Below are 55,462 nucleotides of genomic sequence, written 5' to 3' on the forward strand. Positions count from 1 at the left end.
GGCACCTTTGGCGGCAGTGATCGTGTCGCGGCGCAGCATGATCTGCGCCTCGCCGCGCAGGATCGGGCGGGCATGGTCGGTCATGCGCAAGGCCCCATGCCGGTCGCGGTCGGGGCGCAGCAGGTCGTGGCCCATCATCTGCCGGAAAATCGCCTGCCACTGGCGGCGGTCGTAATCGCGCCCCACGCCATAGGTGGGCAGGCTGTCATGGCCGCGCGCCTTGATCTTGTCGGTGGGCTGGCCCAGCAGGATGTCGATCAGATGGCCTGCGCCGAAATATTCCTCGGTCCGCAGCGCCGCTGACAGGGCCATGCGCACGGGGGTCGTGGCGTCGAACACCTCGGCGGGTTTGTCGCAAAGATCACAATGGCCGCAGGGATCGCTCGTTTCCCCGAAATAGGACAGAAGCGTCTGGCGGCGGCAATGCAGCGCCTCGGCCAGACCCAGCAGCGCGTTCAGGCGGCCATGATCGGCGGTGCGCCTGTCGGCGGGGGCCAGCCCTTCGTCGATCTGCTGGCGGCGATAGCGGATGTCGTCGGGACCAAAGAGCGTCAGCGTTTCCGCGGGCGCGCCGTCACGGCCCGCGCGGCCGATTTCCTGATAATAGGCCTCGATCGATTTGGGCAGATCGGCATGGGCGACCCAGCGGATATCGGGTTTGTCGATGCCCATGCCAAAGGCGACGGTGGCACAGACGATCAAGCCGTCTTCCTGCTGGAACCGGCGTTCGACGATGCGGCGGTCCTCGGCCTCCATCCCGCCGTGGTAATGACAGGCCAGATGCCCGGCCTCGCGCAAAGCCTGGGCCAAGGTTTCGGTCTTGGCGCGGGTGCCTGTATAGACGATGCCCGACTGACCCTTGCGCGCGGCGGCAAAGGTCAGGATCTGCGCGCGCGGGCTGTCTTTGGCGGCAAAGGCAAGGTGGATATTGGGCCGGTCGAACCCGTGCAGGAATGTCGCAGGCTGCTGGCCTGCAAACAATTTCTGGACAATCTCGGCCTGTGTTTCGGCATCCGCCGTGGCGGTAAAGGCCGCCAGCGGCACATCCAGTGCTTCGCGCAAGTCGCCGATACGCAGGTAATCGGGGCGGAAATCATGGCCCCACTGGCTGACGCAATGCGCCTCGTCCACGGCGATCAGACTGACACCGGCGCGCTGCAGCATCTGCACGGTGCCACCGGCGGACAAACGTTCGGGCGCCATGTACAAAAGTTTCAGCGTGCCGGATTCCAGTGCGGACCACACCGCCTCGGTTTCTTCCTCGGTATTGCCCGATGTCAGCGCACCTGCGACAACGCCCGCCTGCTGCAACCCGCGCACCTGATCACGCATCAGGGCGATCAGCGGGGAAATCACCACTGTCACGCCGGACCGCATCAGCGCGGGCAGCTGGAAGCAGAGCGATTTGCCGCCCCCCGTGGGCATGATCGCCAGCGTATTGCGCCCGGCGGCGACAGCCTCGACGATGTCCTGCTGGCCGGGCCGGAAGGCGTCAAAGCCAAAGACATCGCGCAAAAGCGTGGCAGCGGACATGAAGGGGGACCTGTCTTTGGATTTTCTTGATTGCTGGCGACAATCCCATAACCGGAATCGGTGAACAACCCATAGAGGCCCGAAAATGCAAAAGGCCGCCTCTGCGGACAGAGACGGCCAAGCGCGACAGGGAGATGTCGGGCAGGGGTTTACCGGTCGATCCGGTAGGTTTCGGTTGCGACGACTTCGCCGCCGACCTTCAGCACGGCGATCACATCACGGCGTGCGGGGACACCTGTGTTCACGCGGACATCGGTGTTTGCACCGGCGCGCACGGCCTGGGTTCCCAAAAGCGCACCCTGTTTGCCGGCGGCACGGTCGTAAATCTCGACGATACCGTCAGCTTCGGCGCGCACGATCCCCAGTTCGACAGTGCTGGTGGCGGCTTGTGCGCGGGGCAGTTCGAAGTAGCTGTTTGCCGATGCGACAGATGCTGTTGCTGCAAGTGTGACCGCGGCGATGGCGAATGCTTTGATGGACATGATACTCTTTCCTTTTTCATTTCTCTGGCGGCGGGATGCCGCATCTTGTTGAAACAGTGCATAATCTTGCGCTGCTGTGAAACAGAGATTGGCACGGCCCCGGCCGAGAAAAAGAGGCGGCATGATCACGAAATCGGGGATAAAAGTGATCGGTTTTCGTGCTTGAAAAAACGAAATTGCTTATATTGATGTGTTTATGTGCGATGGCGCACTTAGTTCCCAGCGGCTCTGTGCGTTCCGGCCCAGATCGGGGCGCCGTCGGTCTGGCTGTTGTTCACGCATTTTGTCGGGGTGCAGGATCGTGATCTGCGATTATTTCCGCCCCGTCACGCGGGCGTTACCAAATCCACCGATATTGCGCGTTTGGTGCCGATGACCGCGTTGTCAACGACGGTCGCACCGCTTACTCCTATGCGGGAAGGAGCATCCAAATGGGCGAAATCATCCTGGTCCGGCATGGGCAGGCCAATTCCAGCGCGCGTGACGAAGATGGCTATGACCGCCTGTCTGATCTGGGCCATCAGCAGGCCGCCTGGCTGGGCGATTACATGCGCGACCGCGAAGGTGCTTTTGACAAGGTGATCAGCGGCAGCCTGCGCCGGCATCGCGAAACGGCGGCGGGGCTGGGATATCGCGATGCGATCATCGACCCGCGGCTGAACGAGATGGATTACTTTAACCTTGGCCGCGCCTTGCAGGATGTGCATGGCGTGCCGTTTCCCGGCCCTGACGACTTTGCCGCCCATGTGCCGCAGGTCATGCAGGCCTGGTACCGGGCCGAGATCATGGGCGTCGAAACCTTCGCGTCCTTCGAATCCCGCGTCACCGGCGTGTTGCAAGAGGCCGCACAACCCGGTGTGCGCGTGCTATGCGTGACATCGGGCGGGGTGATCGGGATGATCATTCGCCATTTGCTGGACCTTGATCCAACGCGGATGGCGCATATCCTGCTGCCGATCCTGAATTCCTCGGTCCATCGGATCCATGTTATCCCGCAGGGGCCGATCCTGGCCAGTTTCAACGCCGTGCCGCATCTGGATACGGCGGACCGCATGCATGCGCTGACCCATTTCTGAAAGGCTGCCTAGATGTCCATTCACCTATGGCTGCGCGCCGAAAGCCGCCCGCATGAAGAACGCAGCGGCCTGACCCCGCCAGGGGCCGCGCAGCTGATCGCCGCCGGTTTTCGCGTCACGGTCGAGGACAGCCGCCAGCGGATTATCCCCATCGCCGATTATGCCGCCGCAGGCTGTGATATCGCGCCCGAATTCAGCTGGCCGGATGCGCCTGCCGATGCGGTGATCTTTGGGCTCAAGGAATTGCCCGATGACGGCACGCCGCTGCGGCATCGTCACATCATGTTTGGCCATGCCTATAAAGGGCAACCGGCGGGACAGGTCCTGCTGGACAGGTTCCGCGCGGGCGGGGGCAGGCTGCTTGATCTGGAATATCTGGTGGATGATCACGGGCGGCGAGTTGCGGCCTTTGGCTATTGGGCGGGCTATGCGGGGGCGGCGGTGGCGCTGCTGTGCTGGATGGCGCAGCAAGGCGGGCAGGTGGCAGGACCGGTGCGCGCCTATCCGTCGGCGGGGCATCTGCTGGGCGATTTGCAGGCAGGTCTGGTGGCGCTTGGCACCGCGCGGCCCAATGCGCTGATCATCGGGGCGCTGGGGCGTGTGGGCGCGGGGGCGGCTGATCTTTGCGGCGCGATGGGCGTGCCGGTCACAAAATGGGACATGGCCGAAACCGCGCATGGCGGCCCCTTTCCCGAAGTGCTGGCGCATGACATCTTTCTGAATTGCATCCTTGCGCGCCCCGGCACGCCGGTCTTTGTGCCCGCCAGCGCCAAGCTTGCCACGCGCCGCCTGTCGGTGATCGGCGATATCGCCTGCGATCCCGATAGCGATTTTTCCCCGATCAAGGTCTATGACCGCACGACGACTTGGGATGCGCCTGCCCTGCGCGTGCATGACGCGCCCGTGCTGGACGTGACCGCCATCGACAACCTGCCCAGCATGCTGCCGACCGAAAGCAGCGAAGATTTCGCCGCCCAATTGCTGCCGCAGCTGATGACGCTGGACCGGATGGACACAGGCGTTTGGGCAGGCGCGCAGGGATGGTTTGACCGCGCGATGGATCAGCCGGGGCGGTAAAGGTCGTCCTCGACCGCGCTGCTGTCGATGCCCAAAGCCTCTAGCCCGCTTTCCAGATGGTCCGCCAGATGCGGCGATCCTTTCAGGTAACGCGCGGTCGGTGTCGTGGCCTCGGCCATGGCGGTGCGCAGGGCTTCTGCCAGATCCTCAGGCTCGAATGTGCCGCGCCCGATCCAGAACAGGGCGACAAGGCCGGCCTGCTCATCCTCGTTCAGACGGTCAACGAAACCGTCGAATTCATTTTCCGCGCGGTCAAGTTCACGCGCAAGGATGATGACCTCGGCCACCTTATCTGCTGAAATGGGTAACATCTGGCACCCTCCGTTGATCGCAGCATGCGCGATCATAGCACGCGGCACCTTGATCTGGCGCAACAGAATCACGGGCTATTTCGCGCCGAACAGCCGGTAGTAAAGCCAATCTGGCAGGAACTGTGATCCGCGAAACACCCAGGAAAACAGTAAGGGAAAGCTTTTCTTGAATGTATCGGTGTTCATATGTTCGAACACCTCTTTCGCGGCATCCTGCGGCGACATAATGAACGGCATGTGGAAATCGTTCTTTTCGGTCAGCCGCGTCTTGATGAAACCGGGGTTGATCAGCTGCACATGCACGCCGGTGTTGCGCAGATCGGCCTGCATCGATTCCGCCAGCGCCATCATGCCTGCCTTGGACGAACAATAGCCGATGGCACCGGGCAGGCCGCGAAACCCCGACAGCGAGCCGACCAGCACGATATGGCCCGCATCGCGCGCGACCATATCCTTGATCACCGATCCAACAACGCGCGAGGCGCCAAGGAAATTGACCTCGCCCATCATATCGGCTTTTTCATTGTCCCAGTCTTGCGCTTTCATCGGCCAATAGACACCGGCCAGATACACGACCCCGTCGATCTGCCCGACCTCGGCGGCGGCACCTTCGACAGAGGCGCGGTCCGTGACATCGACAGTCACATAAGATGCCTTGCCCGGCAAATCCTCGACCAGATCTTTCAGGCGATCCTCGGTCCGGGCAGAGACGACCACCTCGGCCCCGGCACGGCTGAGGCTAAAGGCGACCTCGCGCCCCAATCCTTCGCTTGCGCCGACAATCCAATAGCGTTTTGCTTGCCATTCGGTCACGTCATTCCCCCGCATAGGCCTGATCGCGTGGTCGCATCGTGGCGACAAGCTCGGCAACCTTGATCCCGAATTTACGGAATTGGCTGCGATTCATGATCGACCCGTTTGATGTCAGATACATCCAGTCTGTAACATCAAGCGCGTGACCGCCAGCCTCCTCGGCCAATTTTATGCGGTAGTTCAGCACAACGGCAGAACCTTGCTGCTTTCCGCTGCCCGCGCCGATGACATCGGGGGCCTCGGCCTTGATCGTGCCGTCATTCGACAGGGTCAGGGTCCAGCAGCGATCCTGCATCAACCCGCTGTCATAGCGGAATTTTTCGACCATCGTGCCGACATTGCCGTTCCAGCTTGCGTGGAAATCGGCGACGAACCGGGACGAGACCTTGCCGGTGGGGCCAAAGATGACGCCTTCACAGACGATGGGGCCATTGAACCTTTCGCGGATGTCGAACATCGGGCCATCGGGGTAATCCGCCGGTTTCTGCGCCAGAAACGATGCAAAGCGGGTCTTGGCATAAACCGCCCCCGCCATCAGGGCCGCGCCCAAAACGCTGTAAATCACAAACGACATCGTTCATTCCTCAAGCTGCGTGGCGACCAGCAAGCCGATGGCCAACAATTTCAATAGCGACGGCACTGCGGCATAAAGCACCGTCAGCGTCGTCAAGGCCGTGTCCGGCAAATCGGTTGCACCGGCGGTGAAACCGGATCTTTCCAGCACCGGCAGCAAGATGACTGCCGCAAAGGCCAGCGTGAACTTGTTCACCAGCGACCAAAGGCCAAACCCCTGCCCACCGGTCGGCGATATGACCGACATGCGTTTGGCGAACATTGCGGGCATCAAGGTCAGGTCTGCCCCGATCGTTGCTCCACTTAATACGCAGATGATCGCGAACGGGATCACATCGCCGGTGGATAAAGTCAGCGTATAGCCGAATGACGCGATGGCGAGCGTCATCGCCGCCAGCAGCACCCGCTTTTCCCCGAACCTGCGGGCAAGTGCCGACCAGAGCGGCGAGGACAGCGCCGCTGCCAGAAAGAACAGCACCAAAAGCGCGCCTTCCCAGCCCGGCGCGCCCAGCCTGCTTTCGACGTAGAACAGGAACAGCGTGGATGACACCGCCAGCGGCGTGGCATTGACCAGCGCAAGCACCAGCAGCCGCCGCGCCACGGGATCGGCCAGGATGTCGCGGATCTGGGACGGTTCCTGTGCGGCGCGGCCTTTCCATTCGGGCCACATGAAATAGGCCGCAATCAGCGTGACAACGGCAAAGCCAAAGGCGAACACGGCAAAGGGGTCGGCCACCACACCGGTCAGCAATGTGGGGATCATGGCGGCAATGCAGACCCCCAGCAAGGCCCCGCTTTCGCGCCAGGCGGCCAGCCGGACATGGCCGCCCTCGGCCGTGCCTGCCTTGCTGATCCCTTGGGCGTAGAAATTGATGGTCAGGAAACTGAAGGCGGTAAACAGCCCCGTGATCGTCAGGCCGAACCACCAGATCGGCGCAATTGGCGGGGCCAGCGCGAACAGCCCGATCATCGACAGCGCCAGCACAAGGGCCGTCAGCGTGATCGCCAGTTTCTTGACCCGCCTCAGCCGTTCGCTGATCCAGCCCAATACCGGGTCTTGCACCACGTCGAACAGGCGCAGGCCGAACAAGACGGCCCCCAATGCTGTCAGGCTGACGCCATAGGTATCGGCATAATATTTGGGCGCGTAGATATAGATCGGCAATCCGGCACCCGACAGCACAGCGGCATACAGGCTATAGGCCGGCAGCCGTTGGGTCAGGGCTTTCACCGGCTGACCTCGTCGCGCGGTGGGGCGGGTTGCGACCGGAATGTGGCGCCCTTCCACCAGAGCTTGACCGCTTGCCAATGGATCAGCGCCAGCACACGGCGCGATCCAAAGGGGCGGCGCAGCGCCGCGCGGATGATGCTGCCATTGCTGATCGGGCGGCGCGCGCCCGTCAGCGTGGCGATCAAGCCACCATTGCCGCGGCTATAGTCGATCCAGATACCGACGCTGTCCGGTTGGATGTCAAAGCGGAACACATAGCCGCCCTCGACCGGCTGAAACGGCGAGACATGCATCACCTTTTGCGCGGCCAATGTGTCCGCCTTGGTGATCGCGCGCCCGTCCTCGTGGCGGCACAGATAGGAATGACGGTCGCCAAAGGTATTGCTGACCTCTGCAATGATCGTGGTCAGGGCGTCACCTTGATAGCACAGCCAGAACGACACCGGATTGAACACATGGCCCAGCATGCGCGGTTGCGCCAGCAACATGATCCGGTCGGGTTGCGCAATGGCATGGGCAGTCAGCACATCGCGCACCCATGCCGCGCCGCGCCCCTGTTTGGGTGGCCCGCCATGGTCGGCATCCTGCAGCGACATCAGATTGCCGCCGTTGCGCGTGAATAGCGCCGGTGCGTCGGGCGCGGTTTCCGCATCCAGCAGCACATAATCGATGGAATAGCGGAACGCGTTCTTGGTGGCCCCGCGCCGCCCGTGATAGGTTTCCCCCGCGATATGATCGATGCGCGCGGTCACTCTGCCGCCATCGCCATGCGGTCGGGCGCGGTCAGCCTGCCGACCACGTCCAGCGCGCTGGACAACCCGTCCTCGTGAAAGCCGTTTTTCATCCATGCGCCGCAGAACCATGTGCGATTGGTGCCATTCATCGCGGCGGCGGTTTTCTGGGCGGCCAAGGCGGCCAGATCATAGACCGGATGATGCAAAGTCACCTCGTCCCAGATCAGATCCTCGCGGATCGGGCGGCGGCTGTTCAGCGTGACCATCAGCGTATCGGCCTGCAACCAAGGCTGCAGCGAATTCATCCAATAGGTCAGGTCGATTTCGCCGCCCTGCTGATAATTGGCCTCTGTGTAGATCCATGACGACCAGACCTGTTTGCGCTTGGGCATGATGGATATGTCCGAATGCAGCACGATCTTGTTGGGCTGATAGCGCACCGCGCCCAAAGTGTCGCGCTCGACGGGCGAGGCATCCGACAGCATGGCAAGGCTCTGGTCGGAATGGCTGGCGAAAACGACCTCGTCAAAGCGTTCCCAATCGCCGCCCTTGGCCTTGACCTCGACCCCCATCGGGTTGCGGCGGACCGCCTCGACCGGCGCGCCCAGCCGCAGATCGACATCGCGCCGCGCCATATCGGCGGCCAGACGGCTGACATAGGCCTGCGAGCCACCGTCAACCGTGTACCATTGATGCTGCCCCGTCGCGCCCAGCAGCGCGTGATTGTCGAAAAAGGTCATCATCGCATGGGCGGGGAAATCGAGGATCTTTTCCTTGGGTGTGGACCAGATCGCGCCGGAAAACGGCAACAGGTAATGGTCGCGAAAGTAATCCGACAGGCGCAGCTTTTGCAGCAACCCGCCGATGGTCAGCGCCGGGTCCTGACTGGCGGCCAGCCCGTGTTTGTTGAAATGCAGGATGTCACGGACCATGCGCAGGAACCGCGGGTTGGCGGCATTCTTGCGCTGGGCGAAAAGCGCATCCAGACTGGCCAGCCCATATTCCAACCGGCCGCCGCCGAAAGACGCACCAAAGCTCATTTTGCTTTTGACGACCGGCACGGCGAGTTCATCGAACAGTGCCGTCAGATGCGGATAATTGGCATAGTTGAACACGATGAAACCGGTATCGACCTGCTGGTCGCCGTGCTGGCCTGCCATCCGGGTGCGGGCATGGCCGCCCAGCCGGTTTTCAGCCTCGAACAGCACCACCCGGTGATCCTTGGCCAAAGCATGCGCCGCACCCATCCCCGAAATGCCTGCACCGATCACCGCAATCTTCAAGGGCGCGGCTGTCCCCGTTTCTACCAACATAATCTCTCCGTCGCCCCGGTCGTTTCTTGTCTGGTTGCTACGTAGCGCGGTTTGGGACGGATCACGCAAAATACTTTGTCATCCGCTGATCCAAGCGCCGGATCGCGGCGTAATAAACACATGTTGAACGAGATGCATGCCCCTGCGAAAGCTGATGCAGTCACCGTGATGCCCGTCTATAAACGGACAGGCAAGACGGGCATTCGCACCACGGGGGCAAAACGGGTGATGGCAGAGGCAACGACCAAACGCATGGCATGGGTGACACAGGTCGCCGCCGTGCGCGACGCCAAGGACAAGGCGGCTTTTGCCGAATTGTTCGCCTATTTCGCCCCCCGCGTGAAATCGTTCCTGATGAAATCGGGGGCCAGCCCGGATCTGGCCGAAGAATGCGCGCAAGAGGTGATGGTCACCCTGTGGAACAAGGCCCATCTGTTCGACCCCGCCAAGGCGAGCGTGTCGACATGGATCTTCACCATCGCCCGGAACCGGCGGATCGACCTGTTGCGCAAACAAAAACGGCCCGAGCCCGAGGATTTGCCCTGGGGACCAGAGGCAGAACCCGAACAGGCCGAGGCCATGGGTCTGCAACAGGAAACGGAACAATTGGGTCAGGCGCTCGCCGCCTTGCCTGCGGAACAAAGAAAGCTGATCGAACGCGCCTATTTCGGCGAGTTGAGCCATAGCGAGATTGCCGCCGAAACCGGCCTTCCGCTCGGGACGATCAAATCAAGGATACGGCTGGCGCTGGAACGCCTGCGCCACACAATGAAGTGACATGTAGATGACAAAGATCAAACACCACCTGACCGATGCCCTGTTGATGGGCTACGCCGCCGGCAGCTTGCCAGAGGCGTTCAATCTGGTGGTCGCCACCCATATTTCGATGTGCGACACCTGCCGCGCAGCCCTTGCCGAATTCGAGGCCGTGGGCGGCGAGGTGATGCTCGACGCTGATCCTGTCGATATGGCCGAGGATGCCCTGACCGCCGCGATGGCGCGGATCATGGCTGCGCCGCGCCGCGAACAGCCCAAGGCCGCGCCTGTGCGCGGCGTGTTTCCTGCCCCTTTGCGCGATTACGTCAGCGGCGATCTGGACCGCGTGAAATGGCGCAAGATCGGCGGCGGCGTCAGCCAGATGGTGCTGAAAACAGATGGCGGCGCCAGCGTGCGCCTGCTGCGTATCCCTGCCGGGACGGCCGTGCCGGATCACGGGCACCGTGGGACGGAATTGACGCTGGTGCTGCAGGGCGCTTTTGTCGATGAAACCGACCGTTTCGGCGCGGGCGATATCGAGGTCGCCAACGAGGATCTGAACCACACGCCGGTGGCAGAACAGGGCGTGGATTGCATCTGTCTGGCGGCGACGGATGCGCCTTTGCGGTTCAAGGGCTTGCTGCCGCGCATTGCACAGCGGTTCATCGGGATTTGACGAGGTGGCGGGGTTTACCCCGCCTCATCCTGACCGATCGGCAATGGTGCCTCATCCGGCGCAATCTCTGCAAAGTCGAAGTTATCGAGCCGGTTCGCCCGCTTGCCCGCCTTTTCAGCAGATATCTTGATATCTTCCAGATCCTTGGCCGCCTGCCCGAAATGCCGGTCAAGATTGCCGACCCGCGTGACCAGCCTTTCCACATCCGCGCCCAGCAGCGATAATTCCTTGCGGATCGCCCCCGCCTGTTCGCGCATCCGCGCATCCTTCAAAATCGCGCGCATCGTGTTCAGCGTGGCCATGCAGGTCGTGGGCGACACGATCCAGACACGGGCATCGAAACCGGCGCGCACCACCTCTGGCAGGCGGGCGTGCAGTTCGGCATAGACCGCCTCGGACGGCAGGAACATGATCGCGCCATCGGCGGTTTCGCCATCGATGATATAACGCTCTGATATGTCCTTGATATGTTTGCGCACCGCATTGCCCAGATCGCGCAGGGCGATTTTCTGCAGCTCCTGCGTGTCAGCCCGTGCCAATGCCTCGTAGGATTCAAACGGGAATTTGGCGTCGATCACGATTGGGCCGGGCGGATTGGGCAGATGCACCAGACAATCGGCACGCTTGCCGTTGGACAGCGTCGCCTGCAGCGTGAAACTGTCGCTGGGCAGCGCCTTGGACACGATATCGGTCAGCTGGATTTCCCCGAATAGCCCGCGCCGTTGCTTGTTCGACAAGATATCCTGCAAGGACAAAACATCGCCCGACAGCTTTTCGATATTGGTCTGCGCACGGTCGATGGTGGCCAGCCGTTCTTGCAATTCGGTCAGGCTTTTGGTGGTTTTCTCGGAACTGCCGGTCAGCGTTTCTTTCAGCCGTTCATTCATTTCCGCCAGCGAATGCGCCGATTTCAGCGCATTGTCGGCCAGCCGTTCGGCGACCTGCGCCTGCACCTCGGCCAGTCGCGCCTCCATCGTCTGGATCACGCGCACCTGCGCATTGGCCTGCGCGTCGCTGACGGTCTGGATATTGCCGGCCAATTGGTTCTGCCCTTGGGCCAGCCCCATCACATCCTGTGACATGCGGCCCATCTGATGGGCGACGTAATTGACCGCCTCGGCGGATTGGCCTGCCCGCCGCAGGGCCGTGATCAGCAGAACCACGATCAGCACCAAGGCCGCCAATGCCCCGATCACGGCCAGCAGGGCAGGATCGCTGAACGCATAGCTATTTTCACCGATCTGGATCATGTGCGGCCAAATAATCTTTCGATGTCAGAGAGTTTCAGTTCCACATAGGTGGGCCGTCCGTGGTTGCATTGGCCGGAATGCGGTGTTGCTTCCATTTCGCGCAGCAGCGCGTTCATTTCCGCCGCCTGCATCCGCCGCCCCGTGCGGATCGACCCGTGACAGGCGACACGGCTCAGGATCGCCTCGATCCGCGCCTGAACGCTGGCGCTGTCGCCTTGGTCGGCCAATTCGTCCGATATATCGCGCAGCATGGCGGCGGCGTTGATTTCGCCCAGAATAGCAGGCGTTTCGCGCACGGCGATGGCATTGCCGCCGAAAGGTTCGATGGTCAGGCCAAGGCGCGCCAGATCATCCGCGATATCCAGCAGGGCAGCGGTTTCATGGTCGGACAGTTCGACGATTTCGGGGATCAGAAGCGCCTGTGCCGCGACGCCATTGGCGGCCATCTGGCTTTTCAGTTTTTCATAGACCAGCCGTTCATGCGCGGCATGGCCATCGACGATCACGATGCCCGTGGCGGTCTGGGCGATGATATAGTTTTCATGCACCTGTGCGCGCGCCGCGCCCAAAGGCAGATCGGCGCTGCTGTCATCGGCGGGCGGTTCGACACGGGCGGATGGCATTTCCGCAAAGCCGGGGGCCTGCGCCTGAAAAGTCAGCGAGCGCGCGCTGAAACTGGGGCGGTCCATCTGATAGACGCGGGGGGTGGCGTGTTGCGGTTGCATCGCGCCAAGGGTTGCATCGGCCACGGTGCTGGACGCGCGGTGGCCTGCCCCTGCCAATGCGTGCCGCAGGCCCGATACGATCAGCCCGCGCACCAGACCGGGATCACGGAAGCGGACCTCTGATTTCGCGGGATGCACGTTCACATCGACCAGCGTGGGGTCGCAATCGACAAACAGCGCCGCCACCGGATGCCGGTCGCGCGACAGCACATCCATATAGGCCGCGCGCAGGGCCCCCAGCAGCATCTTGTCGCGCACCGGGCGGCCATTAACGAACAGGAATTGCGCCACCGCAGCGCCGCGCGAATAGGTCGGCAAGGCGGCATAGCCGGTCAGGTGAAACCCGTCGCGTTCGGCGTCGATCCGCAAGGCGTTATCGGCAAAATCGCGGCCCAGCACGCTGTGCAGCCGCCCGTGCAATGCGTCAAACAGATCGCCCGTCTGCGCATCGGCGCGAAACACCACCCGGCTGTCGCCATCTGATCCATCGCGCAGGATGAAGGTCACGAAAGGTTCCGCCATCGCCAGCCGCTTGACGACATCGGTAACGGCCTGCGCCTCTGCCCGGTCGGTGCGCAGGAATTTCAGCCGCGCAGGGGTGGCATAGAACATATCGCGCAATTCAACGACCGTGCCAGCGCTCAGCGCGGCGGGGCGCACATCGCTGATCCGCCCGCCCGAGACGGCGATACTATGCGCGCCATCACCCGCCGTGCGGCTGGTGATCAGCAGACGTCCGACAGCGCCAAGCGAGGCCAGCGCCTCGCCCCGAAAACCGAAAGACGTGATATTCAGCAGGTCCGATCCGTCGATCTTGGATGTCGCATGCCGCGACAGCGCCATGGGCAGGTCATCCGCCGTCATGCCGCAGCCATCATCGCTGACGCGGATCAGGGTCTTGCCGCCATCCGCGATCACCACCTCGATCCGGGTTGCACCGGCGTCGATACTGTTTTCCACCAATTCCTTGACCGCAGAGGCGGGGCGTTCCAACACCTCGCCCGCCGCGATCCGGTTGATGGCGGCGTCGTCCAGCTGCCGGATCACCGGGCGGGGCTGTATCTGGGGGGCAGATGCGATCATGCCACAATCCTTAGCATGATCACGCGATTCTGACAGCGTCGTTTCGCGTCAATCTGCGCTTTCCAGCCCTTCGGGCTGACCGACCACCACGAAATGCAGCTCATCGGCGCGTAACAGCTCTGCCGCGACGCGATTGGCGTCTTGTAATGTGACGGCCTCGATATAGGCGTTGCGGTTAACGACGTAATCGGGCGGCAGGTCGATCATCTGCATCCCCACCATGATCGCGGCAATCGCGGCATTGCCATCAAAGCGCAGCGGATATTCGCCTGTCAGATAGGTCTTGGCGGCGGCGAGTTCTTCTTGGGTCAGGCCTTCGCTGGCCATGCGGTCCCATTCGGCGCGGATGATCGTGATCGCCTCGGCGATGGTCTCGTTGGCGGATGCAAGGCTGCCGATCACCATTTCCGCATGGAACATCGGCGCAAGACTGCTGCCGATGCCATAGGTCAGGCCGCGCTTTTCGCGGACCTCGGTCATCAGGCGGGATTCGAAACCGCCCGCGCCAAGGACATGGTTCACGATGAAGGCGGCAAAGAAATCGGGGTCATCGCGTTTCATGCCGGCATGGCCGAACAGGGCAAAGGATTGCGGATTGGCAAAATCGATCACCGTGATGCCGCCATCCAGACCAAAGGCCACATCCGCAGGCGGTGGCGGCCCTTGGGCGGGCAGATCACCTAGCAGCGCATCCAGCATCGGACCGACCTGGTCCACCGTCACATCCCCCACGACAGAGACATAGAGCCGGTCGCGGGTCAGCGCATTCGCATGGGCGGTGATGATATCGTCGCGGGTCAGCGCGGTGACACTGTCCAGCGTGCCATCCAGCGGCGTGCCATAGGGATGATCGCCAAAAGCCGCGGCATCAAAGGCCGCATCGGCAATGCTGCGCGGATTGACCGCATCGCTGGCGATCCCGGCCAGCACCTGCGCGCGCACGCGGTCGATGGCGGATTGGTCAAAGCGTGGCGCGATCAGCGCCTGTTCCAGCAGGGCCAGCGCCTCGGTCTTGTTTTCGGTCAGGAATTGCGCGGAAATGCTGATCGTATCGTCGGTCGCACGAAAGCTGAACCGCGCGGCCAGGCGTTCAAGCTCGGTCTGGAATGCCTGCGCATCCAGATCGCCTGCGCCTTCTTCCAGCAGGGCGGCCATCAGATTGGTCGCGCCACGCTTGCCGGGCAGGTCCAGCGATGCGCCGCCGCGAAACCGGATTTCCAGCGCGACAAAGGGGATGCCGGGTTCTTCGACGACCCAGGCGTTGATCCCGCCATCGGATGTCACCTGGTGGATGGCGATTTCGGCCTGTGCGCTGGCTGCCAGCAAAGCGCACCAAAGGAATGTGACGATCCGCAGCATCAGCGTGCCTCCTCTTGCGCGGCCACGACCCAGCCGGTCACGGCGCTGTTGCGATCAAAGATGCGGGCGGCGACATCCTTGATCTGTGCGGGTGTGACCGCTTGCAGAATGGCGGGCCAATCCTGCACATCCGCCACCGTCAGCCCGGTGGTCAGCGCCATCCCATAGCGCCGCGCAAGCCCCTGTGCATCATCACGCGCATAGATTTCCGAGGCGCGCAGCTGGGTGCGGATTGCCTCCATCCGGGCGGGGTCAATCTCGCTGTCCATGAAGGCTGTGATGACCTCGTCCATCGCGGCTTCGGCAGCGGACAGGGTCACATCCTCGGATGGCAGGACCACGACAGAGAATGTCGTCTGATCCAGCGACATGCCGCTATAGCTTGCGTTGGTGTAAAGCGCGGTCTGCGTGTCGAATTGCAAAGCGCGGCCAAGGTCGGATGTAAAGGGCGACCCGCCCAGCAATTCCGCCAGATAGACAAGGGCGGCTGCATCTTCTTGCGCGCGGCTTTCGCGTTCCGGCGCAAGATAACTGCGCACGATATAAGGCTGGCTGACGCGCGGATCGACATAGGTGATCCGGCGCTCGGCGCGCTGTGGCGGCTCGGTCGGGCGGATGCGTTCGGGCAGATCGGCATTGGCGGGGATCGGGCCGTAATGTTCGCGCGCCAGCGCCAGCACATCCTCGGGGTCGACGTCTCCGGCGACGATCAGCACCGCGTTATTGGGGGCGTAATGGCGTTGATAAAAGGCCGTCAGTTCCGGCATATCCAGCTGCGCGATTTCATGCTGCCAACCGATGATCGGCACGCCGTAACGGTGGTTTTGATATTGCGCGGCCATCATCTGTTCACGCGCCAGCGCACCGGGGTTGCTGTCTGTGACCTGTGCGCGTTCTTCCAACACGACGCGGCGTTCGGTGCTGATATCCTCGGGGGTCAGCGCCAGATTGGTCATCCGGTTTGCTTCCATCTGCATCATCAGGTCCAGACGGTCGGCGGCGACGCGCTGGAAATAGCCGGTGTAATCGAAACTGGTAAAGGCGTTGTCGCTGCCGCCATTGGCCGCGACCACCTGTGAAAATTCACCCGGCGCCAGCATATCGGTGCCTTTGAACATCAGATGTTCCAGAAAATGCGCCACACCGGATTGCCCTTCGGGTTCATCCGCGGACCCGACCTTGTACCAGACCATATGCACGACAACAGGCGCGCGGCGGTCTTCGATCACGACGACATCCATACCGTTGTCGAGCGTGTAGGTCGTGACCTCTTCGGCAGCGGCGGTGAGCGCCAGAAAGATCAGGCTGATTGCGGCGAAAAAGCGTGTCATAGGCCCCCTGCGGTGTCGTTGGTTTCGCTATTAGCTACGCCGCCGGGCGCGATCTTCAAGCGGCCATACGCCGATGTGAAGGCCGGTTTCAGCGTGCGCTGGCCGGGCGCGGGTTCGCGCGGTTCGTCTGTCCGGGTGTCGGCGGCGGCAGATCGAGCGTCGGCGGCATCTGTAGCGGGTCGGCGATGACAAGCGACATTTCGGCGGGGCCAACATTCGTTGTGCCAAAGTCACGCAGTGAACCCTCGTTCCTGCTGCATGCCGCCAGCAACGCAAGGGCAATTCCGGAAAGAGCAAAGGCGCGCATCAGAGGTCCTTTTCGTGGTGTTGCAAATGATTACCGCATGGAACCGCCAAGGTCACGCAGCTTTCTTGCCATCTTCCCCAAGAAAGGCCAGCCCGATGGCACCCGCAAAGATCGCGATATCGGCGACGTTGAATGCATAGGGGTTGTTGAACCCGCAGCAGGACATGTTCAAAAAATCCGCGACAGCCCCATAGATGATCCGGTCGATGACATTGCCCAGCGCCCCGCCGATCAGGAAACCGCCCGCGATATAGGCCCATTTGGTCCCGCCGCTGCGGTTCAGCCACCAGATCACGCCGGCGCTGATCAGCAAGGCCACCGCGATCAAGACCCAGCGCATGTCGTAATCGGCGAACAGGCCGAAATTCACGCCACGGTTCCACGCCATGCGGAATTCGATGAAAGGTGGCCAGACCTCGATGATCCCGTCCTGTTCGTTGATCAGGCCCAGCCAATGCACCACGAAATACTTGCTGATCTGGTCGATCAGAAAGACCCAGAATCCGGTCCAGAACATCAGGCGCATCAATCCCCCCCTAATGCCGGAAATGGCGCATGCCGGTAAAGACCATGGCGATACCGGCGGCATCGGCGGCGGCGATCACCTCGTCATCGCGCATCGACCCGCCGGGCTGGATCACGCAGGTCGCACCGGCGGCGGCGGCTTCCATCAACCCATCTGCAAAGGGAAAGAATGCATCCGACGCGACCGCCGATCCGATGGTCAGCGGCGCGGGCAGGCCCATCGCCTCGGCCATGCGTTCGGCCTTTTTGGCGGCGATCAGCGCGCTATCCAGCCGCGACATCTGGCCCGCCCCCACGCCCACGGTCGCGCCGTTCTTGACATAGACGATGGCATTGGACTTGACGTGTTTGGCGACTTTCCAAGCGAACAACAGATCGATCATCTGGGCCGCGCTGGGCGCGAGCTTGGTCACGACCTTCAGATCATCCATGCCGATATGGCCGGTATCCTTGTCCTGCACCAGCATCCCGCCCGCGACCTGCCGGTAGGTGGTGATCGGGGCGGTCACATCGGGCAGGCCATCAGTGGTCAAAAGGCGCAGGTTCTTCTTGGCCGCGAAAACCGCCTTGGCCGCATCGGACGCGCCGGGGGCGATGACGACTTCGGTGAAAATTTCGACGATGGCCTTGGCGGTGGCTTCGTCCAGCGGCTGGTTCAGCGCGACGATCCCGCCGAAGGCGCTGGTGCGGTCGCAGTCAAAGGCGTTTTGATAGGCCTCCAGCAATGTCGCGCCGCGCGCCACGCCGCAGGGGTTGGCGTGTTTGATGATCGCCACGGCAGGGCCATCCGCAGGGGCGAATTCCGCCACCAATTCAAATGCGGCATCGGTGTCGTTGATGTTGTTATAGGACAATTCCTTGCCCTGATGCTGCACCGCCGTCGCCACACCGGGGCGACCTGTGCCGTCGGTGTAAAAGGCCGCCGCCTGATGGCTGTTTTCGCCATAACGCATGGTTTGCTTATAGGTGCCAGCGAACGACCGGCGGCGCGGTGTCGTGTCACCAATGGCCCCTGCCATCCATGTGCTGACAGCCGTGTCATAGGCGGCGGTGCGCGCATAGGCGGTTTGGGCAAGGCGCTGGCGCAGCGCCAAAGTGGTCTGGCCCGCATTGGCATCCATATCCGCCAGCAGCAGATCATAATCCTGCACATCGGTGACCACCGCGACAAAAGCATGGTTTTTCGCGGCAGAGCGGATCATCGCCGGCCCGCCGATATCGATGTTTTCGATGCAGGTGTCGAAATCGGCGCCTTTGGCGACTGTTTCCTCGAAAGGATAAAGGTTCACGACCAACAGATCTATGGGGCCGATATTATGTTCGACCATCGCGTCACGGTGGCTTTCAAGGTCGCGCCGGGCCAGCAAGCCGCCATGCACCACCGGATGCAGCGTCTTGACCCGCCCATCCATCATTTCGGGAAAACCGGTGAAATCGGACACATCGCGCACCGCAAGCCCGGCATCGCGCAGCGCCTTGGCAGTGCCGCCGGTGGACAAAAGCTCGACACCCCGCGCGGCCAGCGCATGGCCCAGTTCGGTCAGCCCGGTCTTGTCGGAAACGGAAATCAGCGCGCGGCGCAAAGGTGCAAGGTCGGTCATCAGGTCCTCAAGATCATTCAGCGGTGCCAAGCGGGGCTTCAAAGGCCAGATCACGCACCGCAAGCGGGGTATCATCGGCCTTGGCAAGCGACCACCGGACGCGTGTCGCATAGGGCAAAGCGCTGCCGGATAAAACCACCTGTTGCGCGGCACGCGGTTTTAATTGCCCGTTTTCCAGATAAACCGACGGGTTGATTGATAATTGGGCGGCGCTGTCGTGCCTGAAGACCCAAATCTCGCCTGATTTCAGCCCAAGAGACACCATCGACCCGTCGCTATTGGCCGTGCAGGTCACATCAGGATGCAGGTGGAACCGGATCGCAAAGCGGATACCGGCGCGCAGGCTCTGGTCAAAGACGTGGTCAAAGCGGGTTTCATCCTCGGGCGACAGGGTGGTCAGCAGGTCTTCGCCGGTCAGGCTGCGCCCGTCGAGAGAGAGATGCAGCAGGCGGGCATGGGTCAGGCCATGGGTCGGCTGATAGCCGTTATGCGACAGCTCTAGCCTTGCGCCGCTGTCATCGCTGCGGGTCTCGGCGCGCACAAGGCTGGGGACGCCGGTCAGCCAATCGTCGGATGCGTCGCCCAGATCTGACGACGACAGCCCGTCAAGACCCAGCGTCGCATGGCTGGGCGTTGCGCGGCTGGCGCGGCGCCAATCATCGCCGAAGCGCGCGCCCGATCCGCAATTCACGATCAAGGGGCGGCGACCCGAGGTCAGCTCGAACCCCAAGGTGCTGGCATGGGCGTCGCGCGATGCGGCCCCTGTGGGCGGTGCTGCCGCATCAATGATCAGCGTGCTGCGCCCGCCGGTCAGCCGGGCGAATCCCATGGCTGTCTGGCCCGTGGCCGGGGTCTTGACCCCGGACCCCGCCAAGGCCGCGTCAAGCTGGCCTGCCGCGCCACGACCACCGCCATGAAACCGCGCCAGCCCGCCATCGGCATGCCGCAAGCCGCGCAGCACCGGCACGATCCGGGCGATGGCATCCGTGATCTCGGTGGGGACGGACCGGTTGCAGACGCTCAGGATATCCCGGCTATCCACCAGATCCGACAGCACCGCCGCCAGCTGTGCGGGATTGCGCGATGCGATCCCGCCTTGGGCATCGACCTGCGTGCTGCAGGCCGCTGCCAGCGCGCCGGTGATCTGATCCACCGGTCCTGCCATGCCCTTCAGCATCAGCCCCAGATGGATCATGCGCGCCAATATGCCGATGTCATCCCCGGCGCGCTGCCAGCGCCGGGTCAGGAACAGCGCTTGGCGCGCAAGGCTTTGCATGAAAGCGGCTTTTGCGGCCGGGTCTTGTTTGCGCAGCAGAAAATCGCTGTGGCGGGTCCAATGGTCCAAGCGCCGCGCGGTGATCCCCACCTGCCAGCCCGGCCCGTTGCCCGCGCCGAACCGGCTGATCCAGTCCTGCACCCAATCTTGCGCCTTGGCCCGCGCGGGCGCATCGCCGAGCGCGGCCAGATCGGCCAGCCAGTCGCAGCGGTGCACCTCGGCCATGACATCGGCGCGTTGCGGAGCAAGGTCCCAGATCGCAAGCTCTGGCGCGCTGACCCGCACCCCCAGCACCAGAAACTTGCCTGCCACCAGATGCTGGCCGCTGATGGGCGATCCGATCTGGCGCGGTTCGGGGGGCTGCGTGAACTGCGTGGTCACGCTGGCGCGTCCGGCCCGTCTTGCATGGTGCCGGTCACCATATGCCGCGATGCGGCCCCGCCATGTAGGATGCTTTGCCATCAACTGCGGTCCAATGTTGCAGGCTGGTCAGCCCGGGTCATGCGGACCATAGGAAAGGCTGCGGGTCAAGTCACGCGGGCTTTGTCAGCACGGCGATATAGAACCCATCCATGCCGCCCTGATCGGGCCAATAATCCGGACGCAGGCGCAGCCCGGCTTCTTCGGTGATCCAAGCGGGGTCCAGACCGGCCATCGCGGGCGGCAGGACGCGCAGGCCGGGGTGGCGGGCCAGCGCCTCTTCGATCTGCACCTCGCCTTCGTCGGGCAACAGCGAACAGGTGCAATAGACCAGCCGTCCGCCGGGGCGCAGCAAGGTCAATGCATGGTCGATCAGCGCCTCTTGCTGGGCGATCAGCGCGCCGAATTCCGACCCGTCCTTGGCATAGGGCAGATCGGGATGCCGCCGGATCGTGCCGGTCGCCGAACAGGGCGCATCCAGCAGAACGGCGTCATAGCCGCCTGCGGTCACAGCAAAAGCATCGCTGACCAGCGTTTGGGCGGCCAGCCCGGTGCGGGCCAGATTCTCGGTCAGCCGCGTCATCCGCTTTTCCGACAGATCGACAGCGGTGACATCGGCACCACCGGCTGCCAGCTGCAAGGTCTTGCCACCCGGTGCGGCACAAAGATCCAGCACCCGCAGGCCGGTCACATCGCCCAGCAATTTGACGGGTATCGCGGCGGCGGCATCCTGCACCCACCAATCGCCCGCGTCATAGCCGGCAAGGCCGGACACCTGTCCCGCCTGCGCCAGCCGCAATGTGCCATTCGGCAGCACCACGCCGCCCAAAGCGGCGGCCAAGGCTGCGGGATCGCCTTTCGTGGTCAGATCCAGCGGCGCGCCTGCGAAATGCGCGGATTCCATCCCTGCCACGGCATCACGGCCCCAAGCGGCGACCAGCGGTTGACGCAGCCAACCGGGGGTCAGCGGGACGGGGCGTTTGGCCCAAGCCTCTGGCCCCTCATCCGCGATACGGCGCAGGACGGCATTGACCAGCCCTTTCATCGTCTGGCTGCGTTTGTTGCGCGCGACGATTTCGACATAGGCGTTCACCACGCCATATGCGGCCTCGCCCTGCATCAATTCGATCAGCCCCAGCCGCAGCGCGTTCATCACATGATCACCGGGCGGTTTTTTCAGATAGGGTTTCAGCATCCGGTCGGCCCGGTCCAGCCCGCGCAGCGCATCCGTAGCCAGCCGCTGCGCACGCGCGCGGTCGTCAGGCGCCAGCTGCGCCAGCGCACCGCCTGCGATCAATTCGGCCATCAGGCGGCCCTCGGTGGTGATCTGCATCAGCAGGTGATGGGCGCTGCGGCGCGGCAGCAGGCCGGATTGGTCCATGGGTAAACTCTTGAAGCTGGGTGAGGGCGGCGTATATCAAAGCATGACCGCCGACAAGGACAGCGCCATGCCCCAAGACGCCCCCAAAGACCTGCCCCCCGCCGCCCAACGCGCCTTGGCCGAAGCCGCCGAACGCCGCAAGGCTGCGAAACTTGACCTGCCGCCTGAATTGGGCGGGCGCGACGGGCCAGAACCCGTGCGCTATGGCGATTGGGAAAAAAAGGGCATCGCGATCGATTTCTAACTGGTTTCTGATCGTCGTCCCTGTTGCCGCCACACCACCGTTTCTTGGCTTTTATCCAGACGATATTGTCGGTTGGCTGATTTTCTGCATAAATTGCCCAAAAATAATACAAAGGGCAGTGGTTGTGGTTTTTCAGCGTATGGTTGCCGTTTCGGCATGTTTGTTTATTGCGGGCTGTAGCCTGCCCCGCGGAGCGGGGTTCCAGTCCGAGGTTCTGGCCGCCGCCAATGCGAATATCGCGGCGGATGGCGAAACCCCCGCCTATGATTTCACGGTCTACGAGGTCAATAGCGCGCGCCTGCCGATGCTGCTGGCCTGGCCTGACCGCAATCTGTCGCAGCTGCCTTGGTTGCCCGCGTCCCAACAGCCCGCATCCTTGCTGATCGCGCCGGGCGATTCCATCCAATTGACGATCTGGGATGCTGAACAAAACTCGCTTTTGGCGGGGGTAGGCCAGCGCGCGACGCCCTTGCAACAAGCGCAGGTCAGCGCGAGCGGGCGCATTTTCGTGCCATATATCGGCGAATTGACCGTCGCGGGCATGGCCCCCGATACGGCCCGCGCCCGGATCGAGGAAGAATTGGTGCGCACGATCCCGTCGGCGCAGGTGCAGCTGGTCGTCCAGCCGGGGCGTGGAAATTCCGCCAATCTGACCGGCGGTGTCGGCGCGACTGGCATTTACCAGATCCCGGACCGCGATTTCAGACTGCTTGATCTTTTGTCGCTGGCTGGCGGTGCGAACCCGACCTATGTCAATCCGCAGGTCCGGCTGACGCGCGGTGGCATTGTTTACGGCATCCCTCTTGAGCGGCTGCTGGAAGAGCCGGCGCTTGATATCGCGGTGCAGGGCGGCGACCGGGTCCTGATCGTGCCGGATGACCGCAAATTCCTGGCGCTGGGGGCCACGGGTGCGCAGTCGCAATTCGACTTTCCGACCGCAGATCTGTCCGCCTTGCAGGCGCTGGCGCTGATCGGTGGGGTCTCGGCCACCACGGCCAATCCCAAGGGGATCTTGATCCTGCGCGAATATGACCTTGCCGAAGTGCGCGACGGCCTGTCCGGCCCGCCGCAGGAACGGGTCGTGTTCACGATTGATCTGACAACGGCGGATGGCCTGTTTTCGGCGGGCAAGTTCATGGTGCAGGACGGCGATCTGATCTATGGCACTGAAAGCGCGCTGGTCCCGGCATTGACCTTTGTGCGCCTGGCCTCGACCTTTCAGTCGCTGACGAATTAGCGTCAGAACAGCGCGATATCATTGGCGAGGGTGGCGTAATCCGTCACCCCGTCGATCATCAGGATATCATTATTGCCGAAATCAATGGTCACCCGCGCGCCGTCCTGTCGGCCATAGACCAGCAGCAAATCGGCGGCCGAGGTCAGCCCGGTCCAAAGCCGCGCATCCAGGATGATCCGGTCGATGCCCTGTTCGAAATCGGCAATCACGTCTCGGCCGTGGTTGAAGATGAACACATCTGCCCCCGCCCCGCCGATCAGCACATCATTGCCTTGGGTGCCCGTCACGACCTTGTCAGAGCTAGGGGGCGCGGCGGGCTGGTTTTGCAAGGCGCTGCGCAGATCGGTGATCTTGCTATCGACCAAGGCCCGCTTTGCGGCCTGCATCGAAAACGGGTCACCTTGATCAGGCGCAATGTCCGGCGGTGTCGGTGTCAGCGCGGGTGGTGGCGTCTCTGGTCCCGGAAAGCCGGGGCTAAGCGTGCCGGGCAGGCGCATCCCGCCCAGCACATCGGCATTGCTCAACAGCCGGTAATCGATCGGATTGCCATCGGCGCTGTGGATGATCAGATCCTCATCGCCATAGCGGATGATGAACCCGGTGGGGGTGATCGCCATGGTCAGCTGGCTGATGTCGCGCAGCATCGGCCAGAGCGACAGGTCCAGCCGATCCTCGCCCAGGGTGAAATCGGTGATCGTATCGGTTTGCCCGTCGGCCACCAGGATGAACACATCCGCCCCCGGCCCGCCCGTCAAAATATCCTCTCCGGCCCCGTCGCGCAGGATATCATGGCCCGCGCCGCCCAAGATGAGGTCATCACCAGCCCCGCCCAGCAGGATATCATCGCCCCCTGTGCCGCTTAGCAGCCCGCCTGCAAGCGTCGCTGTCGCCGTGATCCCCGCCCCGCCGGTGTCGAGCCGCAATTGCGTGATCCCTGTCTCGCTGCTGCTTGCGACGAAAATATCCAGCCGGTCCTCGGCGCTGCGCGCGGCAATGGCGCTGACATTATCCAGCCCGATCTCTGTGGTATCCGCGATATGGGCCAGCGCCACCAATTGTCCGCCGGGCAACAGCGCAAAGACGGATATGCCGTCATCCGCGCCGCCCGCGATGACATAGCTGCGCCCGCCTTCGGTCACGATATCCAGCGCGGTGGCCCCGCCAAAACGGGTCTGCAACGTGTCCATCACATGGTCGCGGATCGTCAATGCGCCCTGCGCGCCGACCTCGATCACGGTCAGGCTGCTGCTGCCTGCCGCCGCCATCACAAGATAGGTCACCCCGGCGACGACACTTGTTTGCAGCGCGGTGGCATCGGCGATCCACAGCCCGCTTTCCGCCGTCAATGCCGTGATTTCCGACAGGCCGCCGGTGGCATCGACCTGCCAGCCGGTCAGCCGGTTGGTCGCATCCACGCTATAGACAAACCCATCGGCAGAGGTGATCGCATGGACCTTTCCGCCGGTCGTGATGGTCGCCAGCGGGCCGATGAAAGTGCCGCCCGCGTCAAAGTGCCAGCCCGCGATCCCCGCCGCGTCGGCAAGGCCGCCATAGACGAATTGCGCGCCCCCCTGATGCACCACCAGATCGGGGCGGAAACCCGCAAAGATCGGCAGGCTGTCGATCACCTGCCATGCGCCGCCTGTCAGGCTGATTTGCTGAAAAGCACCATCCGCGCCACCGCCGGTCAACAGCACCGGCCCCGCCGCGGTATCAAGCGTCAGCACAGACCCGCCGCCGCCCGCCACATCGCCGCCTTGCAGCCTATGCAAGGCCCCGGTGTCGATGATCGGATCGCTGATGTCCCAGCTTTGCAGCGCCCCGTCGAAACGGGTGATCCCGACAAGATTGTCGGTCCCGTCAAGGCGGATAATGTCCAGATCAATGATCCGCGACCATGTGGATTCGTCAGGCGTGGTCAGATATCTGACCGGCACGATTGTGGACATCTTCAATCCCCCCCAGGACTGGCCTTGTCGATCCATGCAGGCTCGTGGATGTCGCGGTCCGCCACATGGCTGAATTGCGGCAGCACAATGGTTCTTGTCGCGCATTTCGTTCAATTGCCTCTGATCACGCCCCGCGCTAGAACGGCACAACCACAGCAGGAGAGGTCATGCCCCCCCAATTCGGCACCAGCGGGCTGCGCGGCCTTGTCACCGACCTGACACCGGCGCTTGTCAGTGATTATGTGACCGCCTTTGCCGCGAGCTGCCCGATGGGCAATGGCCTGTTTGTGGCGCATGATCTGCGGCAATCCTCGCCCGCTTTGGCAGCGGTGGTGGCGCAGGCCGGTCAGGCGGCAGGGCTTGCCGTCACGCGATGCGGTCCTGTGCCGACGCCTGCGCTGGCGCTGGCCGCGATGCAGGCGGGGGCGGCGGCGGTCATGGTGACGGGCAGCCATATTCCCGCCGATCGCAATGGCTTGAAATTCTACACCCCCGCGGGCGAGATCACCAAGGACCAAGAGGCCGCGATCCTGACAGGCTTGGGGGCTTCCCGCAGGGTTTTGTCAGGGCCACAGCCGCAGTTCATGGACGTCGGGCAGGGCTATTGCGCACGCTATATTGCCGCGTTCGGCACCAGCCTGTCAGGGCTGCGTCTGGGGCTTTATGCCCATAGCGCGGTGGGCCGCGACCTGATGGCAGCGCTTTTGACCGAACTTGGCGCAGAGGTCGTGACCTTGGGGCATTCCGCCGATTTCGTCCCTGTCGATACCGAGGCGGTCGATCCCCAGACCAAGGCCCGCCTTGCCAATTGGGCGCGTGATCACGATCTGGCGGCGATCCTGTCCACCGATGGCGATGGTGACCGCCCGCTGATGGCGGATGAAGCCGGACAGATCATTCCGGGCGATATCATGGGCCAGATCACCGCAGCTTTTCTGGCCGCGCAGCATCTGGTGACGCCGGTCTCGTCCAATAGCGGTGCGGATAGGCTTGGGTTCGCGCGGGTGCTGCGCACGCGGATCGGGTCGCCGCATGTGATTGCGGGGATGCAGGCGCTGGGTGGCGCTGTGGTCGGATACGAGGCCAATGGCGGGTTTCTGCTGGGTTTTGACGCGCAGGGACCAAAGGGTCCGCTGGCCGCCCTGATGACCCGCGACGCGATGCTGCCGATCTTGGCGGTGCTGGCCGCCAGCAAGGGCGCGCCGGTGTCGCAGCTGGTGGCGGCGCAGCCTGCACGGTTTACCGCCGCCGACCGGTTATGCGCGGTTCCGACCGATATCTCGGCCGCTTTGGTCGGCTGGCTGACGCAGGACGCCCCGGCGCGCGCGACCTTTCTGGCCGCCCTTGGCCTGGTCGAAGCTGGCGTCGATCTGACAGATGGGCTGCGGATCGCCTGCGCCGATGGCCGCTGCCTGCATCTGCGCCCGTCCGGCAATGCCCCCGAATTGCGCTGCTATGTCGAGGCTGAAACCCAGCACGCGGCGGCCATGACGTTGCAAGCCGGTCTGGCCTTGCTGCGCCAGCGGATCGACGCGCTGGTCAGGTGACCTTTTCGCCCAGCATATGTTCAACCCAGAGCTTTTGCACCGCGACCATCGTCATCACCGTCAAAGGCGCGGCCAGGATCAGGCCAATCGCGCCGAACACGACGCCCAACAGCACTTGCAGCCCGATCAGCAGCGCTGGTGGCAGGTTTACCGCGCGCTGCTGGATCATCGGTGTGACGACATTGCCCTCGATATTCTCGATGACGATATAGCCCGCCAGCACGATCAACCCGGTTTGGGTGCTTTCGGTAAAGCTGACGGCGACAATCGGCACGGTCGCGATCAGCGGCCCGATAAAGGGCACAAAGGTCACCAGCGCCGTCAGCACCGCCAGCGCGAACCACAGATCGACCCCCAGCAAGAACAGGCCCAGCCCGACGGTCGTGCCCAGAAAGGCCATTGACACAAGCTGCCCCAGAAACCACCAGCGCACCGCATGGCTGATGGCCGCGAATGTGTCGGCGACCGGGTCGCGCCCGCCCGGCGGGATCAGGCGCAGCACGCCCCGGCGATACAGCCCCGGATCGGCCGCCAGAAAGAACGCCAGCACGATCAGGAACAAAAGGCTGCTGATGGCGCCGACGACGGACATGCCCATGGTCATCATCTGGCCCATAAGATTGCCCGCCGCACCGGTCAGACTGTCACCAGAGCCATCGATGTTATCCACAAAATCAAGAATCCCGATGTCTTGCAGCCAGTTCTGCAATCTCTGTGCTGTGGCCACGATGGTTTGCGCCAGTTCTCGGAATTGCTGGGCCAGCCGTGTCGCTGTCAGGCCGATCGCGGCGGCGATGATGCTCAACAGCCCGATGCCCACGGCTGCCAGCGCCCAGCCATGCGCAAGGCCCGATTTGCGCATGATCGCCTTGGTCGCGCCATCAAATCCGATAGCCAGAATGATCGCTGCCAAAACCAGCAACAGCACATTGCCCAACAGATAGACGATCAGCAAAAGCCCCGCTATCAGCAGCAAAATTTCTGTTCTGATCCAGCGCTGCTGTGCCATCTGTCCCGTCCCGGCCTGTTGGTGCAGGCGGATAACGCGACAGGGCCGGTCCCGTTCCGGACGGATGCCGGATTTCGCTATTCGGACAGGATCGCGCGGCTGATGCGCATCATGAAATCATGATCGTCGATATCGGCCCCGACATCCTTGTTCTTCATGTCGATGGACAGGAAGGAATGGCCATGGACGCAGGACCACAGCAGATAGGCGCAGCGCAGCACCTCGGGGTGATCGACGGTCCGGTTCTTGCGGGCGGCGACATGTGTCACCACGACGCCAAAACATTCGGCACCCTTTTGCTGAAGGTCGGGGGCGTTTTCATGGCCCTCTGTCAGGCCAAAGACCAGCCGGAACACCCCCGGTTGCGCCCTTGCGAAATCGACATAGGCCTGCCCGATGGCCGCCACCGCATCCAGCGAGCCTGCGGCATGGGGTGCCGCGGCGCTGGCCATCGCGGCATGCAGCCTGTCCATCGCCTCGCTGGCGACGCCGCGCAGGATTTCGTCGCGATCCTTGAAATGTTTGTAAGGTGCGGCCGAACTGACGCCGGCACGCCGCGCGGCCTCGGCCACGGAAAACCCGTCGGGACCATGCGTTTCGACCAGATCGCGCACGGCGGCGATCAATTGCGCCCGCAGGTCGCCGTGGTGATAGGCGGATCTGGCAGCGCCGGTTGTTTCGGGCCGTCGCCGGTCATCTGACATGATCAGCAGCCTTTCTGTCGTCTGGGGCAAGCAAGGTCTGGGGCAAGCAAAGTTTGGGGCGCGCGAAAAGTTAGCATTACTTACATCCAGAGGCAACAGGCCCTCCGCGCGACCATCCCTGATTTTGGCGCTTTTGAAAACCTCTTGCGAAAGTGAGTGATTCTCACTTATGTAAGCGGTGCTAACTTAAAAGGGCTGGACCATGACGCAATCTGTGACATCGACCCTGCGCCGGGTCATGACGCTGGGTCTGACGCTTGCGGTCTTTGGCGGGGCGGGGGCCACGGTCTATGCCGGTTTCGCGCTGATCGCGGCGCAGGGCGATGCGGGTGCGGTCGCGGTGGCACCTGTATCCACGGTAGAGGTGTTGCAGATCGAGATCGCCGACAGCTATCGCGTCACCCGCCGCTTCACCGGCCAGATCGAGGCCGCCGCCCGGATTGATCTGGGCTTCGAGTTGGGCGGTCGCGTGACCGAGATGCTGGTGGATGAGGGCGATATCGTTGCAAAAGGTGTTCCGCTGGCACGGCTGGACACCAGCGCGCTGGTCCCGCAGCGCGCCGCGCTAGAGGCGGAACTGGCCGCACTTGTCGCCGATGCGGAATTGGCGCAGCTGACCTTGTCGCGCGCCGATGCCTTGCTGGAAAGCGGGTTTCGCTCGGTGGCGGCACAGGATGATGCGCGCCTTGCGCTTGCGCGGGCGCAGGCCGGGATTGCGGCGGCGCATGCGCGGATCGCCGGTGTCGATGTGCAGATCGCCAAATCGGTGCTGACCGCCCCTTTTGCCGCGCGGATCGGCGCGCGCCTTGCCGATCCGGGGCAGACTGTGGCTGCGGGGCAGAACCTGCTGGTGCTGTTTGATGCAGGCCCTGCGCAGGCGCGGGTCGGCTTGCCGCCGGATCTTGCGGCAAGATTGCGGGTTGGCCAAAGCGTCACGCTGGAGATCGGGGGCGCGACCCATCAGGCGCGGATCCGCCAGATCAGGCCCGATCTGGACCCCGGCACCCGCAGCCGGTCTGTGGTTGTGACGCTGCCTGCCGGTCTTGGCCCTGTGCTGGGCGATACCGTGGCGCTGGTGCTGGCGCAGGTCGTGCCGGAACCGGGGTTCTGGGCCCCTTTATCCGCCCTGCGCGAAGGCGCGCGCGGCAGCTGGTCGGTCATGGCGCTGGACCCGGTGCCGGATGGTGCGCGGATCGTCTCTGCCGCGGTCGAGGTGATCCATGCCGATGGCGCGCAGGTCTATCTGCGGGGCCAGTTGCCAGCAGGCGCGCGGATCGTGGCGCAAGCGCCGGATCGTGTCGCCCCCGGCCAGATCGTGCAGCTTGCAGCAGGTCCGCAAGGGTGACCGGCATGGATACGCTGTTCTTTCGCCAGCCCCGTCTTGTGATGTTGGCGCTGTTGGTGATCCTGTCGGCGGGGGCCTCTGCGCTGGTGTCCATCGGGCGGCAGGAAGACCCGACCATCACCAATATCTTTGCCACCGTCACGACCGTTTTCCCCGGCGCCGACCCCGCGCGGGTCGAGGCGCTGGTCACCGCCAAGATCGAAACCGAATTGCGAACCATCCCCGAGATTGCCGAAATCGCCTCGACCTCGGCCACGGGCATATCGGTCATCGCGGTTGAATTGGTGGAAACGATCCCGCCCGCAGCGATCGAACAGATCTGGGCGCAGGTCCGCGATTCCGTCGCCGATGCGCAGCGCGATTTCCCCGCCGGCGTGCGCGAACCGGCTTTCGACAGTGACGGCGCGGGCGGCTATGCTGCGATCTTTGCGCTGACCATGCCGGATGGTTTCAGCCTGACCCGCGCGGCGCGCGAGGCCGAGGCGCTGGCGGATCATCTGCGCCGCATGCCGGGCACCGCCATGGTCGATCTGCATGGCCTGCCCGAAGAAGAAGTGCTGGTCACCCTTGCTCCCGACCGGATCGCCGCGCTGGGCATGACGGCAGATCAGGTCTCTGCCGCCATCCGCGCCGCCGATGCCAAGGTGCAGGCCGGGCGGTTGCGCGGCGATGTCACCGATCTGGTGCTGGGCATCACCGGCGAGATCACCTCGCTGGACCGTCTGCGCGCGGTTGTGCTGCGCGAGGATGCGCAAGGCCGCGTCACCTTGCTGGGCGATGTGGCCGAGATCACCCGCGGCCCGCGCGCGCCGATGGCCGAGGCGGCTTTGTTTCAGGGCCGTCCGGCGATCCTTGTCTCGGCCAAGCTCAGCGAGGGTTTGCAGGTCGACCGCTGGATGGCCGCCATCCGCGCGGCCGTGGCGACACAGGCCGATAATCTGCCTTGGGGGCTGGCCATCGACACTGTCTTTGACCAAAGCCGCTATACATCCGACCGGCTGGCCGAGGTCGGCACGAATATGGCCATCGGCGTGGCTCTTGTGGTTGCGGTGCTGTTCGTCACCTTGGGCGCACGCTCTGCGCTGATCGTGGCGATGGTGCTGCCGGTGGTGACGCTGGCCTCGGTTGCGACGCTGAACGCGCTGGCCGTGCCGATCCATCAGATGAGCGTGACCGGATTGATCGTGGCGCTTGGCCTGCTGGTCGATGCCGCCATCGTCATGACCGACGAGGTCGGCAAACGCCTGCGTGCCGGGCTGTCGCGGCTGGCGGCTGTTGCAGGATCGGTGCGCCGGCTGACGATGCCGCTGGCGGCCTCGACCGTCACGACGATCCTGTCGTTCATGCCGCTGCTCTTGCTGCCGGGGCCTGCGGGGGATTTCATGGGGTCGATTGCGATTGCCGTGATCGTCATGCTGGGCTGGTCCTTTATCGTTGCCATCACGATCACCCCCGCGATTGCCGGGCATTGGCTGGTGGCGCGCGACGGTGTTGCGCCGCGTCCCGGTCTGTTGATGCGCGGCTTTCGCGCGGCGATGGCCCTCTCGCTGGCTAACCCGTGGCGGAGTGTCGCGCTGTCGCTGATCCTGCCGGTGCTGGGGTTTTTATCCCTGCCCGGCCTGACCCCGCAATTCTTTCCCGGTGTGGACCGCGACCAGTTTCATATCGAGCTTGATATGCCCCGTGGCACCGGCATCGGTGAAACGCTGCGGGTGGTGCGCGCCGTTGATGCGGTGCTGGCGGCCGAGGACGACATCCGCGACGTGGCTTGGGTGGTGGGCCGGTCCGCGCCTGCGTTTTATTACAACATGGTCGGGGGCCGCGATCAGGCGCCGGCCTTTGCCGAGGCGCTGATCCGCACCGCATCGCCCGCCGCGACCCAGCGGCTGCTGGAAAGCCTGCAATCCGCGCTGCCGCCGCAATTCCTGCAAGCGCGGTTCGTGATCCGTGGCCTGACCCAAGGGCCGCCGGTCAATGCGCCGCTGGAATTGCGCCTTGTCGGGCAGGAAATCGACGCGCTGCGCCTTGCGGGCGATGATCTGCGCGCGCGGCTGGCTGCGGTATCTTCCGTGGCCGTGGTGCGCACTGGCGTGGCAGGCGGCACCCCCAAGCTGACGCTGAACGTGGATGAGGCGCGCGCCCGTCTGCTGGGGCTCGACCTTGGCCAGATCGCCCGCCAGATGGAGGCCGGGCTGGAAGGCGTCACCGGCGGATCGCTGCTGGAAGGGACCGAGGAATTGCCGGTCCGTGTCCGCCTTGGCGCAGGGCTGCGCGGTGATCCGGTGGCCATCGGCGATATGCCGATCCTGCCACCCGGTGCGGCCCGGATCGCGGCGGCGGGCCAGTTTCCCGCCGTGCCCCTGTCGACGCTGGGCAGCCTGCGGATGGAGCCATCCGAAAGCACGATCACCCGCCGCAATGGCGAGAGGATCAATAATGTGCAGGCCTTTTTGATGCCGGGCGTTTTGCCTGCCGTGGCACTGGCCGAGGCGATGGCGTTGCTTGACGCGGGCGGTTTTACCCTACCGCAGGGGGTCCGGCTGGAAACCGGTGGCGATTCCGATGCGCGCGACAGCACGGTGCAGGCGCTGATCGCCCCTTTGGGGCTGATCATCACCCTGTCGATCGCAGTGGTGGTGGTGACGTTCAATTCCTTCCGCCTGACGCTGATCGCTTTTACAGTGGCCTTTTTGTCGGCGGGGCTGTCGATGCTGGCGCTGGCGGTGTTCAATTATCCGTTCGGGATCACCGCGATCATCGGGGTGATCGGGTCGATCGGCGTATCGATCAATGCCGCGCTGATCGTGCTGTCGGGACTGCAAGAGGATGCGGGCGCACGCGCCGGTGACCGCGCGGCGATGGTCGATGTGGTGGCCGGATCGGCGCGGCATATCACCTCGACCACGATCACGACGTTCGGTGGGTTCCTGCCGTTGATCGTGGCGGGCGGCGGGTTCTGGCCGCCTTTCGCCATGTCGGTCGCTGGTGGCGTCGCCTTGTCGGTGACGCTGGCCTTTGCCTTCACGCCCCAGATGTTCGCCTTGACCCTGTCGCGCGGCACGGGGCCTGTGATCGCCAGAAAGATGCCACAATAAGACAAAGCGCAATTCTGCAAGCCATCGCCTGCCGCGCCTCGCGCAAAGCTGATGATGCGCGTTGTTGTCGGGGCTGAAAATGGCTAGACAATCGATATGCAGCTGTTTCGTAATCTTCTGATCTATAGCCTGATCGCCGTCATCCTGCCCTGGGGTGCCTTGGCGCAAGCGGCCGCGCCGCAGGCCTTGTTCAGCGTGGTTCCTGCCAGCAGTGAAATCACGCAAGCGTCGGATGCGGCCGTGCATGTTACGGCCAAGCAAAAACGCTGCCGTGTGGCGATCCTGACCGGCGCGCCCTGTTTCGCGGCGATCATCGCGCAGGGGCGCGCGGCGATCAGCGGCGATCTGCAAGAACGTGACGCGCTGTTCATGGCTGCGATCACCTTGCCCAAAGGGGTGACGACCGGCGGCTTTCTGGACCCGCCGCGCCAAGGCTGATCTTCGCTGCCGCGCTGCTGCGTGGCGATCCCGAATTTCAGCCACCAAGGACCAGACATATGTTGAAACGACGCAGCTTTCTTGCCGGAGGCGCGGCGCTGGGGCTTTCTGCCTGCGGGTTGCCCGCGCGCGATATGGCCCCGCCGCTATCCCCCCGTATCCCACCGCAAGCGCCGGTGATGCCGCCGCTGCCCGCGCATTACGGCGCGATCACGGATGAACCTTTCCCGATCCCCGCCCTGCCCGAAAATGTCGTGCCGCCGCATCTGTGGCGGCAAGAGGTGGACAATCCCTTTCCACATGACCCGCCCGGCACGATCATCGTCGATCCCGATGCGGGCTTTCTGCATCTGGTGGGCCAGAACGGCCGCGCGATGCGCTATGGGGCTGGCACCGGTGCCGATGCTTTTGCATGGAGCGGCGACGCCCGCCTGCAATTCTGCCGCAGCTGGCCCCGCTGGCGCGCGCCTGACCAGATGATCGCCCGCCAGCCGGAGCTGGCACCCTATTCCGTCGCCAATGGCGGCATGGCGCCGGGGCCGGGCAATCCGCTGGGCGCGCGGGCGCTGTATCTGTTCCAGAATGGCGAGGATACGCTTTACCGGATTCATGGCGCCTGCGAGCCGGAATATCTGGGGCAGGCGGTATCGTCGGGCTGCGTGCGGTTGCTGGATCATGATGTGATCGATCTGCATGAAAGGGTGCAGCATGGCACCACGATCCGGGTGCTGCCATCGCTCGCGCCAGCGCGGTTTGCAGGGCTTTATTAGACCGCCGCTAGACCCCGGCAGCCGGTTCGTCATTGGCGATGTCGAACCTTTCCGCCATGTCTTGCGAGATCACGCCCGAATGCAAGGCCAGCAGGATCAGTTTTTCGTCAAAGGCAGCCTCGCCCGCGATTGCGGCAGTGATGCGCTGATCGGCATGGGCGGCGGCATCGGGGCCGTTGACGGCCACGAATTGCGCCTGTTCCAGCACGCAATAGGCCAACAGCTGTGCGGCATCGGCCATGGTCTTGTCGGTCAGCGCCGCATGTTTGCGGCGCAGTTGCAGGATTGTCAGCTTGACCGGTTCTGGGATCAGCAGCGGATGCAGCCCCGCCGCCCTAAGCGCCGCGTCAAGCGCCGTCAGGTCCGAGGACCGGCCGAACATGTCGAAAAATCGCAGCATGGTTTCCGATAACAGGTTCCGTTGCGGGCTGCACGCAAAGCTTGCGCCCCGCGTCACCTTTCAGCTCATAACCTGCCCGAGGCGATGATCCGTTGCAAAAACGCCTTTGTGCGCGGCTCTTGCGGGGTGCCGAACAGGCGGTCGGGCGTGTCCTGTTCAAGGATCACACCGCCATCCAGAAAGGCCACACGGTCGGCGCAATCGCGCGCGAACCCCATTTCATGCGTGACGATCATCATCGTCATCCCCTCATCTTTCAGGCCCCGGATGATGGCCAGCACCTCGCCCACCAGTTCAGGGTCCAGCGCGGCGGTGATTTCATCCAGCAGCAAAACATCGGGGCGGGTCATCAGGGCGCGCGCGATGGCGATGCGCTGTTGCTGCCCGCCCGACAATTGTTCGGGATAGGATGCGGCAAAGCCTGCCATGCCGAACCGCGCCAGCACCTCGCGCCCGCGGTCCTCGACCTCGGCGCGCGACTGGCCCTGCACGCGGCGCGGGGCCAGCGTGATATTGTCCAGCACATTCATATGCGGAAACAGGTTGTAGGATTGAAACACGATCGCCACGCGTTTTTGCAGCCCGGTCTTGCCGAAGGCCGGATCATCGACCGGCACACCGTCCAGTCGGATCGTGCCGTAATCATGATCCACCAGCCGGTTGACGCAGCGCAGCAGGGTGGATTTGCCCGAGCCTGACGCGCCGATCAGGCAGACAACCTCATGCGGGGCGATGCGCAGGCTGACGCGGTCCAGCACCAGCTTGTCACCGAAATATTTGGTGACGCTGTCGATCTCGATCATGGGGGTGGTCATGCGGTCATCCGGCGATTTGCAGGCGACGTTCGCGGTCGCGCCTTGTCAGGTAATCCGCCAGCCGCGCCATGGGAATGGTCGCCAGCAGAAACAGCCCCGCCGCCACGATCAGCGACGAATAATTGAAGGTCGAAGCCGTGTAGATCTGCGCCTCGCGCACTGCGTCACGCACGCCGATCACCGACAGCAGCGCCACATCCTTTTGCAAGGCCACGACGATATTCATCAGCGCGGGCACCACATTGCGCAAAGCCTGCGGCAGGATCGCATAGCGCAGCGTCTGCCATTCGCTCAGCCCCAGCGATTTGGCGGCGGCGCGCTGACCTTCATGCACGGCGTCGATGCCCGAGCGGTAGATTTCCGCAACATAGGCCGCATAGCTGAGCACCATGGCGACCGCACCCCAGAACAGGCCCGAATTGGGCAGGCCCGGCAGGTTCAGCGCGGGGATGCCAAAGCCGAACAAAAGCACCAGCAGCAGCACCGGCACACCACGGAAAATGTCGATATAGATCACCACCATCAACCGAAACGGCGCGAACCACGGCGCGCGCAGGCTGCGCACGACCGCCAGCACCAAAGCCCAGAGCAGCACACAGGCCAGCACCGTCAGCCAGACCTGCATATTCACCCAGAACCCTTGCAGCACACGCGGAAAGGCCGCGATCATCGCGTCGATGCTGAAAAATTGCAGCTTGATCCGCGCCCATTGTTCGGCCGACGTCACGACCCAGGCGATCAGCCCAAAGACCACCACGACGCTGATCCCGCCGATGGCGGCGGGGATCATCGCTTCTTTCCAGTTGAAACCACGGCGGGGCGGCGGCGGGGGTGGTCCCCGCCGTGCTGGATCATTGGCCGCAGCTTGTGGCGCGGCGACGTTGCTATCCGTCATTCCGCGATGATCGGCAGGTCCGGATCGGCGACCAGATAGGTGGCGACCAGATCATCAACCACGCCGCGCGCGATGATCTCGCTCAGCGCGGCGTCCACCCAAGGCACCAGCGGGCTGCCGAATTCGAACAAAAGCCCATGGCCATTGTCGTTTTCATCGGCAGGGACAAGGGCGACGATGCTGGCATCGGGCACCTGCACGGCGGTCATGAACAAGGCCGTCGGCAAAGCCGCCAGGGTCGCGTCGATCTGGCCGGCTTGGAGCGCCTGGAATACATCGACCTGCTCGTTATAGATCGCGGCATCATCGACGCCGAGGATATTGACCAGATAATCGTTATCCGTCGTCCCGATCACAGCGCCCCAGCGCAGACCGCGCAGATCGGCAAAGCTGGTGGCGGTTTCGGCGGCGGTGCCGGGCAGCGCGATCACCGCCTTGTCAGGCTGGAAATAGACCTGGCTAAAGCTGACGATTTCTTTGCGCGGTTCGGTCACGGAAATCTGCTGGATCGCGAAATCATAGGGTTTTGCCCCCGGCGCGATGGTTTGATCAAAGGTCTGTCCGACCCAGACAACCTGTTCGGGCGCAAAGCCCAGCTCTGCGGCGAGCGCATAGACCAGCCCGTTCTCGAACCCTTCGCCCCCGGCGGGATCGTTGTTCAGCATCCAGGGCGGATAGACCGGATCGCCGGTGCCGACGGTCAGAAACCCCGGCGTCGTCAGGCGCGGGTCCATCGGCGTGTTTTCCTGTGCCTGTGCCATCAGCGGCAATGTGGCGACCAGCGCCCCTGCAAATAACGCCAGCACCCCACGTCGCGCCGCGTCGGTCATGTAATCCGTCATGAATGATCCTTTCATCTGTGCCGACATCCCCGAATGGCGTGCGGTTCCGGCAAATTCGCCTGCTTGCGGGATATGGTCAAGCATGATGCTGCACGGCAAGGCCATTCCCCTGCCGTGCAGCGCCGTTGGATCATCATCTGCCCAAAAGCGGGGCAATCACTGTCAGCCTTGGGCGGGCACCAGGCGCAACAGCGGCGCATCCTCGCCATCGGTCAGCACATAGATATAGCCGTCCTCTGGCCCGACCGCGACATCGCGGATGCGATAGCCCGCGCCGTCCAGCACGCGTTCGGGGTCTGATACCTGCGCGCCATCGACGGGAAAGACGCCAATGTATTGCTGGAACAGATTGCCGACCAGCAGATGCCCTTGCCAGTCGGGAAAGGCGTCACCGTCATAAAAGGTCATCCCCGAAGGCGGGAAATGGTCGTCCCGCCCCGGCCCCCAATGATAGGCTGGCGCCGCGAAACCGTCGGCATCCTGATGCGTGGGCGCGAATTGTTCGCCGGTGCGATAATCGACACCATAAGCCGCCAAGGGCCAACCGAAGTTTTCACCCCGCGCGACGATATTGATCTCGTCACCGCCGGCTTCTCCATGTTCGGCCAGCCAGATCTCGGACGTGTCGGGATGCAGGGTCATCGCCTGGATATTGCGGTGCCCATATGACCAGATCGCGGGGGCCGCACCTTGGGTATCCACGAAAGGGTTGTCATCTGGCACCGTGCCATCCAGCCTCAGGCGGATCACGCTGCCATTCTCGCTGGACAGGTCCTGCGCGATATGGTCGGGGCCGAAATCTTTGAACGCGCGGTCGCCGGTGCCCATATAAATATGGCCGTCATGGATCACGATCCGCGATCCGTAATGCGCGGTGCTGTCGATGCCGGGGCTGACCTGAAACAGGGTTTCGATCTCGGTCACGGTCCCGGCCTCTGTATCCAATGTGCCGCGTCCCAGATGGGTCGTCGTGCCGCCCGTGACGCTGCCCGCCCATGTCATATAGATCACGTTGTTATCCGCGAAATCGGGCGCAAGGGCGACATCAAGCAAACCCCCCTGACCTGCCGTGCTGACATCGGGCGCGCCGTCGAGTGCCGAAACCTCGCCGCTGCCCGCATCATAGAGCAGGAAAGTGCCGCCCTTTGCGGTCATCAGGATATCGCCGCCATCGGGCAGAAAGGTCATCGCCCAAGGCTGGTCCAGCCCCTCGGCCAGGGTTTCGACGTCATAGGATTGCGCAAGGACAGGTGCGCCCGTCATCAGCGCGATGGCGGCGGTCAGCGTTGCTGTCGTTTTCATCATGATACCTTTCGTTTCATTATATTCGGGGCGCCAACGTCGTCTTGCAGGGCGCGTTCCATCACGAAGATGCCAGCGGCGGCGTGATCCTGTGGCCCCTTGGGACTTTACTTGGCGCGGCGGTTGGTCTCAAAAGTGGGGATGAAGGTTCTTTTGGTCGAAGATAACCACGATATCGGCGAGGCCGTCGAGCGGCGTTTGCAGATGGCCGGCCATGTCGTGACATGGAACCGGACCGGTGATGATGTCGTCGCCATGCTGGAACATGACCCTGTCGATGCGGTCATTCTGGACCTGATGCTGCCTGCGGCAGATGGTATCGCGATCCTGCGCCAGATCAGACGCCAGCAGCGTGATCTGCCCGTGCTGGTCATCACCGCAAGGGCGGAAATCGACGACAAGGTCAGCCTGCTGGACCTGGGCGCGGATGATTATCTGGTCAAACCCTTTGACATGCGCGAAATGGAGGCGCGTTTGCGCGCGCTGGTGCGCCGCCCCGCCGGGCAGTTCACCTCGATCCTGCAACTGGGCGATCTGCAGATGGACCCGGTCAATCGGATCGTCACCCAGGCCGGGCAGGTGATCGACCTTGGACGCCGCGAATGCGGCCTGCTCGAGGCGCTGATGACCCAGGCGGGCCGCGCCGTCACCCGCGAAAGGCTGATGTCGCGGCTGTCCCATCTCGAGGATGGCGGATCGGAAAATGCGCTGGAATTGCTGGTCTCGCGTCTGCGCCGCAAGATCGCGGCCAGCAATGTCGAAGTCGTCACCATGCGCGGTGTCGGCTATATGGCGCGGGTGATGCCTGATGCGCAGACCTAGCCCGCCATCGCTGCGCCGCCGCATCCTGATCTTGGCGGCCTCGATGCTGCTGGGGGCGGCTGTGCTGCTGATGACTTTCATTTCGGATTACGCCAATCGCGCCGCCGATCAGGCGCTTGACCGCCTGTTATCTGCCGCCGCCCTGTCGATCGCCGGCGCCGTGCTGGTCGAGGACGGGGCGGTGGTGGTCGAAATGCCCTTTGCCGCCTTCGCGATGGTCTCGGGCGAGGAACGCGTATTCTATACCGTGCTTGGCCCGCAAGGCGAGCATGTGACAGGCTATGCCGATCTTGCGCCCGAGACACCGCTGGCCGCATCGGTCGATCCGGTGTTTTCAGACATCCGCCATAATGACGAAGCGGTGCGCATGGTCCGGCTGGGGCGATTGATTTCGACCGCCGAAGGCACCGGATGGGTCACGATCAGGGTTGCTGAGACCCGTGGCGCGCGCGCCGCCCTGGCGGCTGAAATCGTGGGGGCCGCGCTGGTGCCGGTGGCTGTGCTGACGCTGCTGGCGCTGGCGCTGGTCTGGATCGTGATCGGGCGCGCCTTTGCGCCGCTTGCGGTGATCGACCGGGCCTTGCGGCAGCGGCGGCCTGACGATCTGTCCTCGCTGGACGTGCCGGTGCCGGTCGAGGTGCAGCGCCTTGTCGGTGGGCTGAACAATTTCATGGGCCGGTTGGAACAATCCACCGCCCGGATGGGGGATCTGGTCACCGAGGCCGCGCATCAGGTGCGCAATCCGCTGGCGTCATTGCGGGCGCAATCGGAAATGGCGCTGGATGAACCCGATGCCGCCGAATTGCGCGCGCGCGTCGGGCGTATTCATACCTCGGCGGTCGAGGCAAGCCATCTGGTGACCCAGCTTTTGATGGATGCCACCATTTCCCACCGGATGGAAACCGCAGTGATACGCGCGATCCCCATCGTCGCGCTGGTGGATGAGGTCGTCGGCAGGCTGGACCCTGATCTGCGCCCGCGTGTCACGCCGCAGATCGGGCCGGGCACCGATACGCTGGTGGTCATGGGCGACCGCGTCGGGCTGCGTGAAATGCTGCGCAACCTGATCGACAATGCGCTGGCCTACGCGCCCGGCATGATCGAGGTCGCCATCGCCGCCCAGACCGACGGCACGGTGCGGCTGGCGGTGCTGGACCGGGGGCCGGGCATCAGCGACGCCGACAAGGCGCGTGTGCTGCAACGATTCGTGCGCGGCAGCGGTGCCAGCGGCACGGTCGGATCGGGGCTGGGGCTTGCGATCGCGCAGCGTGTTGTGACCGGCCATGGCGGCAAGCTGACCCTCTGCGACAGGGCGGGCGGCGGTTTGGAAATTGTCGTGGCCTTGCCGGTCGTCGATAAACAACAGCCCGATAAACAACAGCCCGGTGCCCCGCAGCGCAAGCGCGCCCCCGTGGCCGGGGTGCTGTTATGCGCCGCGCTGGTCACGGCGCTGGACGCGACCTCGCCGCTGTCGGCGGAGCCTTTGCTTTTTGCCGCCAATGGCCCCGAGACGCAGCAGCTGGCAATTGCGGGCACCACGGATACGGCGCTGTTTGCGCCTTATATCGCGGCTTTTCAGGCCGGGGCGCCGGGTGTGGCTGTCCGCTATCTCGAAACCGACAGCCTGGCGCTTTACGAAGGCTTTCTGGCCGGAACGCTGGGCTTTGCGCCTGACCTGCTGATTTCCTCGGCCTCTGATCTGCAGATGAAACTGGCCAATGACGGGCATGCGCTGTCCCATCCGTCACCCGGTTTGGCGGCGCTGCCTGCCTGGGCGCAATGGCGCGCCGAGGTGATCGGCTTTACCTATGAACCCGCTGTGATCATCTATAACCCGCGCCTGATGCCGCCCGGCACGCAGCCCCGCAACCATCTGGACCTGGCCGTGCTGCTGGAACAAGAACCTGCCCGTTTTGCCGGGCGTGTCGCCACCTATGATATAGCCCGCAGCGGGCTTGGCTATCTGCTGGCCTCGCAGGATCAGCAGATTTCATCGCAATTCTGGCGGCTGGCGGCGGCCTTTGGGCGGGTCAGCGCGCGGCTAAGCGATTCAAGCCCGGCCATTCTGGACAATGTCGCCAGCGGAGAGTTGATCCTTGGGTATAATGTCCTGGGGTCCTATGCCTTTGCGCGGCAGGCAGCGGGCGCGCCTATCGGGATCATCGTGCCGGATGATTATGTGCTGGTGCTGACGCGCAGCATGGTGATCCCCCGCACAGCCCCGAACCCCGATCTGGCGCGCGCTTTCGTGGATTTCGCATTGTCGCCTGCGGGCCAGCAGGTGGGGGCGGGGCCCTCGGCGCTGGGCGCGATCATGCCGGGCAGCGCAGGCATCTGGACGCCAGAGCGTATTTCGATGCTGGGGACCGGCGTGATCCAGCCCATCGCGCTGGCGCCGGTGCTGCTGGTGGCGCTTGATCCGCAGCGGCGCAGCCGGTTCTTGGCCACGTGGCAGGAAATCGTCGCACCAGGCCGCCCGTGACACCCTGATGACAGGACGGTGACAGGAACCGCTGCTAGGCTTTGCCGCAGTCGGGTATAGGAGGTGCCGGGACTGGGGGGAAACCGCAAGCGCATGGCGATGGGCCATGGTTGCGCGCCTGTTCCAGACAACCTTTTGCTCTGCTCCGCGCTTGCGCGGTCATCTAGATCTTTTGGGAGGAAAACATGAAGAATTTTGGTATCGCGGCCTTTGTGGCGGCGTCGGTCATGGCATCTGCCGCCGTGGCGCAAGTGTCCGAATTGCGGATCATGGCACCGGCAGGCCCGGGTGGCGGCTGGGACCAGACCGCGCGCACGATCCAGTCCACGCTGCAAAGCGAAGGGCTTGTGCCGAATATCCAGGTTGAAAACGTGGCCGGGGCCGGTGGCACCATCGGGTTGCAGCAATTCGTCAACCGCTCGACCGGGGATGCGTCGGCGACGATCGTCGGCGGCTATGTGATGGTCGGTGCGATCATCGCCAACGACAGCGCCGTGACGCTGGGTGACATCACCCCGCTGGCGCGTCTGACGGGTGAATATGTCGTGGTCGTGGCCAGTGCCGACAGCCCGATCAACACGGCCGAAGACCTTGCCAATGCGCTGCGCGCCGATATCGGTGCCGTGACCTGGGCGGGCGGTTCTGCCGGTGGCGTCGATCACATCGCTGCGGGCAAATTCGCGCAGGCCGCCGGTGTCGCCCCCGAGGCGATCAATTACATCCCCTATTCTGGCGGTGGTGAGGCGTTGGCCGCGATCCTGGGTGGTCAGGTCAGCGTCGGCGTGTCGGGGTTCAGCGAGTTTTCCAGCCAGATCGAGGCCGGTGCGCTGAAGGTCATCGGCATCACCGCGCCGGAACGTCAGGCCTATCTGGACGCGCCGACCTTTGTCGAACAGGGCTTTGACGTCGATGTGCAGAACTGGCGCATGATCGCCGCCGCCCCCGGTATCAGCGATGCCGAACGCGCCGCGCTGTTGGATGTGATCGGCACGATGGCGGCCTCTGACACATGGAACGCGGAACTGGAAACCAAGGGCTGGGTGAATACTTTCCTCGCCGGTGACGATTTCGCCGCCTATCTGGACGAACAGATCAGCGCGACGACCGCGATCCTCGCTGATCTGGGTATCACAGAGTAATGTCGGGCGATCCGAAAAACCAAGCAGCCGAAGAGGACCTTCGGCTGCCTTTCGACGACGAGGCCGGGCGCGGCACCGGCAAACGCGATCTGGCGGGGCTGTTGATCGCAGGGGCGCTGTTCGCGCTGGCCATGGTCATCGTCAATGACGCATCCGGCTATCCGATCCGTCGGTCCTATGCCAAGTTCGGCCCAGAGATCGTGCCTTATCTGGTCGCTGCGGGTATTTCGGTCATGGCCGTGATCACCGCGATCATGGCATGGCGCGGCGGTTTCGAGGCACGTGATCCGCTGAATATCGGCGCGTTGTCATGGCTGGTCGGCGGCATCGTGATCGAGATTTTCATGCTTTACGGCGGCACTGGTTTCATTGCGGGCTCTGCCGTCTTGTTTGCTTTTGCGGCGCGGGCCTTCGGGCAGGCGACGCTGCTGTTGAACCTTGCCATCGGGGCCGTGCTGTCGACGCTGCTGTATCTGCTGTTCCGCTACGGGCTGGGGCTGTCGCTGCCAGCCGGTCCGGTCGAGCAGACCATCGATCTTTTGCTGAGGTAAGCGCATGGATACCTTCATTCTGTTGTTCGAGGGTCTGGCGACCGCGACGCAACCCTCAAACCTGATGTTCGCATTGCTGGGCGTGATGCTGGGCACCGCCGTGGGCGTCATGCCGGGCATCGGCCCTGCGCTGACCGTCGCGCTATTGCTGCCGGTCAGCCTGTCCTTTGGCGCGACGGGGTCGATGATCATGTTTGCGGGCATCTATTACGGGGGCATGTATGGGGGCGCGATATCCTCGATCCTGCTGAACACGCCGGGGGAGACCGCGTCAATTATGACCGCGCTCGAAGGCAACCGCATGGCCAAACGTGGCCGGGGCGGCAAGGCCTTGGGTGCGGCGGCCTTCGGGTCGTTCTTTGGCGGGATGTTTGCGACGCTGGGTCTGGCGGTTGTCGCGCCTTTCATGGTGATGGTCGCGCTGTCATTTGGCACGGCGGAATATTTCGCGCTGATGGTTTTGTCCTTCATGACCGTCTCGGCGGCCTTCGGCGGGTCGATGTCGCGCGGGCTGACGGCGTTGTTCATCGGTCTGACCATCGGCATCGTCGGCACGGACAAGCTGACCGGGCAGGTGCGGCTTGCCTTCGGCATCCCCGAGATGAGCGACAATATCTCGATCGCCATCGTGGCTGTCGGTCTTTTTGCCATTGGCGAGACGATGTATCTGGCCTCGCAATCTGTGAACCACAAGACCAAGGCGCAGGCGGTATCGGGGTCTGTCTGGCTGAACTGGGCCGATTTCAAACGCTGCATCCGCCCCTATATCCGTGGCACCGGCCTTGGGTTCCTGTTCGGCCCATTGCCCACGGGCGGGGCGGAAATCCCGACCTTTCTGTCCTATACAACCGAAAAACGTCTGGCGACCGGCGAAGCGCGCCGCGAATTTGACGAAGGTCTGGGCGCCATCGAAGGTGTCGCCGGACCAGAGGCTGCCAATAACGCCTCTGCCGCGGGCACGCTGATCCCGCTTTTGACGCTGGGTCTGCCCACCTCGGCCACGGCGGCGATGATGCTGGCGGGGTTCCAGCAATATGGGCTGCAACCCGGCCCGCTGTTGTTTACCAACAACGCCGAGCTGGTCTGGGGGCTGGTGGCCAGCCTGTTCATCGCCAACCTGATGCTGGTCGTGCTGAACGTGCCGTTCATCGGGATCTGGGTCAAACTGCTGACAATCCCGCGCCCGTGGCTTTACGCGGGTATCCTGTGTTTCGCGACGCTGGGGATCGTCGGTGCGCAAGGCTCGCCTTTCGCGCTGATCCTGTTGCTGGGCTTTGGCTTGATCGGCTTCGTGATGCGCCGGTTCGGTTATCCTTTGGCGCCAGCGCTGGTCGGTGCGATCCTTGGGCCATTGGCCGAGGAACAGCTGCGCCGTGGTCTGATGATCAATCAGGGTGACTGGATGTTCCTGATCGAATCCCGCATCGCGCTGGTGATCTATGCGATCGCCCTGCTGTCGGTCTTTGGTCCGCGTCTTTGGGCGCTGCTGCGCAAGGCCACCGCCAAGACCAGCGCCGCCAGATGAAAAGCGAGGCGCGACGGGGCGGATTGACCGCTTCGTCGCGCCTGCGTTTTTGGGGCGATCCCGACCGGTCAATGCCGCTAGACTGCGCCGGTGTCACAAAGGAATCGCCCCATGACCCGCAGCTATGCTGTCGATATCCTGCGCGGTGCCGCATTGCTGGGCATCGGGATCGTCAACCTGCCGTATCTTGCCCAACCCCTCGCAGCGCAGATGGTCCTGCCCGAGACGATTCTGGACCTTGTCGCCAAAGGCCTTGTCAGCCTGCTGTGCGAGGGCAAGTTCTTTGTGCTGTTTTCATTCCTGTTTGGATGGGGTTTCGGGGTGCAGCTCGCCTCGGCCGCGCGGGCGGGACTGCCTGCGGGGCCAAAATATCGCGCGCGGTTGATCGCGCTGGCCTTGTTCGGCGTGGCGCATGCGCTGTTGGTCTTTCCCGGCGACATCCTGCTGGCCTATGCGATACTGGGTGCCGGGTTATGGTCCCTGCGCGAGGCCAGCCCCCACCGCCTGTGGCGGATTGCGCTATGGATGGTGCCGCTGGCGGCGATGGCTTTTGGCCTGTTGGGGGTCCTCGACGGGCTGTCGAGCGCGATGCCACAAGGCGCTGTCGATCTGGGCGGGAACGGATATCGCGGCAGTTTTGCGGCTGGCGTGGCGCAGCGGCTGTCTGATTGGCCGATCACGCTGCTGGTGGTTGCGCTGTTCAACGGGCCGCTGGCCTTTGGGGCGTTCTGCCTTGGGCTTGCTGCGCAAAAGCTGGGTTTCTTTGACACAGGCAAAAGGATGCAGGCCAAGCTGGCCACGCGTCTGCCGCTTCTTCTGGCCATCGCTCTGCCAGCGAATGGGATCTATGCGGCGGCGATATTGGGGTATCTGCCGGCAGGCTGGCCGACCTATCTGGGATTTGCCGCGCTTGCGCTGGGCGCGCCCGCGCTGGGTGCCGTTTATGTCCTGGCGGTGCTGCGTCTTGCGCCGCATCTTGGGCTGCTGGCGCCGGTGGGATCAATGCCGCTGACCGGCTATATCGGGCAGGGTGTGCTGGCGGGTGCTGTTTTTCATGGCTGGGGGCTTGGCCTGTTCGGCACCCTGGGCAATGCGGCGCTGTTTGGCGTGGCGTGCCTGATCTGGCTGGCGGTGACGGGGGCGGCGATCCTGTGGCAGCGGCGCTGGGCGCGTGGCCCGCTGGATGCGGCCTTGCGCGCGACGGCGGCAGGGCTGGCCCGGTCAACGCGCCGCCATGCTGGCTAGGGCGCGTCATAGCCCTTAGGATTGCTGGATTGCCATGCCCAGGTGCTGGCGGTCATCGCATCCAGATCATGCGTGGCCTGCCAGCCCAGTTCGGCCTGCGCGCGCGCCGGATTGGCCTGCATCGCGGCGATATCGCCTGCGCGGCGGGGGGCTTGGACGGTGGGGATCCTCTGGCCGCAGGCACGCTCGAACGCGCGCAGCATGTCGATCACGCTATAGCTTTGGCCGGTGCCGATGTTGAAAGGCCGCGCGCCGGGGCTGCGGGCCGCGTAATCAAGCGCCGCGACATGCGCGCGGGCCAGATCGACGACATGGATGTAATCGCGCAGGCCGGTGCCGTCCGGCGTGTCGTAATCATCGCCGAAGATCGTCAGCGCCGGACGCAGCCCCACCGCGACCTGCGCGATATAGGGCATCAGGTTATTGGGGATATCCTTGGGGTCTTCGCCGATCCGGGCAGAGCCATGCGCCCCCACGGGGTTGAAATAGCGCAACAGCACGGCGCTGCGGGCCGGATCAGCGGCGGCCCAATCGGTCAGCACCTGTTCGGCCATCAATTTCGTGCGGCCATAGACCGACGTCGGGCGGGTCGGATGCGCCTCGTCATAGGGCAGGTAATCAGGTTCGCCGTAAACCGTGGCCGAGGATGAAAAGATGATCCGGCGGCATCCGGCCCTGTCCATGGCATGCAGCAGCGCCAAGGTGCCGCCAACGTTGACATCATAATAGGCCAGCGGTTTTTGCTGGCTTTCGCCCACCGCTTTCAGCCCTGCGAAATGCACGACAGCCTCGGGCGCGAAATCCTGCATCACGCGGTCCAGCATGGCGGCATCGCGTACATCGCCGCGCAGATCGATCATCGGGCCATTCGACAGGCGGCGCACGCGGGTCAGCACCTCTGGCGTGGCATTGCTGTAATTATCCAGCACGCAGACCTTATGGCCCTGCGCGATCAGTTCGATCAATGTATGGCTGCCGATATATCCGGCGCCGCCGGTGACAAGTACGCGCATCCTTGGTCTTTCGTCAGGCCGCTAGTCGCGGGCATAGATATCTTCATAGCGGATGATATCATCCTCGCCCAGATAGCTGCCGGTTTGCACTTCGATCAGGACCACGGGCAGTTTGCCCGGATTTTCCAACCGGTGGGTTGATCCGAGCGGAATATAGATGGATTCGTTTTCGGTCAGCAGTTTCACCGTTCCGTCACAGGTGACCCGCGCGGTGCCCTGCACGACGATCCAATGTTCGGCGCGGTGGTGATGCGATTGCAGCGACAGCGCGGCACCCGCATCCACGACGATCCGCTTGACCTGAAACCGATCACCCGTGGCAAGGCTTTCGAACCAGCCCCAGGGGCGGTGATCCTTGGGAAAGCTTTCGGCCTGACAGGCACCCCGCGCTTTCAACAGCGCGACGGCCTGTTTGACGTCCTGCGTGCGGCTTTTGTGGCTGATCAGCACGGCATCGGGCATGGCGACGGCGATGATGTCCTGCAAGCCGATGCCGACGATCACCTGTCCGTCATTTTCGGACCGCAGCAGCGTATCGGTGCAATCGATCGCATGGGCCGGACCGGATAGCGCCAGACCGTCGGTTTCGGTTTCGCGCCAGACCGCTGTCCAATCGCCCAGATCAGACCAGCGCCCCGCATATGGGGCCACGCTAAGGTTGTCGGCCTGTTCCATCACCGCGTAATCAATGGAAATCGCGGGCGCGCGGCCCCATGGTTCCGGCGCAAGCCGCAGAAATCCCAGATCATGGCTTGCGTCATCCACGGCTGTCTGCACCGCCTCGACCATATCGGGGGCATAGAGCGCATAGGCGGCCAGGATATCCTTGACGGTGAACAAGAACAGGCCCGCGTTCCATAGATAGCGCCCCTCGGCCAGCATCTTGGCGGCGCGGGCGGCATCGGGCTTTTCGACGAAACTGACCAGCGGTGTGATCTGCGGATCATCCTGGAGCGGGGCTGCGAGCTCAAGATAGCCATAGCCGGTCTCCGCCCGTTCGGGCGTGATGCCAAAAGCGACGATCTGCCCGGCCGCGGCGGCGGGAATGGCCGCGGCAACAATTTGGGCGAACAAGGCCGCATCGGGGATCACATGATCAGAGGGGGCGACCAGCATCAGCGCGTCAGGATCGCTCTGGGCCAGATGCAAGGCGGCGGCCAGAACGGCAGGGCCGGTATCGCGCGGGGCGGGTTCGATCAGCACGGCCTGCGGCGTGATGCCCATGGCTTGCATCTGTTGCACCGCGATGAACCGGAACTGGTCCGCCGTCACGACCAGCGGCGCCGCAAAGACATCGCCGCCCAGCCGGGTCAGGCTGGCTTGGAACAGGCTGCCCGTGCCTGCGAGCGCGGAAAATGGCATTGCCAAGTTGTTTGTGCTGCTCGACTTGGGTAGAGGTGCAGCATGCAAATCCCATCGTCCATGCCGCGCCTGAAGGGCTTTCGTTATCCGCGTGAGGTCGTTGCTTATGCGGTTTGGGCGTACCACCGCTTTGCCCTGAGCACGGCGGATGTGGAAGACCTGTTGGCGGAGCGCGGCGTGATTGTCAGCCGCGAAGCTATCCGCCTTTGGGTCAACCGGTTTGGCACGCATTTTGCGGGCTGTATCCGTCGGGATCGATTACGTCCGAACGACAAATGGCACATGGACGAGGTTGTGATCACGATCAATGGCGTGAAGCACTGGCTGTGGCGTGCGGTGGATGCCAACGGCGACACACTTGATATTCTTATGCAAACACGGCGCAATGCCAAAGCCGCAAAGCGCTTTCTGGCAAAGCTGATTGCTCAATTTGGCCAACCGAGGGTGATCATCACCGACAAACTGCGTAGCTACATCAAACCAATCGCACGCCAGGCACCGGGAGCCGATCACCGTGCCCACAAGGGGCTTAACAATCGAATAGAAGGCAGCCACAGGCCGACGCGGCGACGAGAGAAAATCATGGGCCGATTTAAATCGCCAAGACAAGCGCAACGTTTCCTTGCAGCCCATGACCAGATCAACACGATCTTCAAACCTCGCCGCTATCGCCTCACCGCTAACTCCTATCGTCATGCAAGGGCAGATGCGTTCAACCTCTGGGCCGACTATGCCCGCGAGATGACCGCCTGACGGGCTTGGCTCAGGTTGCATTCGGTTCGGTAAAAATAACTTGGCAACGCCTCTTTGTGGGTTTGGAACGTATCTCAGTTTGTTGCGTCAGGTTGGCCAGTAATGCTCTGCACACTGTGAGGCGGGCGGCGCGCTGTCCGTTGGCAAGGAAGCCGTAATGACGGATGCGATGAAAGCTATCGGGCACTGTATGAAGAAGAAAGCGGCGGATGAACTCTGCGGCATCAAGGGTCATCGTTCTGGGCCGGCGACCATGGCGATAGTCACGCCAGCGGAACGTCACCTTGCCATCTGCCATGCTGACCAGGCGTGAGTTGGCAATGGCGACACGGTGGGTATACCGGCTCAGATACGCCAGCACTTGTACTGGCCCTCCGAAGGGTGGTTTGGCATAGACAACCCATTCTTGACGAGTGGCTTCTGTCAGAAGTTGGGTGAATGCCTGTGGGTCGGCGCGTTCAGCGATGTCACCGAAGAACTTTAGCTGCTCAGCCTCAAAAGCTGCGTGAAGCTCTTGAAGAAAAAGCCGGCGAAACACGCGTGACAGCACCCGGACCGGCAAAAAGAAGTTGGGGCGGCACGCGATCCAGCGCGTGCCATCAGGTGACTGGCCACCCCCCGGAACAATACAATGGAGGTGAGGATGATAACTCATGGTCTGACCCCAGCTATGCAGCACGGCAGTGAGACCGATCCTGGCTCCGAGATGTTTGGGATCGGCGGCTATGATGCGCAGCGTCTCGGCGGCTGTCCTGAACAGAATAGTGTAGACAACCTCTTTGTTCTGGAAGGCTATGGATGCAATCTCGGTGGGCAGTGTGAAGACTACGTGGAAATAAGGCACCGGCAGAAGGTCACCGGCCCGGGCCTCCAGCCAGTCGCGTGCGACCGCGCCCTGACACTTGGGGCAATGCCGGTTGCGGCAGGAATTATAGGCGACACGCACAACGCCGCAGGTCCGGCAGCCCTCGACATGGCCACCGAGCGCAGCCGTGCGGCACAGTTCGATCGCGGACATAACGCGGCGCTCTACGCGCCCAAGGTGGCCGTCGTGAGCATGGATATAGGCAGGACCGTAGCGGCCGAAGACGTCCGCTATCTCCAAGGAGGGAGGCATAGCTCATCCTTAGCCGGGTGGCACTACCTCAAGGCTCAGCCGATCAAACGGGCTCTGCGTCTTCGCTATCGTTGTCGTGGCAACTTGCGTGTAGCGCGCAGTCGTCGATAGGTTGCTGTGTCCGAGCAGAACCTGAATGATGCGGATATCGACGCCGCTTTCAAGAAGATGGGTGGCGAAACTATGCCGCAAAGTGTGGACGCTCACCTTTTTGGTCAATCCCGCCGCCTTGGTTGCCGATCTACAGGCCGAGTGCAGCACCTGCACATCGATGGGCTTGTCGCCACGCCCAGGAAATAGCCAGTTCCGCGGTCGAGCCAGGCGCCAGTAGGTTCGCAAGATGCCGAGAAGCTGTGGCGAAAGCATGACCGTGCGGTCTTTGGCGCCTTTGCCATGACGGACCTGCAGCACCATACGATCACTGTCGATATCTGTGACCTTCAGACTGACCGCTTCCGAGGCGCGCAGCCCTGCGGCGTAGGCTGTCGTCAGTGCCGCACGCGCCTTCAGAGACGGCACCGCCTCGAGGAACCGCACAACTTCATCGGCGCTCAGGATCGTCGGCAACGTGCGCGGGGTTCGCGCGTAGGCGATCCGCTCGGGGATCTCTGCCCGGTTCAACGTGACACCATAGAAAAAGCGCAACGCACAAACTGTCTGATTAAGCGCCGGCCACGAAATATCCTGCGCTACCAGATAGACCTGAAAGGCCCGAACATCTTCTAAACCGAGTTGATCTGGTGACCTATCAAAATACCGGCTGAATTTGGCAACAGCATGCAGATAGGATCGTTGTGTGGCCGGCGACAGGTTGCGAAGCGTCATGTCGTCGATCATACGGCGGCGCAGCGGGCTTACCGCTGATGTGGCATTTGCCATGGTTTGGTCTCCTGTTCAAAGGGTGGTCTCAGCAACCAAACCTATGCATCAGGAGGCCATTCCCGCCAATAGCAACGCCCATCCCGCGTCAGCGGGTTCGTTCAATCCCCGCGATTCAGGTTTTGGGCGTGACGCTTTAAGAAGGGGGTCCCCGATGGAAAGCACCGCTTACGCCCTGCCCGCGACGCCCAAGCAGATCGCCTATGCGCGCGCGCTGGCCTTGCGCAACCAGACGCTTTTGCCGTGGGAGGTTCAGCAAGATCGGCGGTCCCTGAGCGCCTGGATCGACGCACAAGCCAAGTTGAACCCGGGCGCGCAGGACAGCCGCCCGACATCAAAGCAGGTCGCCTTCGCCGAGCGTCTCGCCCGGATCAAACGCCGCGCCGTCCCGGATGAGTGTTTCCGCGACAAGGGGCTGATGTCAAAATGGATCGATGGGAACAAATGAAGCTGGGTAGCCCCTGCGGTGATTGAGACTACTTCAGCCGATCAACAATCGATGCCCCGCCCGACCTGGCAAGCGCGATCAGGCTGGACTGGATTTTGGATGTGAAGACGGAACTGAACGTGCCGATGGGCGTGCGGTCCTCCCAGACATAGGACCGCTCCAGAATATCGGTGTTGATCTCGTCCAGCATGACCCATTTGCGGACATGGGTCTCCAACCCCACACGCTGCGACTCGATCTGTGGCACCTCAATGCACTTGCGCGAGGGCAAAGGCGGTCGCGTCGTGATCGGCAGGATGAACACCACGGTCTCTGTATCGGACTTGGCGACAGTGACGGCGATGCAGACAGGCCGTGTCTTGCGGCCCTCTGTCTCGCCCGCCATCTGTTCGCGTTTCCATAGGAACGGGTAGCGGAAAACCTCTCCCGCGCTCGGCTTAGTCATCAGCCTGCGTCAAGTCCCGCTCGAGCCCCTCTATCATCAGCGCCTTGAGATCCTCGGGCATCTCGTCAACCATATGAGCCTGTTGCGTGGCCCCCCGCGCGAGCTGCTGGTACTGGTCCATGCTCATCAGCACGAATTTCGGCTTACGATGTTTGGTGATCGCAATCGGCGACCGAATAGCCGCGTCAAACAGGTCACTTGTGTGCCGCGTCAGGTCGGCCGCCTTGAACTCGGGAAGCTCATGCATGATCTGGGTCTCCATTTGTGCAGAATATACATACATTCTGGATATTCTGCAAGAGATGGGTTGAGCACTCCCATGTGTCATCCGTACCACCGCACGGTCTCAGTGTAGGTGTACTCATAGGCGGTGTTGCCGTTCTCGAAGGACTCGTCCGAAGTCAGGTGGTCGTAGCCGCGATAGGCTACCAGCGCGCCGTAGCGGTCGAACGTGACGAACGCCCCTGCCCGTCCGATGTCTGTCGGATTGAAGGCTATCGGCCGGATCTCGATCTTTTGGACCTCTGCTTCCAACACGCCAAGCTGCGTATCGATCTCGGGGGGGTCATGTTGTCTAGCGTACTCTTTTTCCAAGGCCTGATACTCGGAGAGTAGTTTGGTATAGGTCGCTTCTTCATCCGTCACCAGCCAATCGAGCAGCATTGTGCCACCCTCAGCGTTATAAGCATTAACACAGACAAAGACGGCGGTAAGGTTGGCCACCTGGGCCGAGGCGTCTGTGAACATCTAGCAAACCTAAATTGCCTTCTTGTTCCATGATAAGTTGATCACATCCCAGACCTGCACCTGACGCGGGTGATCTGGGTCACCTTCAAACCAACATTCTTCTTCTTGATGATCGTATGGTTTGAAGTATGCCGCAATTGTCTCTTGATCTTCGATGGCTATGCAGACTCACCAGCCGGTCGAGTTTATGTGGCGAGAGCATCAGTTTTCTTGCCTCATCATAGCATCGAGGTAGGCGTTGTTGTTTTTCACGTGTCCTGTGCTGGCTCTCAAAATTAATTCGTCGAGTGCAATAAGGAGCTGCCCTGGACCTCATTCTTTAAATGACAAGCGCAATATCCGACACATCCGGATCTACCGCTTGGCATGCTGCCAAAACATGTTTTGCGAGATGCGTCTGAACATAATTGCAATGAAACCGGCTTGGCGCCTTTAGCGTAAGCCGCCCCCCTGCCCTATCGACACGTGCAAGACTGCGTAACCAGCTGGCATATTTATCCGGCATTTCGGTATAAAGAATAGCCTGCGCTAGCGCCCATTCGGTCCCCGAACTGGTATCGGGTGGCGGCAATGTGCCCTTGATCGGCAATGGCACCACTTCTGGTGTTTCCGGCTGGCCGGTCATCCGCAGGTCAAAGTCAGGTCCGACGTTGCACCAATTCTCTTGCGTCATTTCCAGAATGCGGTCGATGTTCAGGCCATATTCCGTGACCCGCCCGCGTGCGCCCTGCCGTTTTACGACGAGCCACCCCAGCCCACGCAGCTTTGCCATTTCACGTTTCACAGTACGTTCGTCGACAGTCCAAAGCCTGGCAATTTCGCGCTGACCGACAGCCAGATCGTCGCGGGCCCAGTTGTAACGTGCAGTGACTAAGGTAATCAGCCGTAGCACCAAACGTTGGTCATGTTTATTACGGGCCAAAGCGTAAGCGCCCAAGGCCGTGATGATATCATATTTTTGCGCTGCATCGCGTTGGCGCGCAGGTTTGACAATGTGCATGACTGCCCTCTACTGCGCAGATCGCGCAGCTTTACTATACCTCTTGGTCAGATCTCTTGATGGATCATAAGGAGCGGTGAAAAACGAAAACGCCTTTCCGTCCTGTTCCCTAATTTGCGTCCAACAATGCGATTCTGTCAAGGGCCTGTTTCGAGGGTGTCATCCAAACGCCTTCATTTAAAATAGATTTTCCGGTATATAGGTATAAGGGGGCAGCTTGTACGTCCCCTATATGACAGTTTTTGTCCCCCAATACTTAGCGATTGTTGATATGGTGTCCCGCTATATCGTGGATCATGGCGTATGCATTGATCGCCTTATTGCGCGGGAAAAGCGCCAGGGCCCGCGATTCGAAGGGCCAACATGTCAGAGCTCTCCAAGATGGAAAAATTCACTTTCTTTCTCGTGTAGTTTCGGCGTAAATCAGGAAAGAAGAATAATTAACGTTTGATTTGTCCTCTGGCATTGGTTCCCCGCGGGGAACCATCGCAAGGCAACAAGCATCAATGACCGGAGTCCGTTTATGTATACACACGAAGATCTGGCAAAGCTGCAGGCGCAGTCGCTTAAGATGCAGGGGTTTATCCGGCAACAAACCTATTCCCCCGAGATGGAGAAAACCTTGCGTCGGTTTTCAAGCTGGGAAGTGGCAGAGCTGATCCTCAAGATCAATCCGTCCACGTTCCGCGGGCGGCTGGCCGCAGACCCTTCCCTTCCCGAAGGTCTGGTCGAAGAAGACGGCCGTCAGCGCTGGTATACATTGGAAGAGATCAATGAACTCCGCCGTAAGGTAAAGATCAAGGGCATGTCCTTGATGCCGCCCCGTCAAGCAGGCAAACGAGCGATTCGCGCGGCGATTGCGAATTTTAAAGGCGGTGCCGGTAAATCTACCGTCGCGCTGCATTTCGCCCATGCCGCTGCGCTGAACGGCTATCGCGTGCTGGCCGTCGATTTTGATCCGCAAGCCACGTTAAGTCATTCCATGGGTTTGTCCGATGTATCCGAAGAGGTGACGGTTTGGGGCATCATGGCCCGCGACCTTATCCGTGAAACCGAACGGATGAATGCCGCCGCTGCCGGTGCCGAAAGCGGGACCGCCCTGCCCCAGCGCAAATTGCCCGCCGCCGTTACCGGCATGGGCCTGAACGAATTGCGCGTCACGGATTTCATTAAATCCACCAGCTGGCCGACTATCGACATTATCCCAAGCTGCGCCAACGCCGCCTTTGTCGAATTTGCCAGCGCCCAGTACCGGCACCTGAACCCCGAATGGTCGTTCTTTGCGGCGGTGTCGCGATACCTCGACCAGATCCCGCCGGATGCTTATGACCTGATCATTTTCGATTGCCCGCCTGCGATCGGCTATCAGTCGATGAATGCGGTTTTTGCGGCCGATGTGCTGTATGTGCCATCTGGTCCTGGCTATTGGGAATATGACAGCACCACCAGTTTCATCGGCCAGCTGTCCGAAGCGCTAGAGGATCTTGGCCGTTTTCGTGGGCGCCTGCC

At 62.7% G+C, this 55,462-nt stretch carries 52 protein-coding genes and 1 pseudogene (2 of these 53 only partly in view); 20 read left to right on the forward strand and 33 right to left on the reverse strand.

Annotation, left to right across the window (positions count from 1 at the left end; all coding sequences use genetic code 11):
- Together recQ and LOKVESSMR4R_RS18795 are read right to left on the reverse strand one after the other, a co-directional pair.
- Window positions 1-1,533: the 5' portion of a DNA helicase RecQ gene (gene recQ, locus LOKVESSMR4R_RS18790; RefSeq protein WP_087212022.1), read on the reverse strand. It extends 510 nt beyond the left edge of the window; only the first 1,533 of its 2,043 coding nucleotides appear in the window; it begins with the start codon at window positions 1,531-1,533; its stop codon lies beyond the left edge, outside the window.
- A 149-nt stretch (window positions 1,534-1,682) separates the two neighbouring features.
- Window positions 1,683-2,015 carry a hypothetical protein gene (locus LOKVESSMR4R_RS18795; RefSeq protein ID WP_087213618.1) on the reverse strand — a complete coding sequence of 111 codons (333 nt, stop codon included), beginning with the start codon at window positions 2,013-2,015 and terminating at the stop codon, window positions 1,683-1,685.
- Window positions 2,016-2,446: 431 nt separating this feature from the next.
- Between LOKVESSMR4R_RS18795 and LOKVESSMR4R_RS18800 the strand changes: the two genes are divergently transcribed.
- A complete protein-coding gene (locus tag LOKVESSMR4R_RS18800) occupies window positions 2,447-3,091 on the forward strand; it encodes a histidine phosphatase family protein (RefSeq protein ID WP_087212025.1) in 645 nt (214 codons plus the stop codon).
- A gap of 12 nt (window positions 3,092-3,103) precedes the next feature.
- Window positions 3,104-4,168, forward strand: a complete 1,065-nt coding sequence (locus LOKVESSMR4R_RS18805) for a saccharopine dehydrogenase (RefSeq protein ID WP_087212028.1) — start codon at window positions 3,104-3,106, stop codon at window positions 4,166-4,168.
- Here the strand turns inward: LOKVESSMR4R_RS18805 and LOKVESSMR4R_RS18810 are convergent.
- From LOKVESSMR4R_RS18810 to LOKVESSMR4R_RS18835, 6 genes are all read right to left on the reverse strand, one after another.
- Window positions 4,153-4,479 (reverse strand): DUF3775 domain-containing protein, encoded by a 327-nt coding sequence (locus tag LOKVESSMR4R_RS18810; protein WP_204248700.1) that lies wholly within the window; start codon window positions 4,477-4,479, stop codon window positions 4,153-4,155. The genes LOKVESSMR4R_RS18805 and LOKVESSMR4R_RS18810 overlap by 16 nt on opposite strands.
- Window positions 4,480-4,554: 75 nt before the next feature.
- The gene (locus tag LOKVESSMR4R_RS18815; RefSeq protein ID WP_087213624.1) at window positions 4,555-5,292 is read right to left on the reverse strand and encodes an SDR family NAD(P)-dependent oxidoreductase; all 738 of its coding nucleotides are present in this window, start codon (window positions 5,290-5,292) and stop codon (window positions 4,555-4,557) included.
- A gap of 1 nt (window position 5,293) precedes the next feature.
- Window positions 5,294-5,866 carry a DUF3833 family protein gene (locus LOKVESSMR4R_RS18820; protein ID WP_087212032.1) on the reverse strand — a complete coding sequence of 191 codons (573 nt, stop codon included), beginning with the start codon at window positions 5,864-5,866 and terminating at the stop codon, window positions 5,294-5,296.
- Between the two features lie 3 nt (window positions 5,867-5,869).
- Window positions 5,870-7,096: an MFS transporter gene (locus LOKVESSMR4R_RS18825; protein WP_087212035.1), complete on the reverse strand. Its 1,227-nt coding sequence runs from the start codon at window positions 7,094-7,096 to the stop codon at window positions 5,870-5,872.
- Window positions 7,093-7,848 carry a DUF1365 domain-containing protein gene (locus tag LOKVESSMR4R_RS18830; protein ID WP_087212039.1) on the reverse strand — a complete coding sequence of 252 codons (756 nt, stop codon included), beginning with the start codon at window positions 7,846-7,848 and terminating at the stop codon, window positions 7,093-7,095. The genes LOKVESSMR4R_RS18825 and LOKVESSMR4R_RS18830 overlap by 4 nt, the downstream gene beginning before the upstream one ends.
- On the reverse strand, window positions 7,845-9,143 hold the full coding sequence (locus LOKVESSMR4R_RS18835; protein ID WP_087212042.1) for an NAD(P)/FAD-dependent oxidoreductase: 1,299 nt from the start codon (window positions 9,141-9,143) through the stop codon (window positions 7,845-7,847). Before LOKVESSMR4R_RS18835 ends, LOKVESSMR4R_RS18830 begins: the two co-directional genes overlap by 4 nt.
- A gap of 120 nt (window positions 9,144-9,263) precedes the next feature.
- Here LOKVESSMR4R_RS18835 and LOKVESSMR4R_RS18840 point away from each other — a divergent pair, with 120 nt between their 5' ends.
- Both LOKVESSMR4R_RS18840 and LOKVESSMR4R_RS18845 read left to right on the forward strand, forming a co-directional pair.
- Window positions 9,264-9,920: a sigma-70 family RNA polymerase sigma factor gene (locus LOKVESSMR4R_RS18840; RefSeq protein WP_087212045.1), complete on the forward strand. Its 657-nt coding sequence runs from the start codon at window positions 9,264-9,266 to the stop codon at window positions 9,918-9,920.
- Between the two features lie 7 nt (window positions 9,921-9,927).
- The gene (locus LOKVESSMR4R_RS18845; RefSeq protein ID WP_087212048.1) at window positions 9,928-10,575 is read left to right on the forward strand and encodes a ChrR family anti-sigma-E factor; all 648 of its coding nucleotides are present in this window, start codon (window positions 9,928-9,930) and stop codon (window positions 10,573-10,575) included.
- A 14-nt stretch (window positions 10,576-10,589) separates the two neighbouring features.
- On the opposite strand, the gene rmuC is transcribed toward LOKVESSMR4R_RS18845, so the two are convergent.
- The 9 genes from rmuC to LOKVESSMR4R_RS18890 form a co-directional block, all read right to left on the reverse strand.
- Window positions 10,590-11,825, reverse strand: a complete 1,236-nt coding sequence (gene rmuC, locus LOKVESSMR4R_RS18850) for a DNA recombination protein RmuC (RefSeq protein ID WP_087212051.1) — start codon at window positions 11,823-11,825, stop codon at window positions 10,590-10,592.
- Window positions 11,822-13,633, reverse strand: coding sequence for a DNA mismatch repair endonuclease MutL (gene mutL, locus LOKVESSMR4R_RS18855; RefSeq protein WP_087212054.1), 1,812 nt, complete (start codon window positions 13,631-13,633; stop codon window positions 11,822-11,824). The genes rmuC and mutL overlap by 4 nt, the downstream gene beginning before the upstream one ends.
- Before the next feature lie 48 nt (window positions 13,634-13,681).
- A complete protein-coding gene (locus LOKVESSMR4R_RS18860; protein WP_087212057.1) occupies window positions 13,682-14,992 on the reverse strand; it encodes a M16 family metallopeptidase in 1,311 nt (436 codons plus the stop codon).
- Window positions 14,992-16,323: a M16 family metallopeptidase gene (locus LOKVESSMR4R_RS18865; protein WP_087212060.1), complete on the reverse strand. Its 1,332-nt coding sequence runs from the start codon at window positions 16,321-16,323 to the stop codon at window positions 14,992-14,994. Before LOKVESSMR4R_RS18865 ends, LOKVESSMR4R_RS18860 begins: the two co-directional genes overlap by 1 nt.
- Before the next feature lie 88 nt (window positions 16,324-16,411).
- Window positions 16,412-16,630, reverse strand: coding sequence for a DUF3035 domain-containing protein (locus tag LOKVESSMR4R_RS18870; protein ID WP_087212064.1), 219 nt, complete (start codon window positions 16,628-16,630; stop codon window positions 16,412-16,414).
- Between the two features lie 52 nt (window positions 16,631-16,682).
- Window positions 16,683-17,156, reverse strand: a complete 474-nt coding sequence (lspA, locus tag LOKVESSMR4R_RS18875) for a signal peptidase II (RefSeq protein WP_087212068.1) — start codon at window positions 17,154-17,156, stop codon at window positions 16,683-16,685.
- A gap of 10 nt (window positions 17,157-17,166) precedes the next feature.
- Entirely contained in the window at window positions 17,167-18,756 is a 1,590-nt protein-coding gene (gene purH, locus LOKVESSMR4R_RS18880) for a bifunctional phosphoribosylaminoimidazolecarboxamide formyltransferase/IMP cyclohydrolase (RefSeq protein ID WP_087213627.1), read from the reverse strand.
- A gap of 13 nt (window positions 18,757-18,769) precedes the next feature.
- Window positions 18,770-20,494 (reverse strand): heparinase II/III family protein, encoded by a 1,725-nt coding sequence (locus LOKVESSMR4R_RS18885; protein WP_237331854.1) that lies wholly within the window; start codon window positions 20,492-20,494, stop codon window positions 18,770-18,772.
- 70 nt (window positions 20,495-20,564) lie between these two features.
- Window positions 20,565-21,833, reverse strand: a complete 1,269-nt coding sequence (locus LOKVESSMR4R_RS18890; protein ID WP_087212071.1) for an RsmB/NOP family class I SAM-dependent RNA methyltransferase — start codon at window positions 21,831-21,833, stop codon at window positions 20,565-20,567.
- 43 nt (window positions 21,834-21,876) lie between these two features.
- Here LOKVESSMR4R_RS18890 and LOKVESSMR4R_RS18895 point away from each other — a divergent pair, with 43 nt between their 5' ends.
- Window positions 21,877-22,077 (forward strand): DUF1674 domain-containing protein, encoded by a 201-nt coding sequence (locus LOKVESSMR4R_RS18895; protein WP_204248797.1) that lies wholly within the window; start codon window positions 21,877-21,879, stop codon window positions 22,075-22,077.
- Window positions 22,078-22,201: 124 nt separating this feature from the next.
- Entirely contained in the window at window positions 22,202-23,314 is a 1,113-nt protein-coding gene (locus LOKVESSMR4R_RS18900) for a polysaccharide biosynthesis/export family protein (protein WP_237331855.1), read from the forward strand.
- A gap of 2 nt (window positions 23,315-23,316) precedes the next feature.
- Here the strand turns inward: LOKVESSMR4R_RS18900 and LOKVESSMR4R_RS18905 are convergent, their stop codons facing one another.
- Window positions 23,317-25,263, reverse strand: coding sequence for a calcium-binding protein (locus LOKVESSMR4R_RS18905; protein ID WP_087212078.1), 1,947 nt, complete (start codon window positions 25,261-25,263; stop codon window positions 23,317-23,319).
- 167 nt (window positions 25,264-25,430) lie between these two features.
- On the opposite strand from LOKVESSMR4R_RS18905, the gene LOKVESSMR4R_RS18910 reads away from it, so the two are divergent.
- Entirely contained in the window at window positions 25,431-26,810 is a 1,380-nt protein-coding gene (locus LOKVESSMR4R_RS18910) for a phosphomannomutase (RefSeq protein ID WP_087212081.1), read from the forward strand.
- Here LOKVESSMR4R_RS18910 and LOKVESSMR4R_RS18915 read toward each other — a convergent pair.
- Both LOKVESSMR4R_RS18915 and LOKVESSMR4R_RS18920 read right to left on the reverse strand, forming a co-directional pair.
- Window positions 26,803-27,819, reverse strand: coding sequence for an AI-2E family transporter (locus LOKVESSMR4R_RS18915; RefSeq protein WP_087212084.1), 1,017 nt, complete (start codon window positions 27,817-27,819; stop codon window positions 26,803-26,805). The two genes, LOKVESSMR4R_RS18910 and LOKVESSMR4R_RS18915, sit on opposite strands and share 8 nt — an antisense overlap.
- A gap of 77 nt (window positions 27,820-27,896) precedes the next feature.
- Window positions 27,897-28,523, reverse strand: coding sequence for a TetR/AcrR family transcriptional regulator (locus LOKVESSMR4R_RS18920; protein ID WP_087213633.1), 627 nt, complete (start codon window positions 28,521-28,523; stop codon window positions 27,897-27,899).
- A 202-nt stretch (window positions 28,524-28,725) separates the two neighbouring features.
- On the opposite strand from LOKVESSMR4R_RS18920, the gene LOKVESSMR4R_RS18925 reads away from it, so the two are divergent.
- The 4 genes from LOKVESSMR4R_RS18925 (at window position 28,726) to LOKVESSMR4R_RS18940 (ending at window position 34,171) form a co-directional block, all read left to right on the forward strand.
- Window positions 28,726-29,868 (forward strand): efflux RND transporter periplasmic adaptor subunit, encoded by a 1,143-nt coding sequence (locus tag LOKVESSMR4R_RS18925; protein WP_087212086.1) that lies wholly within the window; start codon window positions 28,726-28,728, stop codon window positions 29,866-29,868.
- A 5-nt stretch (window positions 29,869-29,873) separates the two neighbouring features.
- Window positions 29,874-32,963, forward strand: a complete 3,090-nt coding sequence (locus tag LOKVESSMR4R_RS18930; RefSeq protein WP_087212089.1) for an efflux RND transporter permease subunit — start codon at window positions 29,874-29,876, stop codon at window positions 32,961-32,963.
- A 96-nt stretch (window positions 32,964-33,059) separates the two neighbouring features.
- Window positions 33,060-33,401: a hypothetical protein gene (locus tag LOKVESSMR4R_RS18935; RefSeq protein ID WP_087212092.1), complete on the forward strand. Its 342-nt coding sequence runs from the start codon at window positions 33,060-33,062 to the stop codon at window positions 33,399-33,401.
- Between the two features lie 59 nt (window positions 33,402-33,460).
- Entirely contained in the window at window positions 33,461-34,171 is a 711-nt protein-coding gene (locus tag LOKVESSMR4R_RS18940) for a L,D-transpeptidase (protein WP_087212095.1), read from the forward strand.
- 7 nt (window positions 34,172-34,178) lie between these two features.
- Here LOKVESSMR4R_RS18940 and LOKVESSMR4R_RS18945 read toward each other — a convergent pair whose 3' ends face one another.
- The 5 genes from LOKVESSMR4R_RS18945 to LOKVESSMR4R_RS18965 form a co-directional block, all read right to left on the reverse strand.
- Entirely contained in the window at window positions 34,179-34,571 is a 393-nt protein-coding gene (locus tag LOKVESSMR4R_RS18945) for a hypothetical protein (protein WP_087212098.1), read from the reverse strand.
- Window positions 34,572-34,636: 65 nt separating this feature from the next.
- A complete protein-coding gene (locus tag LOKVESSMR4R_RS18950) occupies window positions 34,637-35,386 on the reverse strand; it encodes an amino acid ABC transporter ATP-binding protein (RefSeq protein ID WP_087212101.1) in 750 nt (249 codons plus the stop codon).
- 4 nt (window positions 35,387-35,390) lie between these two features.
- A complete protein-coding gene (locus LOKVESSMR4R_RS18955) occupies window positions 35,391-36,281 on the reverse strand; it encodes an amino acid ABC transporter permease (protein ID WP_087212104.1) in 891 nt (296 codons plus the stop codon).
- The gene (locus tag LOKVESSMR4R_RS18960; RefSeq protein WP_237331856.1) at window positions 36,278-37,123 is read right to left on the reverse strand and encodes a substrate-binding periplasmic protein; all 846 of its coding nucleotides are present in this window, start codon (window positions 37,121-37,123) and stop codon (window positions 36,278-36,280) included. The genes LOKVESSMR4R_RS18955 and LOKVESSMR4R_RS18960 overlap by 4 nt, the downstream gene beginning before the upstream one ends.
- A 162-nt stretch (window positions 37,124-37,285) precedes the next feature.
- On the reverse strand, window positions 37,286-38,428 hold the full coding sequence (locus LOKVESSMR4R_RS18965) for a PQQ-dependent sugar dehydrogenase (RefSeq protein ID WP_237331857.1): 1,143 nt from the start codon (window positions 38,426-38,428) through the stop codon (window positions 37,286-37,288).
- 138 nt (window positions 38,429-38,566) lie between these two features.
- Here LOKVESSMR4R_RS18965 and LOKVESSMR4R_RS18970 point away from each other — a divergent pair, with 138 nt between their 5' ends.
- The 6 genes from LOKVESSMR4R_RS18970 (at window position 38,567) to LOKVESSMR4R_RS18995 (ending at window position 46,189) form a co-directional block, all read left to right on the forward strand.
- Window positions 38,567-39,247 (forward strand): response regulator transcription factor, encoded by a 681-nt coding sequence (locus LOKVESSMR4R_RS18970; RefSeq protein ID WP_087212107.1) that lies wholly within the window; start codon window positions 38,567-38,569, stop codon window positions 39,245-39,247.
- A complete protein-coding gene (locus tag LOKVESSMR4R_RS18975) occupies window positions 39,234-41,729 on the forward strand; it encodes an extracellular solute-binding protein (protein WP_087212111.1) in 2,496 nt (831 codons plus the stop codon). The genes LOKVESSMR4R_RS18970 and LOKVESSMR4R_RS18975 overlap by 14 nt, the downstream gene beginning before the upstream one ends.
- A 185-nt stretch (window positions 41,730-41,914) precedes the next feature.
- Entirely contained in the window at window positions 41,915-42,868 is a 954-nt protein-coding gene (locus LOKVESSMR4R_RS18980) for a Bug family tripartite tricarboxylate transporter substrate binding protein (RefSeq protein WP_087212113.1), read from the forward strand.
- Window positions 42,868-43,419 carry a tripartite tricarboxylate transporter TctB family protein gene (locus tag LOKVESSMR4R_RS18985; protein ID WP_087212116.1) on the forward strand — a complete coding sequence of 184 codons (552 nt, stop codon included), beginning with the start codon at window positions 42,868-42,870 and terminating at the stop codon, window positions 43,417-43,419. Before LOKVESSMR4R_RS18980 ends, LOKVESSMR4R_RS18985 begins: the two co-directional genes overlap by 1 nt.
- Before the next feature lie 4 nt (window positions 43,420-43,423).
- Window positions 43,424-44,944 carry a tripartite tricarboxylate transporter permease gene (locus tag LOKVESSMR4R_RS18990; RefSeq protein ID WP_087212120.1) on the forward strand — a complete coding sequence of 507 codons (1,521 nt, stop codon included), beginning with the start codon at window positions 43,424-43,426 and terminating at the stop codon, window positions 44,942-44,944.
- Window positions 44,945-45,055: 111 nt separating this feature from the next.
- On the forward strand, window positions 45,056-46,189 hold the full coding sequence (locus LOKVESSMR4R_RS18995; RefSeq protein WP_087212123.1) for a DUF418 domain-containing protein: 1,134 nt from the start codon (window positions 45,056-45,058) through the stop codon (window positions 46,187-46,189).
- On the opposite strand, the gene galE is transcribed toward LOKVESSMR4R_RS18995, so the two are convergent.
- Together galE and LOKVESSMR4R_RS19005 are read right to left on the reverse strand one after the other, a co-directional pair.
- Complete coding sequence (galE, locus tag LOKVESSMR4R_RS19000; RefSeq protein WP_087212126.1) at window positions 46,186-47,202, reverse strand: UDP-glucose 4-epimerase GalE; 1,017 nt, start codon at window positions 47,200-47,202, stop codon at window positions 46,186-46,188. The genes LOKVESSMR4R_RS18995 and galE overlap by 4 nt on opposite strands.
- A 21-nt stretch (window positions 47,203-47,223) precedes the next feature.
- Entirely contained in the window at window positions 47,224-48,612 is a 1,389-nt protein-coding gene (locus tag LOKVESSMR4R_RS19005; protein ID WP_420645896.1) for a mannose-1-phosphate guanylyltransferase/mannose-6-phosphate isomerase, read from the reverse strand.
- Between LOKVESSMR4R_RS19005 and LOKVESSMR4R_RS19010 the strand changes: the two genes are divergently transcribed.
- Entirely contained in the window at window positions 48,607-49,317 is a 711-nt protein-coding gene (locus tag LOKVESSMR4R_RS19010; RefSeq protein WP_087212131.1) for an IS6 family transposase, read from the forward strand. The two genes, LOKVESSMR4R_RS19005 and LOKVESSMR4R_RS19010, sit on opposite strands and share 6 nt — an antisense overlap.
- Window positions 49,318-49,375: 58 nt before the next feature.
- On the opposite strand, the pseudogene LOKVESSMR4R_RS19015 reads toward LOKVESSMR4R_RS19010, so the two are convergent.
- Window positions 49,376-50,434, reverse strand: a pseudogene (locus LOKVESSMR4R_RS19015) (IS91 family transposase); the annotation flags it as partial.
- A gap of 9 nt (window positions 50,435-50,443) precedes the next feature.
- Window positions 50,444-51,313, reverse strand: a complete 870-nt coding sequence (locus LOKVESSMR4R_RS19020) for a tyrosine-type recombinase/integrase (RefSeq protein ID WP_087212134.1) — start codon at window positions 51,311-51,313, stop codon at window positions 50,444-50,446.
- Window positions 51,314-51,467: 154 nt separating this feature from the next.
- Here LOKVESSMR4R_RS19020 and LOKVESSMR4R_RS19025 point away from each other — a divergent pair, with 154 nt between their 5' ends.
- Window positions 51,468-51,761, forward strand: a complete 294-nt coding sequence (locus LOKVESSMR4R_RS19025; protein ID WP_047998094.1) for a hypothetical protein — start codon at window positions 51,468-51,470, stop codon at window positions 51,759-51,761.
- 28 nt (window positions 51,762-51,789) lie between these two features.
- Here the strand turns inward: LOKVESSMR4R_RS19025 and LOKVESSMR4R_RS19030 are convergent, their stop codons facing one another.
- From LOKVESSMR4R_RS19030 to LOKVESSMR4R_RS19045, 4 genes are all read right to left on the reverse strand, one after another.
- On the reverse strand, window positions 51,790-52,206 hold the full coding sequence (locus tag LOKVESSMR4R_RS19030; RefSeq protein ID WP_237331858.1) for a hypothetical protein: 417 nt from the start codon (window positions 52,204-52,206) through the stop codon (window positions 51,790-51,792).
- Entirely contained in the window at window positions 52,199-52,453 is a 255-nt protein-coding gene (locus LOKVESSMR4R_RS19035; RefSeq protein WP_237331859.1) for a type II toxin-antitoxin system prevent-host-death family antitoxin, read from the reverse strand. Before LOKVESSMR4R_RS19035 ends, LOKVESSMR4R_RS19030 begins: the two co-directional genes overlap by 8 nt.
- Window positions 52,454-52,530: 77 nt before the next feature.
- Window positions 52,531-52,953, reverse strand: coding sequence for a hypothetical protein (locus tag LOKVESSMR4R_RS19040; RefSeq protein ID WP_087212143.1), 423 nt, complete (start codon window positions 52,951-52,953; stop codon window positions 52,531-52,533).
- Window positions 52,954-53,272: 319 nt separating this feature from the next.
- Entirely contained in the window at window positions 53,273-53,953 is a 681-nt protein-coding gene (locus LOKVESSMR4R_RS19045) for a DnaA N-terminal domain-containing protein (RefSeq protein WP_087212146.1), read from the reverse strand.
- A 523-nt stretch (window positions 53,954-54,476) separates the two neighbouring features.
- Between LOKVESSMR4R_RS19045 and LOKVESSMR4R_RS19050 the strand changes: the two genes are divergently transcribed.
- Window positions 54,477-55,462 carry the 5' portion of an AAA family ATPase gene (locus LOKVESSMR4R_RS19050; RefSeq protein WP_087212148.1) on the forward strand. Its footprint extends 310 nt past the window's final position, so only the first 986 of its 1,296 coding nucleotides appear in the window; it begins with the start codon at window positions 54,477-54,479; the stop codon falls past the right edge of the window.

Origin of the sequence: Yoonia vestfoldensis, assembly GCF_002158905.1 — a bacterium.
GTDB classification, from domain to species: domain Bacteria; phylum Pseudomonadota; class Alphaproteobacteria; order Rhodobacterales; family Rhodobacteraceae; genus Yoonia; species Yoonia vestfoldensis_B.

What these genes read in the sequence shown, in the direction of transcription:
- LOKVESSMR4R_RS18795 (WP_087213618.1), bottom strand. Translation starts at nt 2,015, where the DNA reads ATGTCCATCAAAGCATTCGCCATCGCCGCGGTCACACTTGCAGCAACA.
- LOKVESSMR4R_RS18800 (WP_087212025.1), top strand. Translation starts at nt 2,447, where the DNA reads ATGGGCGAAATCATCCTGGTCCGGCATGGGCAGGCCAATTCCAGCGCG.
- LOKVESSMR4R_RS18805 (WP_087212028.1), top strand. Translation starts at nt 3,104, where the DNA reads ATGTCCATTCACCTATGGCTGCGCGCCGAAAGCCGCCCGCATGAAGAA.
- LOKVESSMR4R_RS18810 (WP_204248700.1), bottom strand. Translation starts at nt 4,479, where the DNA reads ATGTTACCCATTTCAGCAGATAAGGTGGCCGAGGTCATCATCCTTGCG.
- LOKVESSMR4R_RS18820 (WP_087212032.1), bottom strand. Translation starts at nt 5,866, where the DNA reads ATGTCGTTTGTGATTTACAGCGTTTTGGGCGCGGCCCTGATGGCGGGG.
- LOKVESSMR4R_RS18835 (WP_087212042.1), bottom strand. Translation starts at nt 9,143, where the DNA reads ATGTTGGTAGAAACGGGGACAGCCGCGCCCTTGAAGATTGCGGTGATC.
- LOKVESSMR4R_RS18840 (WP_087212045.1), top strand. Translation starts at nt 9,264, where the DNA reads ATGTTGAACGAGATGCATGCCCCTGCGAAAGCTGATGCAGTCACCGTG.
- LOKVESSMR4R_RS18845 (WP_087212048.1), top strand. Translation starts at nt 9,928, where the DNA reads ATGACAAAGATCAAACACCACCTGACCGATGCCCTGTTGATGGGCTAC.
- rmuC (WP_087212051.1), bottom strand. Translation starts at nt 11,825, where the DNA reads ATGATCCAGATCGGTGAAAATAGCTATGCGTTCAGCGATCCTGCCCTG.
- mutL (WP_087212054.1), bottom strand. Translation starts at nt 13,633, where the DNA reads ATGATCGCATCTGCCCCCCAGATACAGCCCCGCCCGGTGATCCGGCAG.
- LOKVESSMR4R_RS18860 (WP_087212057.1), bottom strand. Translation starts at nt 14,992, where the DNA reads ATGCTGCGGATCGTCACATTCCTTTGGTGCGCTTTGCTGGCAGCCAGC.
- LOKVESSMR4R_RS18865 (WP_087212060.1), bottom strand. Translation starts at nt 16,323, where the DNA reads ATGACACGCTTTTTCGCCGCAATCAGCCTGATCTTTCTGGCGCTCACC.
- LOKVESSMR4R_RS18870 (WP_087212064.1), bottom strand. Translation starts at nt 16,630, where the DNA reads ATGCGCGCCTTTGCTCTTTCCGGAATTGCCCTTGCGTTGCTGGCGGCA.
- lspA (WP_087212068.1), bottom strand. Translation starts at nt 17,156, where the DNA reads ATGCGCCTGATGTTCTGGACCGGATTCTGGGTCTTTCTGATCGACCAG.
- purH (WP_087213627.1), bottom strand. Translation starts at nt 18,756, where the DNA reads ATGACCGACCTTGCACCTTTGCGCCGCGCGCTGATTTCCGTTTCCGAC.
- LOKVESSMR4R_RS18885 (WP_237331854.1), bottom strand. Translation starts at nt 20,494, where the DNA reads ATGGCAAAGCATCCTACATGGCGGGGCCGCATCGCGGCATATGGTGAC.
- LOKVESSMR4R_RS18890 (WP_087212071.1), bottom strand. Translation starts at nt 21,833, where the DNA reads ATGGACCAATCCGGCCTGCTGCCGCGCCGCAGCGCCCATCACCTGCTG.
- LOKVESSMR4R_RS18895 (WP_204248797.1), top strand. Translation starts at nt 21,877, where the DNA reads ATGACCGCCGACAAGGACAGCGCCATGCCCCAAGACGCCCCCAAAGAC.
- LOKVESSMR4R_RS18905 (WP_087212078.1), bottom strand. Translation starts at nt 25,263, where the DNA reads ATGTCCACAATCGTGCCGGTCAGATATCTGACCACGCCTGACGAATCC.
- LOKVESSMR4R_RS18910 (WP_087212081.1), top strand. Translation starts at nt 25,431, where the DNA reads ATGCCCCCCCAATTCGGCACCAGCGGGCTGCGCGGCCTTGTCACCGAC.
- LOKVESSMR4R_RS18915 (WP_087212084.1), bottom strand. Translation starts at nt 27,819, where the DNA reads ATGGCACAGCAGCGCTGGATCAGAACAGAAATTTTGCTGCTGATAGCG.
- LOKVESSMR4R_RS18920 (WP_087213633.1), bottom strand. Translation starts at nt 28,523, where the DNA reads ATGTCAGATGACCGGCGACGGCCCGAAACAACCGGCGCTGCCAGATCC.
- LOKVESSMR4R_RS18925 (WP_087212086.1), top strand. Translation starts at nt 28,726, where the DNA reads ATGACGCAATCTGTGACATCGACCCTGCGCCGGGTCATGACGCTGGGT.
- LOKVESSMR4R_RS18930 (WP_087212089.1), top strand. Translation starts at nt 29,874, where the DNA reads ATGGATACGCTGTTCTTTCGCCAGCCCCGTCTTGTGATGTTGGCGCTG.
- LOKVESSMR4R_RS18935 (WP_087212092.1), top strand. Translation starts at nt 33,060, where the DNA reads ATGCAGCTGTTTCGTAATCTTCTGATCTATAGCCTGATCGCCGTCATC.
- LOKVESSMR4R_RS18940 (WP_087212095.1), top strand. Translation starts at nt 33,461, where the DNA reads ATGTTGAAACGACGCAGCTTTCTTGCCGGAGGCGCGGCGCTGGGGCTT.
- LOKVESSMR4R_RS18945 (WP_087212098.1), bottom strand. Translation starts at nt 34,571, where the DNA reads ATGCTGCGATTTTTCGACATGTTCGGCCGGTCCTCGGACCTGACGGCG.
- LOKVESSMR4R_RS18950 (WP_087212101.1), bottom strand. Translation starts at nt 35,386, where the DNA reads ATGACCACCCCCATGATCGAGATCGACAGCGTCACCAAATATTTCGGT.
- LOKVESSMR4R_RS18955 (WP_087212104.1), bottom strand. Translation starts at nt 36,281, where the DNA reads ATGACGGATAGCAACGTCGCCGCGCCACAAGCTGCGGCCAATGATCCA.
- LOKVESSMR4R_RS18960 (WP_237331856.1), bottom strand. Translation starts at nt 37,123, where the DNA reads ATGACGGATTACATGACCGACGCGGCGCGACGTGGGGTGCTGGCGTTA.
- LOKVESSMR4R_RS18965 (WP_237331857.1), bottom strand. Translation starts at nt 38,428, where the DNA reads ATGATGAAAACGACAGCAACGCTGACCGCCGCCATCGCGCTGATGACG.
- LOKVESSMR4R_RS18970 (WP_087212107.1), top strand. Translation starts at nt 38,567, where the DNA reads ATGAAGGTTCTTTTGGTCGAAGATAACCACGATATCGGCGAGGCCGTC.
- LOKVESSMR4R_RS18975 (WP_087212111.1), top strand. Translation starts at nt 39,234, where the DNA reads ATGCGCAGACCTAGCCCGCCATCGCTGCGCCGCCGCATCCTGATCTTG.
- LOKVESSMR4R_RS18980 (WP_087212113.1), top strand. Translation starts at nt 41,915, where the DNA reads ATGAAGAATTTTGGTATCGCGGCCTTTGTGGCGGCGTCGGTCATGGCA.
- LOKVESSMR4R_RS18985 (WP_087212116.1), top strand. Translation starts at nt 42,868, where the DNA reads ATGTCGGGCGATCCGAAAAACCAAGCAGCCGAAGAGGACCTTCGGCTG.
- LOKVESSMR4R_RS18990 (WP_087212120.1), top strand. Translation starts at nt 43,424, where the DNA reads ATGGATACCTTCATTCTGTTGTTCGAGGGTCTGGCGACCGCGACGCAA.
- LOKVESSMR4R_RS18995 (WP_087212123.1), top strand. Translation starts at nt 45,056, where the DNA reads ATGACCCGCAGCTATGCTGTCGATATCCTGCGCGGTGCCGCATTGCTG.
- galE (WP_087212126.1), bottom strand. Translation starts at nt 47,202, where the DNA reads ATGCGCGTACTTGTCACCGGCGGCGCCGGATATATCGGCAGCCATACA.
- LOKVESSMR4R_RS19010 (WP_087212131.1), top strand. Translation starts at nt 48,607, where the DNA reads ATGCAAATCCCATCGTCCATGCCGCGCCTGAAGGGCTTTCGTTATCCG.
- LOKVESSMR4R_RS19020 (WP_087212134.1), bottom strand. Translation starts at nt 51,313, where the DNA reads ATGGCAAATGCCACATCAGCGGTAAGCCCGCTGCGCCGCCGTATGATC.
- LOKVESSMR4R_RS19025 (WP_047998094.1), top strand. Translation starts at nt 51,468, where the DNA reads ATGGAAAGCACCGCTTACGCCCTGCCCGCGACGCCCAAGCAGATCGCC.
- LOKVESSMR4R_RS19030 (WP_237331858.1), bottom strand. Translation starts at nt 52,206, where the DNA reads ATGACTAAGCCGAGCGCGGGAGAGGTTTTCCGCTACCCGTTCCTATGG.
- LOKVESSMR4R_RS19035 (WP_237331859.1), bottom strand. Translation starts at nt 52,453, where the DNA reads ATGCATGAGCTTCCCGAGTTCAAGGCGGCCGACCTGACGCGGCACACA.
- LOKVESSMR4R_RS19040 (WP_087212143.1), bottom strand. Translation starts at nt 52,953, where the DNA reads ATGTTCACAGACGCCTCGGCCCAGGTGGCCAACCTTACCGCCGTCTTT.
- LOKVESSMR4R_RS19045 (WP_087212146.1), bottom strand. Translation starts at nt 53,953, where the DNA reads ATGCACATTGTCAAACCTGCGCGCCAACGCGATGCAGCGCAAAAATAT.